The sequence below is a fragment of the Bradyrhizobium sp. USDA 4341 genome (assembly GCF_054063755.1).
Genome location: NZ_JBSSGO010000002.1, coordinates 111,367 through 165,149, shown reverse-complemented (window position 1 = coordinate 165,149; position 53,783 = coordinate 111,367). Strand labels below are relative to the sequence as shown.

Sequence of the window (53,783 nt, the reverse complement as noted above, 5' to 3'; positions counted from 1 at the left end):
CCTGCTCGGGATTCGCACCGAACAGTCGAAGACCAATGGCCGGCTGTTGCTGGCAGTCGACCTCGCCGGCGTGGTGATGATCCTGCTGCTCGCGGTCGCGCTGACGCTGGCGGCGCGGCGCGCCAGCCGCGAACTGCAAGGCGCGCTCAGCGCGACCAAGGCGACCAATCTGTCGCTCGAGGGCAAGGTCGCCGAACGCACCAAGGATCTCGGCGCCGCGCTCGAAGGGCTCCGCCGTTCCACCTCGGTGATGGAAACCACCTTCCGCAGCATGGCGGAGGCGGTGCTGGTGATCGACGGCGGCGGCACCGTGCTGCTCTCGAACCCGGCCGCCGAGAAGATGCTGCGCTACAAGCCGGGCATGACGGTCCGGCAGCTGCGCGCCATGAGCAACGTGTTCCAGGCCGACGGCGTCACGCCGATGCAGGCCGATGACATGCCGTCGGCCAAGGCGCTGCGCGGCGAGGAATTCGACGGGCTGGAATTCGTCGCCCGGCCGGTGCGCGGCGCGCCGGAGATTCACCTAGTGGTGTCGGGCCGGCCGCTGCGCGACGGCGACAGCACCATCACCGGCGCGGCACTGATCTATCACGACATCACCGCCTCGCGCGAAACCGAGCACAAGCTGCAGCAGGCGCAGAAGCTCGACGCCATCGGCAAGCTGACCGGCGGCGTCGCGCACGACTTCAACAACATGCTGACCGTCATCACCGGCACCACCGAAACGCTGGTCGACAGCCTGCGCAGCCAGCCGAAGCTTGCGCAAACCGCCGAGCTGATCGACCGCGCCGCCGAGCGGTGCCGCGAGCTGATCCAGCATCTGCTCGCCTTCGCCCGCCGCCAGCCGCTGGAGCCGCGCACCGTCGACATCAACGGCACCGTGGTCGATATCGCCAAGCTGCTGCGGCCGACACTGGGCGAGCAGATCGAGATCGATTCGGTGCTCGCTCCCGATGTCGCCAGCGTCCATATCGATCCGTCGCAGCTTGCCAATTCGCTGCTCAACATGGCGATCAATGCCCGCGACGCGATGCCGAACGGCGGCAAGCTGTTGTTCGAGACCAGCAACATCGTGCTCGACGACGCTTATGCTGCTGTTAATCCCGACATCACGCCGGGCCGTTACGTGCTGCTCGCCGTCAGCGACACCGGCACCGGCATGTCGCACGCGGTGCAGGACAAGGTGTTCGAGCCGTTCTTCACCACCAAGGAGGTCGGCAAGGGCTCCGGCCTCGGCATGAGCATGGTGTACGGCTTCGTCAAGCAGTCCGGCGGCCATATCAAGATCTACAGCGAGGAAGGCCACGGCACCACGATCAAGCTCTATCTGCCCCCTGCCCGCGGTCAGGTCGAGGTCGAGGCGCCTGCGCCGGAGCCGGTGCGGCGCGGCAGCGAAGTCATCCTCGTCGTCGAAGACGACCAGCTGGTGCGCAACTACGTGGTCACGCAACTTGGCGCCCTCGGCTACAAGACCATTGCCGTGCCCGACGCCCGCGCCGCGCTGGCGCTGGTCGACAAGGGCGAGAAGTTCGACCTCTTGTTCACCGACGTCATCATGCCCGGCGGCATGAACGGCCGGCAGCTCGCCGACGAGGTCACCAAGCGTCGTCCCGGCCTCAAGGTGCTCTACACCTCCGGCTATACCGAAAACGCGATCGTGCATCACGGCCGCCTCGATCAAGGCGTGCTGCTGCTGGCCAAGCCCTATCGCAAGGCGCAGCTCGCCAGCATGCTGCAGCAGGCGCTCGGCGAGTAATGCGGAATGCGGTGGTCTTGCGCAGGCCCGCGCGGCGGGCCTCACGATGCCCGCTGGCGCCGGTTGCCGGGAAGACACGTCCCGCCACCCGGCAGCTCGTCGATACCCCCTCCCTGCCCACGTTTTCCAACGCCACCCGACCGGCTGCGAATGATGTGGTCCCCCGAACCGCCAGCCAGCCTGCGACCTGGAGAACTTGATGTTACATACCGAAGCCTTTTCGCTGGTCCTCTTCAGCTGGCTGAGGCAGATCGGAGAGATCCTGCTTCTGATAGGCCTGAGCGGCGAAGTCGCCCTCCTGGTGCTCGGGATTTCCAAAGGCGCCTGGGAGCGAGGACTGGCGATCACATTTGCCGTTCTCGTCCTGCTCGGCTGCGGTCTGGAATATTGGGCTGATAGCCCGAGGAGTTTCGGCCCCGCATCCCAACAGCGGCTTGCGGACGCTCTCAAGCAATTTCGCGGCACGCCGTTCGACTTCTCGGTCGAGCTCGACCCCGAAGCCGTGACCCTGATGGAAGACGTGGGAGCGGCGCTCGATGCCGCCGGCTGGAAGAGGCAGGCTGTTGCGCAGGGCTCCGGATATATCCCGCCAGGAAAGCCGGCGGCCGGCATTGTCGTGCTCAAGGGAGTCGAAGTGCAGATCGTCGAATCGCGACAGTCGGACTGGGGAGCGGCCGGTAAGCCGGCCGCCGTCCTTCTGCACGCAATGCGGAACGAAGGATTGACCGCCTTCGCAAAACAGGTCCCGGACAATCAAGAAAGCTCAGACGCGATCCATATCAAGATCGGCGCCAAACCCTAACTAGCAAAAGGGCCATCGTTGGCCGGCCATCACCGCGTCGCCAGCGCGACGCCGGCGAGCGTAAACAGCAGCGCTGTGATCTGGGTCGGCCCGAGCGGCTCGTGCAGCGCGACCGCGGAGGCAATCACGCCGATGACCGGCACCGCCATGGTGCCGATCGCCGCCACCGAGGCCGGCAAACGGGCGAGCGCGGCAAACCAGGCGACATAGGCAACGCAGAACTGGATCAGCGTCGAATAGACCAGGAGCCACCAGCCGACCGTCGTGACGCGATCGAGATGGGTGGTCTCGACCAGGAGGCCGATGATCGCGATCGGCACGCAGCCGAGGCCGATCTGCCAGGCCGCGGCCGGGATCGGCGGCATCACCAGCGGATATTTCTTCGCCAGCACGGTGCCGAGCGCAAAGCCGAACGCGCCGCCGAGCGCCATGATGATTCCCGGCAGCTTGTCCTTGCTCGCGGAAATCCCGTTGCCGCCCATGATCGCGGCAAGGCCTGCGAATGCCATCACGAGCGCAATGGTCCGAAGCCACGTCGGCCGCTCGCCGAGCACCGGCCAGGCCAGCAGCGAGGCCCAGACCGGCATGGTGTAGGCAATCAATGCGGCCTCGCTCGCCGGCAGCCACAAGAGCGCGAGCCCCATCAGCACCATCCAGCCGGAGACGTTGAGCGCCGCATACAGCACGAGGCGCGGCCACAGCCTTGCCTCGACATGCAGGCTCTGGGCGCGGAGCAGCGCCAGCACAGCCAGCAGCACGGCGCCGATCACGCCGGTGATGCCGCGCAAGGTCAGCGGCGGCAGCTCGCTGAGCAGGAACTTGGTGGACGGCCAGTTGAACCCCCAGCCCACCGAGGTGATGGCGAGGAACATCAGGCCGGCGGGCGCAAGGCGCGGCCGCCCGTGAGGCTTCGGATCTGTCATGGAACCCGGCAAGGGTGTGACGAGGATGTGAGTCGGCCGCAGCTTGCCCGCGATTTTGCCGCCCGACCATCACGCCTCTGACATGCCTGATCCGTACTTTGCCCGTAGGGCTACGTGAGTCCCCAAAATTCAATCCGCCACGGCGAATAAAATCTTCGCCTGTGAACAGCGGGGCGAAACTCCAATCCACAGGCGGAGCGAATTTTTTTGGCTTGGGAATCCCTGAGGACTCACCGATAGTTGGCTCGATCACAGGCGCGGCACCGACCCCTGTTATCCCCCTCCGTCCACCATATTTAGTGTTTGATTCAGAAACTCGTACTAGTCCTTGACGGGCGCAACGGACATGGCCTAGCTTTCAACCTGTTCGGCGCGAGTGTGTTTGGGTCCCCGCCGGTCGCTCCCACAAGGGTTCCAAAATGACCACTCCGCCAGGCCTTCGGGCCGCGGGTGAAGGGCTTGTCTGCCCTGATTTTGGGTCGCCGTCGGGACGACAGAACGGGCCGAGAAGGACCCGGAAACAGAGGCCGTAACCGGCCCGCAAGAAGCGTACGCGTGACGTGTCGCGTGAGCGTTTGGGGCGTTGAATGCATGACCCGGAGGACCCGACCAGTCGGGCGCCGCCCCGGGATCATGCCGCCGCTGGGCCGGGTCAAACCGGCGCCTGACGGATGAGAGAAAACAGGCCGGATCCACCGGCTGAGCTGCGGATGACGGGAGGCGTGCTGACGCGTTTTCCCTGAGTCCGCGAACAGATAACATTCCGGCAACCTGCGAATAACGTGGGACCGGGCAGAAGAAGAGACGGGGCTCGACCATGCGAATCGAACGACGCAACACCACCAGCGGACAATCTCCCTATGCCGGGATCAATTTCCGCCTGACCACATCTGAGATCCGGAACCCGGACGGCTCGGTCGTGTTCCGCGCCGAGAACGTCGAGGTTCCGGAGTTCTGGTCGCAGGTCGCCTCCGACGTGCTGGCGCAGAAGTATTTCCGTAAAGCTGGCGTTGCCGCGCGCCTGAAGAAGGTCGAGGAAGAGACCGTGCCGTCGTGGCTGTGGCGTTCGGTGCCGGACACCGAGGCGCTTAGCCTGCTGCCCGAGAACGAGCGCATCGTCGGCGAGACCAGCGCCAAGCAGGTGTTCGATCGCCTCGCCGGTTGCTGGACCTATTGGGGCTGGAAGGGCGGCTACTTCTCCACCGAGGAAGATGCGCTGGCCTTCTTCGACGAGCTGCGCTTCCAACTGGCAAAACAGATGGTCGCGCCGAACTCGCCGCAGTGGTTCAACACCGGCCTGCATTGGGCCTATGGCGTCGATGGTCCGGGCCAGGGCCACTACTATGTCGACTGGAAGACCGGCAAGCTCACCAAGTCGAAGTCGGCCTATGAGCATCCGCAGCCGCATGCCTGCTTCATCCAGGGCGTCGGCGACGACCTCGTCAACGAGGGCGGCATCATGGACCTCTGGGTGCGTGAAGCGCGCCTGTTCAAGTATGGCTCCGGCACCGGCTCCAACTTCTCGAGCCTGCGCGGCGAAGGCGAAAAGCTCTCCGGCGGCGGCCGCTCGTCCGGCCTGATGAGCTTCCTCAAGATCGGCGACCGCGCCGCGGGCGCGATCAAGTCGGGCGGCACCACCCGCCGCGCCGCCAAGATGGTCGTGGTCGATGCCGATCACCCGGATATCGAGACCTATATCGACTGGAAGGTGAAGGAGGAGCAGAAGGTCGCAGCCCTCGTCACCGGCTCCAAGATCAACCAGAAGCACCTCAAGGCCGTGATGAAGGCCTGCGTGAACTGCGAAGGCAGTGGCGACGACTGCTTCGATCCCGAGAAGAACCCGGCGCTGCGCCGCGAGATCAAGCTCGCGCGCCGCAGCCTGGTGCCCGACAACTACATCAAGCGCGTCATCCAGTTCGCCAAGCAGGGCTACAAGGACATCCAGTTCGACATCTACGACACCGACTGGGATTCGGAAGCGTACCTCACCGTCTCCGGCCAGAACTCCAACAACTCGGTGTCGCTGAAGGATGACTTCCTGCGCGCAGTCGAGACCGACGGCGACTGGAACCTGATCGGCCGCACCACAAAGAAAGTCACGAAGACGCTGAAGGCGCGCGACCTCTGGGAGAAGATCGGCTACGCCGCCTGGGCCTCCGCCGATCCCGGCCTGCACTTCAACACCACGATGAACGACTGGCACACCTGCAAGGCGTCCGGCGACATCCGCGCCTCCAATCCGTGCTCGGAATACATGTTCCTGGACGACACGGCGTGCAACCTCGCCTCCGCCAACCTGCTGACGTTCTACAGCTCGACCACCAAGCGGTTCGACATCGAGTCCTACGAGCACCTCTGCCGGCTCTGGACCATCGTGCTCGAAATCTCCGTCATGATGGCCCAGTTCCCGTCGAAGGCGATCGCCGAGCTCTCCTACGAGTTCCGCACCCTCGGCCTCGGCTTCGCCAATATCGGCGGCCTGCTGATGACCATGGGCCTGCCCTATGACAGCAAGGAAGGCCGTTCGCTGTGCGGCGCGCTGACCGCTGTGATGACCGGCATCTCCTACAAGACCTCGGCCGAGATGGCGGCCGAGCTCGGCACCTTCCCGGGCTACAAGAAGAACGCGGCCCACATGCTGCGCGTGATCCGCAATCACCGCCGCGCCGCCCACGGTGAAAGCCGCGGCTATGAGGCGCTCGCCGTCAATCCGGTGGCGCTCGACCACGAGTCGTGCCCGCAGGCCGACATCGTCGCGCATGCCAAGCTGGCGTGGGACGACGCGCTGGCGCTCGGCGAGGTCAACGGCTATCGCAACGCCCAGACCACGGTCGTGGCGCCGACCGGCACCATCGGCCTCGTGATGGATTGCGACACCACCGGAATCGAGCCTGACTTCGCGCTGGTGAAGTTCAAGAAGCTCGCCGGCGGCGGCTACTTCAAGATCATCAACCAGGCGGTGCCGGCGGCCTTGCGCGCGCTCGGCTATCGCGAAGCTGATATCGCCGAGATCGAGGCCTACGCCGTCGGCCACGGCTCGCTGTCGAATGCGCCTGGGATCAACGCCACGACGCTCAAGGCCAAGGGCTTCACCGACGAAGCCATTGCCAAGGTGGAAAAGGCGCTGCCGACCGCGTTCGACATCAAGTTCGCCTTCAACAAGTGGACCTTCGGCGAGGACTTCATCCGCGACACGCTCGGCATCGGCGCGGAAGCCATTGCCGCTCCCGGCTTCGACCTGCTCTCGGCGGTCGGCTTCTCCAAGCGCGAGATCGAGGCCGCCAACGTGCACATCTGCGGCGCGATGACGGTCGAAGGTGCTCCGCACCTCAAGGCCGAGCACTACCCGGTGTTCGACTGCGCCAACCCCTGCGGCAAGATCGGCAAGCGCTATCTCTCGGTCGAGAGCCACATAAGGATGATGGCGGCGTCGCAACCGTTCATCTCGGGCGCGATCTCCAAGACCATCAACATGCCGAACGACGCCACGGTGGAGGACTGCAAGTCCGCCTATCTGCTGTCGTGGAAGCTCGCGCTGAAGGCCAACGCGCTGTACCGCGACGGCTCCAAGCTGTCGCAGCCGCTCAACTCGCAGCTCATCTCCGACGATGAGGACGAGGACGATGCGGTGGAAGCGCTCTACGAGAAGCCGATGGCGGCGCGTGCCGCCCAGGTCTCGGAGAAGATCGTCGAGAAGCTGGTCGAGCGCATCATCGTGATGCGCGAGCGCGAGAAGATGCCGGACCGCCGCAAGGGTTACACCCAGAAGGCTGTTGTCGGCGGCCACAAGGTGTACTTGCGCACCGGCGAATATGACGACGGCCGTCTCGGCGAGATCTTCATCGACATGCACAAGGAAGGCGCGGCGCTCCGCTCCTTCATCAACAACTTCGCGATCGCGGTCTCGCTCGGCCTGCAATACGGCGTGCCGCTCGAAGAATATGTCGACGCCTTCACCTTCACCCGCTTCGAGCCCGCGGGTCCGGTGCAGGGCAACGACTCGATCAAGTACGCGACCTCGATCCTCGACTATGTCTTCCGCGAGCTCGCGGTGAGCTATATGAGCCGCTTCGACCTCGCCCATGTCGATCCGAACGAGTCTGGCTTCGACGCGCTCGGCAAGGGCGTCGAGGAAGGCAAGGAGCCGGATGAGGCCCCCGCCCAGCACCAGGCGACCAAGTACGTCTCGAAGGGCCTGACCCGTTCGCGCACCGACAACCTCGTCGTCATGCGCGGCGGCTCGGCCGCGGTGAGCGCGAGCGCCGACAACGCGCCCGCCGGCGGCAGCCGCGTCACGTCGCTGGCCTCGCACGGCGCCAGCGCCCGCGGCGCCTCCGACACCATCGAAGGCGCGGTCGCCCTCAAGCAGGAGGTCAGCCACGACCTCTCGCCGACCGAGAAGCTCGAGGCCCTGAACTGGAGCAAGCCGGGCACTGCCGCGGCCGCCGCCCCGTCCAAGGCGGAGCGTCGCGCCGAGGCGAAGGCCAAGGGCTACGAAGGCGAGATGTGCTCGGAGTGCGGCAACTTCACGCTGGTGCGGAACGGGACGTGCATGAAGTGCGATACGTGCGGCAGCACGACGGGGTGCAGCTAAGATAATTAGAGGGCGGCGCATCTGATGCGCCGCCCTCTAGACTCAATAGGAATTCAGGAGGCCGTCTCGGGCTAAAGTCGATCAACCAACAAAGTATCAGCGTAAATGTTTACCAAGGTTCGATTTCGCAATTTCAAGTCTTTAAGGGATTTCACGGTCCACTTACGTGCGGTGAATGTTCTGGTTGGTCCGAACAACGCCGGCAAGTCCACGGTTCTCGACGCGTTTCGTATCATGATGGCTGCGCACTCATTTGCAACGCGCCGTCTCCAGCAGGTCATTCACCTAGATAGCGGGCCCGTTGTCGGCTATGAAATACCCACCTCCCAAATTCCTGTTTCCCTCACAAACATCCACTCGGACTACCTGACCGACCAGGAAACCTCGCTTACGTTTACGCTCGACAACGGCAACGAGATCCGACTTGAATTTTACAACAACGCTCGCTGCATTATGACGCTTAACGCGAAGCAGCGCACCACAACCACCGCTCAATTCAAAAAGAACTTCCCAGTCAACATCTATTCGATTCCCACCCTCGGCCCCCTCGAAGAAGTGGAAGAACTCCTCACTGACCAGTACGTTACACAATCCATTGGCACTCGACGCGCGCACCGAATGTTCCGCAACATCTGGTACCGCTGGTCCAACGAATTTCCAACGTTCAAGAAGCTGGTCGAGGACACATGGGATGGAATGACGATCTCCAAACCGGAGCTGGACCTGTCGTATCCACCAAAGCTATCTATGTTTTGCACTGAAGGACGCGTAGATCGCGAACTCTGCTGGGCCGGCTTCGGGTTTCAAGTTTGGCTTCAAATCCTAATGCATATTACGAACTCGTCGTCGGCTGACATTCTTGTTGTCGATGAGCCTGAAATCTATTTGCATCCCGACCTGCAACATAAGCTATTCCAGCTTTTGAAAGCTACAAACAAGCAGATCATTTTGGCCACGCACTCGGCCGAAATTATCAATGAGGCAGAGCACGATGAAGTAATCGTTGTGAACAAGGCACGTCGGACAGCCACGCGCGTGACGGACATCGACGGTCTTCAGGATGCCTTATTCAGCATCGGATCCGGCCAAAATGTACACCTTAGTCGATTGTCACGAGGCCGAAGAATCTTGTTCCTCGAGGGAAACGATTTTCGAATCCTGAGGCGCTTTGCGGCCCAACTCGGATATAAGGATCTGGCCAACGATGTGGATATTACCGTTGTGCCGCTTGGGGGATTTAGCCAGCGTCAAAAAATCCAGAATGCGGCCTGGACCTTCGAGAAGGTTTTAAGAGCAGACATCGCCATTTCGGCTGTGCTTGACAGAGATTATCGATGCAAGGAAGAAATTGACGAGCTGGTAAGGGAAGCGCGGGCGTCGACGCCCCGTTTTCATGTCCTGGCCGGCAAAGAGATTGAAAATTATCTGTTGGTTCCCTCAGCCATCACGCGCGCCGCCTTGGAGCGAATGAAAGAACAGAAATCGGGAAACACCTTCTCTCAGGAGGAGCTTGAGAATTTGCTCGCGCCAATCCTAAACGACACCAAATCGTGGGTTCTCAGTCAGCACATTTCGAATCGTATGCGTCATTTTGACCATCGAACATCAAAGGACCCAGCTACTGTCGCCGCCGAGGCGATTCAGTACGTGGATAACGAATGGCGGGATCAATCGCGCCGCCTTCTCATCGTTCCAGGAAAGCAGGTACTTGCAGGGCTAAACACCCAATTTCAAGCCAAGTTTGGGGTCTCTGTAACCACCGCTCAAATAGTTCGTAATCTTAGATTGGACGAAGTATCGAGCGACCTCCGCAATATTCTGGCCGACCTCAACGAATTTGCTAGCGGGAAAAAGACGGCTAAGTCGGCAGCATGAGGTGCGTTCGTGCTCGCGAGCGCAGAAAGATCCGCCGAAGCAAGCGTAGCGCCGACTAGCCAAAGTCGTCATCTGTGATTCGCTGCAATCCGTTCGGCGGATAGCCGTGCACGAGCCACCCTACGCTGTTGGACGGCAGACTGACCAACTCGGCCTACGCCTCGGCCAACTCGACACCAGATGAAACCCCACCCGCCTCGACCCGCCGGTTCTTCTCGTCCACGATCACCACGCGCGGACGAAACCTGCGAGCCTCCTCGGCATCGAAGCCGGCATAGGCGACGATGATGACCTTGTCGCCAGCCATGGCGAGGCGCGCGGCGGCGCCGTTGAGGCCGATGGTGCCGGAGCCGGCGGGCGCCTCGATCACGTAGGTCGAGAAGCGCGCACCGGTGTCGATGTTGTAGATGTCGACACGTTCGTTGATCAGGAAGCCGGCGGCCTCGATCAAGTTGCCGTCGATCGAGATCGAGCCCTCGTAGTGCAAGTCCGCTTCTGTGACACGCGCGCGATGAATCTTGCCCTTCATCAAAGTCACTTGCATCGAGCCCATCCCGTATCGTTGCGTCGGAATTCTCCGAGGCCGCCAATACGGATCGCGCGGCCCGTGGTCAATACGCGTCACGCGACCGGGTGTGTCCTTGCGTCGGTAGGTTTGTTCTGAGATCGCCGACTGCTTTGGTCGGAATGGGCTGCAAGTCGCGGCGCACCTGGAATAATCGCGCTGCAATTCGCCTTTCAGGGAGCATGGCATTATCTTGTCATCGATTGCCTAGCAGCGAGCAAGCGTAGGGCGGATTAGCCGAAGGCGTAATCCGCCATTTCGCTCGCAACATTCTCGGCGGGTTACGCTTCGCTAATCCACCCTACTTGCCAATCACGACTAATCGCGAGAAAAACCTTAGACGTCGCATTACGGGACGAACTATGCCTGCAAATTCAGCTCTAGGCTTACACCGCGTCTGCACGGCAATCCTTGCAGCAGCTTCTATCGTCCTCTCGGCGGCGGACGTCTTCGCGGTTGATCCGCAAGACTTGAAAAAATGCGAAAACAGCGACGACATTCCGCGCATGATTGCAGCCTGCACGAACCTCTCGCAGGACGCGGGATTGCCTGCCGGCTTGCGATCCATGGCATTGCTCAAGCGAGGTTTCGGGAACTTTGCACTCGGACATATCGATGCGGCCGAGGCCGACTTCTCCGAGGCAGTCAGGCTCAACCCAAAGAACAACTACGCTCACCATGAGCTGGGACTGACCCTAGCCAAGAAGGGCGAACCCGCCCGCGCGATTGCGTCGCTAACTGAGGCCATCAGGCTCGATCCCGCCAGCGCGGCAAGTCGGATTAGTCGCGGGCGGGTTTATTTGTCCGAGGACAGGCTGGACGACGCGATCCAGGACTTCACCGATGCCATCAAGCTCGGGGCCGACAAGAATACCGCCTTCACCAAAGAACAGGCCGTCGATCGCCCCGAGGCCAATCGCGTCGCGGCGGACTACTACGCTAACCGCGCGAATGCGTACTATCTACGTGGCAGCTTCGACGATGCTGCTTCGGACTTCGACCAAGCAGCCAGACTTTCCGATCCGGAAGGTTACAACGTGATTTGGGGGTCGGTGGCTCGGACCCAAGCGGGATCTGCCGACGCTGCAATTGTGCTGTCCGCGGCGCTCGACAAAGGTCAACTCAAGGATTGGCCGAAATCCGTCGGAGAGTTGCTTGCCGGGCGGATCACTCCCACCGCGGCCATGGCCGCCGCCAAGAATGCAGATCAAGTCTGCGAAGCACACTACTATAGTGGAATAGTCCAACTCAGGCTCAAGGATTCAGTCTCGGCCGAAAAGGAGTTTGTATCCGCACGCGATGGATGCCCCAAGTTATTTCGGGAGTATCACGCGGCCGTTGCTGACCTGAAGCGACTTCAATCGCAGTAGTCACACGAAAGGATAGGCAGCAATCCGTCCAAACATTGCTGGATTGCTCGACGTTAGAAAACGCACATCGGGGCTTACCAAACAACAGCAAGCGTAGGGCGGATTTGCCGCAGACGTATTCCGCCACTTCGTTCTCGAGAATCTCGGCGGGTTACGCTTGGCTAACCCACGCTGCCCGCTAAACAAATCCGTCAGGCCCCCGCCACCCGCTTGACAGTCTACCGCGAGGCGTGGGCACGCCTTTCAAGAAGCAGCGTGCGGTCGGCGATGTCCTTCAATTCGAACGCCTGGGAGTCGAGGAACGCGACGGACCCGTTGTCGGGGTCGGCGGCGAGGCGATGGGTTTCACCCAGATGATGCTTCAGCCACGCCCGCTGCTCGGTCTGCAATTGCGCGTGCGCCTCGCCCTTCGACTTGGCGAGAAGCGCTTGATAGGCGGTATTGAGCCTGGTGTCCCACTTGTCGATTTCGGTCTTGCCGCACGCGAGCATCTTCGTTGACACCCCTTCAGCCTTGTCCATGCACGCATCATACTCGGTGCCTTGCTGCGCGCGGGCCGACAAAGTCGCGAGCACGAGCGTAGCTGCAACAATGACAAGCCTTCGCGCAAGCATCACCACGTCCAATTCACCGTTCTGCGTCGTTCGACAAAGATCGCCGCACAAAAGCGTCCGAAATGAGATCAAAGGAATGATGCACTGGATATCTGGCGGGGCTGCTCAGCAAGCGTAGGGCGGATGAGCCAACGGGTCGCGCGAACGCGCGCCCGATGACAGGCTTCGCGATATCCGGGGGGCCGACACGCAACTCCAATCCCGCATATCGCTTCGCTCATGCGGGCTACTGGCTTTCCAGACATGGACGACCCTCATGGGGCCGGGGAATGACGAGGCTCAACAAACGGTCAGGCGTCGCTGCGCATCGCTCGTGGCTCTCGTCATCCCCGGTTAGATCAGTCTCGGGTGCTCGGCACGGGCGTGTTGAGCAACTGTTGCTCCCACAGAAACGCGATGCCGCTGCCGCCGGCATGCTGCGTGACCACCTCGGTCAGCTTGGCGGCCTGTTCGGTCCGGGCCCAGTCGCGCTGCCATTCGGCCGCCACCGCCAGCCAGGTCATCATGTTGGCGCCAGCCGCGATCATGCGCTTGATGGCGACCTCGTGCGCCTCGACCGACACGGCGCCCGACGCATCGGTGACCACCGTCACGTCCCAGCCTTCGCCGAGCGCCTGGATCGCCGGCATCGCGACGCACACCTCGGTCCACAGGCCAGCGATGACAAGCTGCTTGCGGCCGGTAGCCTTGACCGCATCCACCACGTTCTGGTCCTGCCAGGTGTTGATGAACGTCCGGTCGATCACCTTCTGGCCGGGAAACACATCCGTAATCTGGGGGAAGAGCAGACCGCCTCGTTCCGCTACCACGCTCGTCAGGATCGTGGGGACACCGAAGGCCTTGGCGGCCTTCGCCAGGCCCGCCGTATTGTTGATCACCATCTGCGGTTCGTGGCTGTTCACGTTCGCAAGCTGGTAAGGCTGATGGTCGATCAGAACGAGCACCGAATCTTCAGGACGAAGAAGCGAAGCAAGCCCGTTACGAAAACTCATGAATACATCCTCTGTTGTGGTGAGACATGCGCCGACTGCGACGCCGTGCCCAGACACTTGTCATTCCCGTTCGTGATACGGTAGCGCCCTATTCTGCCAAGCTGTGTCGCAAAATGGGGAACGCGGAATTGGACGTTGAAGACCTGATTGCATTCGTCGAAGTCGCAGATGCTGGTGGCGTCTCGGCCGCCGCGCGCCGGCTCGGCGTTTCGAAGTCGATCGTCAGCCGGCGGCTGGTCCGGCTTGAAGCGGAACTAGGCGTCCAACTCCTTGCAAGATCCACCCGTGGCGCCGCTCTCACGGAAGCCGGGAACATTTTTCGAGATCATGCGGCCAGAGTCCGCGCCGAGATCGATGCGGCCAGGGAAACAATCCTGCCTGCCGGAGAACTAAGCGGCCGCTTGCGAATTGCTGTGCCGCTTTCTTTCGGCCCCACCCACTTCGCCCCCGTGCTCGCGGAAATGGCGCGACGCCACCCCCAGCTTCACATCTATACCGCCTACAGTGATCGCTTCGTCGATCTGATTGCCGAGGGATTTGATTGCGCCATCCGGGTTGGCTATCTCCAGGACTCCAACCTGATCGCGAGACGCGTCGGGCCGATCTACGGGAGGCTTGTCGCGAGCCCGGACTATATTGAAGCGCACGGCGCCCCGGAGACGCTGGACGAGCTCATCGCCCATGAAGCGCTGATGCAGGGCACAGAAACCTGGCAACTCATGGATGGCGACGAAATCGTCACGGTTCATCCGCGGGGGCGCTTCAAGGCCGACAACGGCACAGCTCTCGCCGTCGCCGCGGCAGCAGGGCTCGGCGTCGCCTGGCTCCCCGATTGCGTGATCCATGAATACCTGGCATCCGGAACGCTGGTTCCGGTCATGACACGCCATCCGCCACCTTCGGCAGGTGCCTACGTCGTTCGCCCGCCGGGCCAACACCCCTCACGGAAGGTCCGGGCCCTCACTGAATTGTTGATCGAGCGTCTCGAAGAAAATCCGCCGCTTGCGTGAGTCGCCCTGACGTATACCGAGCGGGCATAGCAAGCGTAGGGCGGATTAGCCCACCGGGTCCGCGCGAAGCGCGGCCCGATGACAGGCTCCGGCGTAATCCGCCATTTCGCTCGCAATATTCTCGGCGGGTTACGCTTCGCTAACCCGCCCTACGCATACGACGCGCTTCTCAAGCATCACGCCGCTTTCGCTTCCTTGTCCGCCGGCGCCGTTTCCATGGCGCGCATGTAGAGATCGAGCAGGGATTCGCGTTCGTCGCGCTCGTCCTGGTCCTGCTTGCGCAGCTTGATGATCTCCTTGAGGATCTTCACGTCGAAACCTTCGCCCTTCGCCTCTGAGAAAACTTCCTTCTTCTGCTCGCTGAGTTCCTGGATTTCAGTGTCAAGGTTCTCGATCCGCTCGACGAAGGAACGAATTTTTCCGCCGGGAATGGTGATGTCGGACATGGTGCCTCCTGCTGAATGAGGTCGTGAAAATGAAAGCAAAGAGATGACCAATGTCTTAACCGTACGGGCGCCGCGGCGTCGGTATTGTAGGATGGGTAGAGCGAAGCGAAACCCATCAATCTCGCACGCGGAACGATGATGGGTTTCGCTTCGCTCTACCCATCCTACGAATCGCACGCGCAGCAAATCACTCAGGCCTCGTCAGCCACCCGCAACGTGATCCGCGTCAATTCGGACGGGCGGCCGAGCCGCAAGGCAAAGCCCGGCCACAGCGCGGTGCCGTTGTTGACGTAGAGCGTCATCCCGTCGACGTCGTAGCGGCCCGAGACGAAGCCGGCATTGGCGGGCGCGGCCAGGCGATCGATGCCCAGGATCAATCCGCCATGGGTGTGTCCGGAGAGTTGCAGGGCGACGCCGAGCGCGGCTGCGTTTCGTGCGTCGCTCGGTTGGTGGTCGAGCAGGATGACGGGCGCGCCTTCGGGGGCGCCTTCGAGAACCGCGGCAAGGTCGCGGATGGAATGCCCCCGGTGGCGCGACGCGCGGTCGGTAATTCCTGCGATCACCAGGCGGCCAGCACCGCGTTCGAGCACGATGTGCCTGTTCTCGAGCGAGCGCAGGCCCAACGCTTCGTAGTGCGCCATCCATCCGTCATAGCCGAAGATATATTCGTGATTGCCCGAGATCACGTAGACGCCATCGGCGGCCACAAGATCCCGCAACGGCTCGATGTCCTTGCGCCGCGCATCGACGGTGCCGTCGATCAGATCGCCCGTGATCGCGATCAGGTCCACGCCGAGCTTGTTCGATCGTGCGACGACCTCGCGCGCCCATGACGCAGGAAACAGCCGGCTGATGTGAAGATCGGTCAGTTGCAGGATGGTGTAGCCGTCGAACTGCCGCGGAAGTCCGCGGATGCCGACTTCGACATCGTTCAGCGGCGGAATGCGCATGGCTTGATGGACGCCGACCGCGGCGGCGACGGCCGCCACGCCAGCAAGTGCGTAGCGGACGCCGTCAGGCGCGCCCACGATGCCGCCATGGATCAGGGCTGCGACCAGCAGTCCGGCATCGAGCGCCAGTTGCAGCAACGCCAGCAGCATGACCGCGCCGAACGCCCAGTTGAAGAGCACGACCACCGGACGCGGAAACTCCGGCGAGAATTCCGATCCCGACGACCATCTGTTCCAGCGGTGAAACTGCAAGGCGGCCAGCACCAGCAACGCTGCGACGATCTTTGCCGGGAGCGGCCAGTCGAGCGGCCAGATGAAGCGGGCCAGGATCAAGAGACTGGTCAGGCCGAAGATGAGTTGGGGAATTGGTTCGCTCCGGATTTGGATCGGGGGCTGTGTGGTGGGCGCTCAGCGAAGGTAGAGTGGATCGGACGCGGGCGTAAGCCGCCGATCAGCACATTTTCGGCATGTGGCGCGGCGCCAAGACGCCCTGCGCGCGCAGCTTTGCTGGGGAGCAAGGCTGACGTGGCATCGCGGCGGGCGCCCGCACTATTTCGGAATAATGGAAATGTATCGCTGATTTGCCTGACGCGTCAAGCCGCTTTTCCTGGTGCCGGCGGCAACCTGCTCCTTTGCATGGGGTTGTTTTCGATATTTTGGGACTCGTGGCCTTGCTTCGTCGCGATCAATAGCGAGTACCCCCTCCTCGGTCGTATCCGGCGGATTGACCGGCGCGCGGACAATATCCATATGCATCTGCATGAACCGGCTGCCCGCGCCGTTTCGCATCCACCTGGACACAGCCAAATACCATCGGCTCCCCGTCCCCAGCATTCCGGAGCCGCCGTGGCCGCCCTCTCCATCCTTGATCTCGTCCGCGTCACCGAAGAGACCGACGCGCGCGGCGCGCTCTACAATGCGCGCGATGTCGCTCGCCATGCCGAGGCGCTGGGCTATCGCCGCATCTGGGTGGCGGAGCATCACAACATGGCGGGCATCGCGAGCGCCGCGACGTCGGTCGTGATCGGGCACATCGCGGCGGGAACGAAGACCATCCGGGTCGGCGCCGGCGGCATCATGCTGCCGAACCACGCGCCCTATGTCATTGCCGAGCAGTTCGGCACGCTGGCGCGGCTGTTTCCTGACCGCATCGACCTCGGCCTCGGCCGCGCGCCGGGCACCGATCAGCTCACCTTGCGCGCGCTGCGCCGGACGCCGGAATCCGCCGAGAATTTTCCGCAGGACGTGCTCGAGGTGCAGGCCTTCCTGGCGGCCGCCGGTCCCAACCAGCGCATCCAGGCGGTGCCGGCCGCGGGCACCGACGTGCCGCTGTGGATTCTCGGATCGAGCAATTTCGGCGCGATGCTGGCCGGCGAGCTCGGCCTGCCCTACGCCTTCGCCTCGCACTTTGCCCCCGAGCTTCTGATCCAAGCGCTGCAGATCTATCGCGCGCGCTTCAAGCCGTCGGAGCAGCTCGACCGCCCCTATACGATGGTCGGCGTCAACATCATTGCCGCCGACACCGACGCGGAAGCGCGACGGCTTGCCACCACGCAGCAGATGTCGTTCACCAACATCTTCCGCGGCGCGCGCGGCCTGAGCCAGCCGCCGATCGACGACATCGAGACCTACTGGTCGCCATCTGAAAAAGTCCAGGCGATGCGGATGCTTGCCCGCTCCATCATCGGCTCGCCCGAGACGGTGCGTGCCGGGATCGATGCGCTGGTCGCGGAGACCGGCGCCGACGAATTGATGATCGTGTCCGACGTCTACGATCACCAGAAGCGGCTGCGATCGTTCGAGCTGATCGCCGAGGCCGGTGGACTCAAGAAAGGCGGCATCGCCGCCTGACCCCATCACGCACCCGACCGCTGCCGCTTTTGGTGCGGCAGCGGTTGCTGGTTCGCATTCTGCTCAATGCGCAGCGACGGCTTGCGGCGCGGCGTGCTTGGCGCGGTTGTCGAGGCTGAGCGCGCCGGCACCAAACGCTGCGATCTGCAGCAGTCCACCCGCCATCATCACGTTCTTCAGGAAGTGGATCATCTGGTTCTGGTCGGCGAAATTGCTGTGGAACGCGATCGCGGTCGCGACCGAGAACACCGCCAGTGCCAGCGCCACGGCGCGGGCCTGATAGCCGGCAATCAGCAGCAGGCCACCGCCGAGCTCGACGACGACCGCCACGGCAAAAGCGAGCGGCGGAAACGGCAGGCCGACGGCACTGATCAGACCAGTGGTGGCCGCATACGCGCCGAGCTTGCTGAGGCCGCTCATGGCAAACGGGAGGCCGATCAGAAGCCGGCCGGCGAAGGGAAGATAATTAGTAGCGCTCATGGTCGTGAACCTTTCTTGCGTGGATGAATGCGGCGCCCCACCGTCCGTGGCCTCGCCGGTCGCGAACCGTCTTGCTGTCCGCTTCGTCCCTGTTATCGCCCTGCAGCCGCCGATCGATTAGTCAGCCAGTTTCAGACGGATCGTTCCACCAGAGGAACGATCGCGCGACATGCGACGGCACACCGGACCACGCAGCGCCGGGATCACGCAGCGTCGTTCAGTCTGTGGAACGCTCCGTCTGACAAACACCGGCTAATGCGGCTGGTCGGTCGCGCCTATGATCCCCTACATCGAAGGAGACGGACCATGTGCGATATCCTGATGAACAACCTGATCAAGGCCCTGCGCAGCTTCCAGCACGCCTGCCTCACGCCGGCCATCCGGGACGACGACGAGGACGATGGCGACATCGCAACGCCGAAGACGAGCCTGGACGACGGCTGGTGAGGCCGCTCGCGAGGCGCCCTCGCCGGCCATCCGCAGACCCGGTGGCGCGGATATCGCGCCTGACATGGCGGCACGCCGGGCGCCGCCGCGCTGGCTGTCGAACGGCTTTCCGGTCGACAGGCGGCGATTCGACGTTGAAAATCGAAGGGAACTATGATGCGGATGAATGATCTGGTCCCGCCCGATGCGGGCGGAATTGACCTGGCAGCGCCTTTCATGCGGGACTTCAACGACCTCTATTTCTTCGCGGCAGTGGTCAAGCACGAGGGGTTTTCGGCCGCGGCACGCGCGCTCCGCCTGCCGAAGTCCAGGATCAGCCGCCATGTCGCGCTGCTGGAGGAGCAGCTCGGCGTTCGACTGATCGAACGCTCGACCCGCCGCCTGAGCATCACGGCGATCGGCCGCGACGTCTATCGGCATGCGCAGACCGTGGTCGACGCCGCCGAGGCGGTCGATGAAGTCGCGTTGCGGATGAAGTCCGAGCCGCAGGGCCTGATCCGCATCGGCTGCCCGGTCGGCGTGCAGCGCGCGCTGGCGCCGAAATTGCCCGAGTTGTTCGCCAAATATCCGCGCCTCAGGGCGCAATTCCTCATCACCAACCGGCCGATCAATTTGATCGAGGAGCAGGTCGACGTCGCCATTCGCATCCGCGACAGCCTCGATACCGACAGCGAGATGCAGATGCGCAGGATCGGGACCAGCCGGAGGCTGCTGGTCGCGAGCCCGGCCTTCCTCAGGGAGCATGGCGCGCCCAAGGCGGCGGGCGATCTTGCCGGGCTGCCGATCCTCGATGCCACGGAAACGCCGGGCCCGCGGACATGGGAGCTGTCAGGCCCGCGCGGGCAAAAGGCCTCGGTCGCCGTCGAGCCGAAGATTTCCGCGGGTGACTTCACCATCCTCATTCATGCGGCCCAGGCCGGGCTCGGCATCGCGCTGCTGCCCGAGCTGCAATGTCAGGCCGCGCTCAGCGAAGGCAAGCTGGTCCGCGTTCTGCCGGAGTGGAGCGCCAAGGAAGGCATCATCCATCTCGTGTTTCCGTCGCGGCGCGGCATGTTGCCCGGCGTCCGCGCCACCATCGATTTCCTGGCCACCGCGCTCAAGGCGCAGATTTAGCCGGCTCAAGTCTGGCTGGTCCGTCCTGCGCGCTCGCCGTTCAGCCGCACACGCGACGGTTTTTTCTTGCTTCGCCCGCGTGCGCCCCTACGGTGCGCCCGTCACGACGGAGACGATCTCAACGATGGACGCGGCCATGAACTGCCCGAAATGCAATTCCGAGCATGCCTATCAGGACGCGGCTCTCTGGGTCTGCCCGGAATGCGCCCATGAATGGAGCGGCGAGGCGATCGCAGTAGCCTCGCAGGAGGCAAGCGTGCGTGATGCGCACGGCAATCCGCTGGCGGACGGCGACAGCGTCATCGTGATCAAGGATCTCAAGGTCAAGGGCTCGTCATCGGTCGTCAAGGGTGGCACCAAGGTCCGGAACATCCGCCTCACCGAGGGGAGCGATGGACACAACATCGCCTGCAAGATCGATGGCATCGGCGCGATGAACCTGAAATCCGAGTTCGTGAAGAAGGCCTAGCGAGCGCAATACCGAGAGCGGATCAGCCGATCACCCGCCCTACGCTCGCAATCTCGTTCGCCGACACCAAAATCACATCGCCGTCGAGGATAGGCTTCGCCACATCGAAGAACTTCGCCACGGCTGGCGAATTGTTGTGCCGGTCCATGGCCGCCTGATCAAGGTATCGCTCGTAGGTCGCGAACACGCAGGGATCCGATGCATTCTGCGACACGTAGTAGCCGACAGTGGATGGCTCGTTGGCCCGGACATGCTCGACAACATCGAGCAATGCCTGCCGCATTGTCGCTTCGTGCCCCCTCTTTGCCCGGATGACCGCCGTGATCGATACCATGCGCCTCTCCAAAAATACGTAGGGTGGATTAGCCGACTACGTCCGCCGTAGCTCAACGAGCAAAGGCGGAAGGCGTAATCCGCCCTTCTTTCCAGACAAGCGGCGGGTTGCGCTACCGCTAACCCGCCCTACGCATTTGCTCACACCCTGCTCAATGCCTGCGCGATGTCGGCGACCAGATCGGACGGATGCTCGATCCCGATCGAGAGCCGGATCGTCGTATCGAGCACCCCGATCTTCTTCCTGATGTCGGCCGGCACACCGGAATGCGTCATCGTCGCCGGCAGGCTCGCGAGCGACTCGGTGCCGCCGAGGCTCACCGCGAGCTTGAAGATCTGCAGTGAGTTGAGGAATTTCTCCGCCGCCGCCTGCCCGCCGACGATGTCGAACGAGAAGGTCGAGCCGGCGCCAGAGCTTTGGCTTGCGAACACACGCCCCGCCGGAGACGCCGCGTCGTGATGGCCGAGATAATGCACCTCGGCCACCTTGGGATGGTCGCGCAAATAGTCGGCGACGATGTGCGCATTGCGATCGGCCTTTTCCATGCGCAGGCTGAGCGTTTCCAGCGAGCGGCTGATCATCCAGCAGGAATGCGGATCGAGCTGGGTGCCGATCGCGCCGCGCAGCGCCTTGACGTCCTTCATCAGCTTCTTCGAGCCGAGCGCCGCGCCCGCGATCAGGTCGGAATGGCCGCCGACATATTTGGTCAGCGAGTACAGCGAGAGGTCAGCGCCGTGCTCGATCGGGCGCTGAAACACCGGCCCGAGCAGCGTGTTGTCGCAGGCGATGATCGGGGTAAAACCCTGCGCCTTGCCGATCGCGTCGGCCACGCGCCGGGTGAGCGCGATATCGACCTGGCCGTTGGTCGGATTGGCCGGCGTCTCGATGAAGATCATCGCGACGCGGCCTTTCTTCATGGCCTCGTCGGCAGCGGCGCGGACGATGCTCTCGTCGAGGCCGTCGGCAAAGCCAACTGCGCCGATCGAGAAGCCCGCCAGCGTCCTGGTGAACAGCGTCTCCGTGCCGCCATAGAGCGGCTGCGAATGCAGGATGACGTCGCCGGGCCGCGCGAAGGCCAGCACCGTGGTCGAGATCGCCGACATGCCGGAGGAGAACAGCGCACAGCTCTCGGTGCGCTCGTAGATCGCAAGCCGGTCCTCGACGATCTCGCTGTTCGGATGATTGAAGCGCGAATAGACCAGCCCCGCTCCCATGCCTTCCGGAGGCTCGCGCCGGCCCGCGACGAAATCGAAAAAGTCCTTGCCGTCCTCGGCGGTCCGGAACACGAAGGTCGAGGTCAAAAATACCGGCGGCTTGACGGCGCCCTCCGACAGCTGCGGATCGTAGCCGTAGTTCAGCATCTGGGTTTCCGGATGCAGCAGGTGATTGCCGATGTGGGTTCTGGACGGAAACGGTTTGACCACGGCCAGTCTCCTTGTTCGAGGGACCGTCGCATGTGCGGCAGGCCCTTAAGAATCTGCCGCAAGCATACTCCACCTTTGTGCCATTCCGCCAAAACACTGCGTCGAACACTCTGGATAACGAACGGCCGGCGTGCGCCCTGCACCGCCGGCCGTCTGAAAACCGTAGCTCGCATCGCGCGTGCCTGATGTCACTTGGCGGGCGATATCAGGACCGATCGCCGGCGCTCACTGCTCACGCAGCGGTGAATACGCTGCTACCAGCTGCGATCCACATTGCGCACCTCGCCGGTCCGCGCATCGACATCGACCTGCATCCAGCGGCCGAGCCGGTCACGGCCCTCGACTTCCCACTCGTCGCCGAGGAACTGGGTGTTGGACACCGTCACGATGCCGAGATTGGTCGCGACGTCGAGGGCTGCCTCCATCGAGATCTGGCTGCCGGAATCATAGGCCATCGCCGGCGTCGCTGCGCTGATCGCCAACGCCGCAATGGCGGGAATAATATAGCTTCGCATCAGTCACTCCTCATGGAACGGCATGTCATGCCGCATAAAACGAGCGGCGCACCCAATCAGTTCCGGCAACAGGGGTGACGGAGCAGCGCGAAACTTCGGCAGTTGCGGCAATTTGGTGGCAGTTCCAGTTTCACCGACGCGCGCTGCGCGACTTGCGCGTTGCCTTCTTCCACATCCGGAATCCGCCCTCGAACGCGTTGGCGTTGTCGCCGAACCTCACTTTGGCCGGCGGGTTGTCGATCTTGTCGGCATTGCCGCCGCCGAGCACAACGTAATCGGGCTCCAGCGCTGCCGACAGCCGCGCGATGACATCGTCGACGCTCCTGCGCCATTTCTTCCGGCCGCGCCGCTCGAGGCCGGCGGCGCCGACATAATCCTCGAACGTCTCGTCCCTGTGGTAAGGCAAATGACCGAGCTCCATCGGCTCGTAAACCCCCTCCACGATCATCGCCGAGCCAAGCCCGGTGCCGAGGCCGAGAAACAGCATCCGCCCGCCCTGATAGCTGCCGATCGCCTGCATCAGCGCATCGTTGACGACCTTGACCGGCCGGCCGAACGCGCTGTGAAAATCAAAGCCGGCCCAGCCGCGGCCGAGATTGTGCGGCTCCGTCAGTGGACGGTTGTGCACCACTGGTCCGGGATAGCCGATCGAGATCACGTCATAGGACCAGTCCCTGGTCAGCGCCTTGACCTGCCGCACCATCTCGGTGGCGGACAGCGTTGGACCTGACTCGAATTCGCGCTTGATGCGCTCCTTGTCGGTCATGACCTTCACATGCGTGCCACCGATGTCGATCGCCAGCACCGTCCGGCGCGACGCGGGCTTTTTCGTCTTCCTGGCTGTCGTCTTGCTTGTCTTCTTGGCCATCGGTGCGATCTCTCTTGTGGGCACCGAGTGGAGCAGAGAAACGCATCGCGCGCCACAGCTCCGTTCTGCATCTGACTCCAGTTTGTTCGCGAGGAACGAATCGGAATCGAGAAAATCGGCACGGCTCAAGCATTAACAAGACGTGTGCGCTCGACGTGTCCGAGCAGTTGATGTTGTACCGAGATGGGATAATTGCTCCCGGCACGGAATATCTCCGCGCATTTCGGGCGCCTTGCGTTCGATCGTTTCACCGATCAAGCAACGGCTCGCATCAGAGCCACGTTCCCCATCCGACTCCAGTTTGTTCGCGAGGAACGAATCGGAATCGAAAAATCAGCGCAAAGCAATTCTTAACAACGCGTTTGCATAACTTGCCGCGGATGCATTTCGTACGGCGGATCAGCGCAAGCATAATCCGACATCTCTCGATAACGTCGTGCCGACACGTTACGGCCCGCGCATCATCGGCGACGCTTCGCGCGGAGCCGTTTGCTGCCCCGCGCTGCGCGCGACGCGAGCCGCCACTCTTCGAGATGAAGCCAAAGTGCTTCCGCGACCGGCCCGTGCGCATGCTGCCGATGGCGGATCGCCGCCAGATGTTCCTCACGGCCCGGAAAATTCGGTCCCGCGATGCTGATCAGTCGGCCATCCCTGAGCTCATCCTCGATCAGCCACGCCGGCAGATGGCCCCAGGCGAGACGGTGCAGGATCAGCTCCTTCTTCATCATCTGATCCGGCACGGTACAGCGATGGGCGCCGTCGATCAGGAAGAAGCTTTCCGACGACGATCGCCGCGCCGTGTCACGGATCACGCACTGCGTGAATGGGCGCATCTGCTCCGGCGTGATCCGCTTCGTCCAGGCGAATGGCAGAAACCCGGGCGCGACAACCGGCACCATGGCCGTGGTTGAGAGTTCGATTCGTTCGAAGCGCGGATCGGACGGGTCCGCGCGATGAAACACGAGGTCGGCGTTATCATCGATCAAGCGCTCGAGCGGTCCCCCAACCGCCTCATACTCCAGGTTCAAGCGCGTGTTGGGATACTTGGCAAAGAACCCCGAGAGCATTTGCAAGACGGGCGGCCGCGGGCAGAGGTCACCGATGACGACACGCAGGACAACCTCTTCCCCGCTGACAAGCTGGTCCGCGTAGGTCTGCAGCAGATCGAGTTCGCGCAGCGTCAGCCGCGCGCGCTCGTGGAACGTCCGCCCTGCATCCGTCAGCCCGACGCGGTATCCGCTGCGGTCGAACAGCGTGAGGCCGAGCTGCTGTTCGAGGCGGGCGACCGCCGCGAACACTGACGGGTGCGAGCGGTTCAGGGCGGCGCCCGCAGCCTGAAAGCTTCCCCTGGCCGCGACCGCGTCGAAGCAGCGCAAGTCGTGGAGCTTGATCCGGTCCATTGTCCATAAATCCTACATAGATTGATCGATCTTAGTAATTTTATCTGCCGAGCGCGAGTCCTAGCCTGGCCGCGGGCTTCCTCCAGCAGAAGGGACTGACGAAATGAGCGGCGATCGACACTTCACGACCGGGGACGGCTGCCGGATTGCGTACCGTATCGACGGTTCCGATGATCGGCCGGTGCTCGCGCTGTCGAACTCGATCGCCACCAACCTGCACATGTGGGACCGCTCAGTGCCGGCCCTCGGCCGGTCGTTTCGCCTGCTCCGCTACGACACCCGCGGTCACGGCGGTTCAGACGCGCCCGTGGGCGCCTATTCGATGGATCGGCTCGGCCGCGACGTGGTCGAACTGCTCGACGCCCTCGGGATCGATCGCGCACATTTCCTCGGCCTGTCGCTCGGCGGGTTCATCGGGCAGTGGCTTAGTATCTTCGCGCCTGAACGCATCGATCGCCTGATCCTCTCGAACACCGCGTCCTATCTTGCGTCAGAGCTGCCGTTCGACGACCAGATCCGCGCCGTGCTGGCCGCGAGCAACGTGGACGGAATCGCTGAGGGCTTCATGCGCAACTGGTTTCCCGCGACGATGCTGGCTGCGCCCAACGAGATTGTCGACGAATTCCGCGGCATGGTGCTCACCACCCCGCCGCGCGGCCTCGCCGGCTGTTACGCCGCACTGCGCGATGTCGATCTTCGCAGGGTCGTCTCGCTGATCGCGGCGCCGACCTTGGTCATCGGCGGTGACAGCGACACCGTCACGCGGGCCAATCACAGCGAGGCAATCGCGGCGACGATCCCCGATGCAAGGCTCGTTCTGCTGCCCGGCGTTCACATCCTCAATGTCGAACAAGCGGATCGATTCAACAGTGAGGTCGCGAATTTTCTGCGGTCCGCACCGTAAGCGTTCTCGATACGACTCCATTTTGTTCGCAAAGAACGAATCGGAATCGGGCAAATCGGGGCGACGCAAATCTTAACAACGCGTTTGCAGTGTCGACGCCAATCGACTTTGTAGGGCGGATTAGCGCAAGCGTAATCCGCCATCGGTCCGCAACACCGGAGCGGCGGGTTACGCTTCGCTAACCCGCCCTACGCATCGTCCAGCCTCATATTCAAGCTCCGGCCGCAGCGCGCGCATCTTCTCCGCAAGCCTGTGGCTTGAGGTCTCCTCCGCATGCGCGAGCCGGTTGACGAGCGCGACGTAGTCCGCATCGCTCTTGTGCTGATTGAGCTTCGACTGGCCCTCGATCTCGTCGACGACGATATCGATCACCCTGATCCCCGCCAGCATCTGATCGCGCTTGCCGGGCTCCATCTGCGTGAGGTCCCAGGGCTGCTTCGGCAGCCGCGCCTCGGAGACCGCGAGCAGCGCGTCGCCGTGGCCGCGGTTCTCCCCGTGATCGCGCAGATGCGCAACGCCGGACAAATGTACCGCCTCGTAGAGCCAGGTGGAGACGTTATCGCGCGAGACGTACCAGTCGTTCGAGATGTAGGCGTCGTCGCCGGAGACGATCAATAGGAAACGCCTGATACCGTCGGCAAGTTCGACCAACGGGTTCTTCGCGGTGAGATGGACCTGCACGATCACGCGATCGTCGCGCCGCGCGATCACGAACGGCACATGAGATGCCCGCGGGCCGCGCGCATCGGCGGCGACGATGGCGCCGAAGCCGCGCGCCGCCGCAAAGGCCAGCGCGTGGTCGTCCTCGATACGGAATTGGGGACGGAGGATGTGCATGGCGGCGGCGCTCGCGGCTGGAGGGAGACGACCCAGCGAAGCTAGCGCAACTTTTGCCGGAGATCACCGCCATGCACAGTCCGGCTCAGCAGATCATGGCATTGTCGCCGTGATCGCAGACGCCGCCCGGCTGATCCCGGGGCAGCGTTTCGAACTCGCCGAAGCGCGGCACGGCCATGCGCGGCGGTCCGCCGCCCCAGCGGCCGGCGGCCGCGGCATGTCCCTTTACGAAGGCGGATGGGCCGGCCGGGACTTCGCGCGCCATGACCGATGTCGTCAGCATGCCGAGGGCGAGCAAGCCCGCGGCGACGTGTTTGATCGTGGTCATCGAGCGTCTCCTGCTGGATTCAGCAGGATGGGATCATGTCGCCGGCCTGCTGAAGCGTTTTCACTGAAACCATGACGGGCGGCGCGCCCCGATTATTCCGCGACGACGCAGCGAATTTGCCTGTGCTGCGGCTCGGTTCGACACATTCGATTGATCGGAGCGTGACCGCCGGGACTGGAGGCCCGAGCGGCCGCAACCAGTCTGCCTGCGCGCAAGTCAAATCCGGTTGCGACAGCTGCGACAAAACAACCCGACGGGCAAATCAGCAAACGCGTCAAGCCCACTATGAGAAAATATTCCGCTTGGCGTTTGCGCCGGCTTTCCCTGCGCCCTCTGTTCGAGAGATGGCGAAACGCAAGACTCGGGCAAATCGTGTCGCGAGAGTGCGGAATTGTGAGTCACAAGCAGCGCAACCCACTCGATGTCGTCCTGGCGAAAGCCAGGACCCATTACCCCAAATGAGAATTGTTGCGCGATGCTGGGCCGCGATCCCGTCTGTCATCACTGGCGCCTCTGGAATACTGGATCACCCGCATGCGCGGGTGATGACACCGAACTATTTGACGTTCGAATGCGAACCTTACCCCGTCATCGCCGCGCAAAGCCACGATGCGCCGTTGAATTGGCCGCAACGGACAGGCTACGCTGTCGCCAATCACGCCCTCTCGCTGGAAGGATCACCATGAACGGCAATCGATATTACGGCGTTCGCGTCGAGGGCGCGAAATACGGCGTGGGGTTCGGCTCGGCGCTGGCGATTGCGATCTCGTACACCAAGAACCATTCGATCCTGTGGGCGATCATCCACGGTATCCTGGGCTGGCTCTACGTGATCTACGCCGCGCTGTTCGGGTGATGCGGACGACATGACCGTCATCTCGATCCAGTCACAGGTCGCCTGGGGCCATGTCGGCAACAGCGCGGCGACCTTTCCGATCCAGCTGCACGGCATCGACGTCGTCGCCGTGCCGACCACGCTGCTGAGCAACCGGCCGGGCTATCCGACGATCCGCGGACGGGTGCTCGATGTGCAGCTGGTCGCCGACCTCCTGCGCGGCATCGAGGAGCGCAGCGCGATCGAAAGCGCCCGGATGATCCTGTCGGGCTATCTCGGCTCGGCCGACATCGCGATTGAGGTCGCCGACTTCGTCGCCCGCGCGAAAGCGGAAAACCCGGCCCTGCTCTATTGCTGCGATCCCGTGCTCGGCGATCGCGACCGCGGCATGTTCGTGCGATCGGACATCCCGCCGCTGGTGCGCGACCAGCTCGGTCCGCTGGCCGACATCATCACGCCCAACCATTTCGAGTTTGAATTCCTCTGCGGCGCGCGCGTGACGACGACCGATGACGTCATCGCGCAGGCTCGCATGCTGATGGCGCGGGGGCCTGCGACCATCGTCGTCACCAGCGCCGAGCTTGCCGGCACGCCCGACAGTGAGATCGAGACGCTGGCGATCGAGCACACGGGAGCGTGGCGCGTGCGTACCCCGCGCTTGCCGATCAGCCCGTCCGGCACCGGGGACCTGTTCGCCGCGCTGTTCGTCGCCGCCCGCGTGCGTGGCCTGGCGACACCTGAGGCGCTCAGCCATGCCGCCTCAGGCATCCACGGCGTGCTGGTGCGCACGGCGGAGCAAGCAACCGAGGAAATGCGCATTGTCGAAAGCGCCGAGCTGATGCTTGATCCGAAGCCGCGCTTCGCGGCGGTCGCCATCCCTGCATCCTGACATCCGGAACACGTTTCATGATCGACATCACCACCCTCCTCACCTACGCCGCCGTCGTGCTCGGCCTGTTCCTGATCCCGGGACCAGCCGTGCTGCTCGTGCTCGCGCGTTCAGTCACCGGCGGGCCGCGCGTCGGCGTCGCGACCGGGTTCGGCATCGCGCTCGGCGACCTCGTCCACACCGCCATGGCGACGTTCGGCCTCTCGGCCGTGCTGATGACCTCGGCGCTCGCGTTCTCGATCGTCAAATATGCCGGCGTGATCTACCTGATCGTGCTCGGTGTCCGCGCCTTGTTCGAGAAGAATGACGACCTGCATTTGCCGGCGGCCCAGCCGGTCGATCCGCGGCGCGCGTTCCGGCAGGCGATCTGGGCAGAGATGCTCAACCCGAAGACCGCGCTGTTCTTCCTCGCCTTCCTGCCGCAGTTCGTCCATCCCGGCCACGGCTCCGCCGTCGCGCAGTTCGCGACCCTCGGCCTGATCTTCGTCGTGATGAGCGCGGCCTACACCTCGCTGCTCGCGCTCGCCGCCGGTCAGATCAGCCCGTGGATCCGGCGGCATCGCCGCATCGGGCAGTGGCAGGGCCGCGTGGTCGGCACGATCTACATCGCGCTCGGCATCCGCCTCGCCTTTCAGGAGCGCTGATGTCTCCGCTCAAGCCGCAGGCCACATATGACGACTTCGCCCGCCTCGACATCAGGATCGGCAAGGTGGTCGAGGTGCAGCCGTTTCCGCGCGCCCGCAACCCGTCCCTGAAGGTCGGCGTCGATGTCGGCGCCGGGCGGATCATGTGGTCGAGCGCGCAGATCACGAATTACGAGCCTGCGGCGCTGATCGGCTCGCTCGTGGTGTGCGTTTGCAATCTCGGGCCGAAGAACATTGCCGGTTTCACCTCGGAACTGCTGATCCTGGGCGCCAAGGATGCCGGCGGCCAGGTGATCGCGCTCGGTCCGCGCAGCGAGGTTGCGGTTGGCGAGCCGATCTTCTGACGGCCCGACCCGATCACGGCCGCGTGATTCAAATCGTCTGGATTCCCCGTAGTTTACCGATGGGGGATCACCCGGATTCTAAGTGCCCGCGCGCGCTGCTATTCCAGCGCACAAGAATCGCTTCGGCATGGGAATCGGAAGATGTCTGCAGTTTACTTTCACTGCTCCGACGACAAGCACGTCATCCTGGATCGCATCGGCGCCGCGATGGATTTTTCGGAGGTGCGGGTGCATGCGGAGCAGCTGGCGCGCAGCTTTGTCATGACACCGAGTGTGGAGGACTGGCGCAACTGGGCGGTTCACGTCACCGACGATATCGGGACCGAGATCTTCGAGCTGCCGTTCACCGCCGTCCTCGGCCAATTGCACTGAGGGCATGCCATGAATTCGATGGAACTCGCCCTGCAGCCCGTGCGGCGCCACCTCACCCGCCTCGCTCAGCGCTGCGTCGCGCTGATCGAGGGCGTCATCCACCCCTATCGCCCCGAGCTGTATTACATGCGCGGGCCGGGCCCGAAATGCCGCGCCAGGCGGCAGGCCGGGTTGCGCGACTAGTCCGAGGGCTTGAGCGACGAGAAAAGGCCGATGGGCGTTACGCCACCGGCCTTCTCCTGCGGCTGCCGGTTCCCGGAGTCCGGTTCCGCCGCAATTCCACCTGGTCCCAAGCTTGCGACGACAGTTTTAATCAAATCTTAACGGCATGGCGCTGAGCTGGATGACAGGACTCCTTCGCCGTGCTGCGCGTCTAGTCGTTCATCGTGCGTGGCGCGTCGCACATCGCTTTTGCGCCGATCGCCCGACGATTGTGCGCGATGCATCTTAGGGAATGCACGACTCAGTGTTACCCTGTGATGCAAACCGAAACGGAGAACTTCGGATGCCGTACTACACCTTCGATCTCGTGGTGGGGGACGAGTTCCGGAATCAAGGAACGATCATCCTCGAAGACATCAGCCTTGCCTCCGATCGCGCCGATCAGCTCGCCAACGAGCTGTCGCAGGTCAAGCCGGAGTTGAAGGCACGCGGCTGCGCCGTGCGCGTCACTGACATCGACCGGCGAGAACTCTACCGGACGCCGCTCGACCCCGTGCCGCACTGGCGCAGGGCCGGCTAGCGCCGGCAGGCTTCGGACTCTGTTGACCGCGCCCGTCCGCGCGCGGTCTTGATCTTGCTGCGTGCGGGGCGGCCGGTGTTGCCGCCTCGGCAAGACCAGTCGGCGCGTGGTCCGATCACTTCTTCATGTTCAACCGGCCGATGAAGTCACGTTTGCCAAGCGGTGCACCCTTGTGGCGGAGGATGTCGTAGGCGGTGGTCGAGTGGAAGAAGAAGTTCGGCAGCGAGAACGACATCAGGAATCCCTCGGCCGTGAACGGCATCGACCGCTCGCCGAGCTTGAACATCACTTCGCGGCCGAGCAACGCATTGACCGCGTCCGGCGTCAGCGCCGACAATTCGCCAAGCGCGTCCTTCACCAGCGCCTGCAGTGCGGCGTAGTCCAGATCGGGCTTGCCGGACGGCGGGACGAACACGCCGCTCTTCGCGGCTTCCATCGCGCCGCGGGAATGATGCGCGAGCGAGACCACCTGAAAGCGGAACGGCAACATGTCCGGAAACAACCGGGTCTCGACGATCTCGGCCGGATCGATGCCGTTCTGCTTGAAATGCGCAAGGCTCTTGTCGAGAAAGCCCGAGGTGGCGCCGAGGATCTGCAGATAGTTGGCAACGGTCGCGTCGTAGAGCGAAAAGGTCATGGCGAATTCCCCCAGATAGAAAATTTGTCTGATGCTTGCCGGAACAGAGTTCCCGGAATTTCCGGCGAAGGCAAGCGGCCGTGGGGATTCGCAAGTCGAATGGTCCAGCGCCCAGCGCCGGATCATTCGATCGGGCATCGCGGCGTCTGACCGTCAGCTCTGATGCGGTCCGCGCATCATCTTCATGGCGTCCTCGATATGGCGCCACTCGCGGGCCTCTTCGGTCTCGCCCTTGCTCTCGCAGGCGATCGCGTTCTGCGCCGCCTCGGCAATCGCCTGCAGGCCGTGCTTCTCCAGCATCTGCCGCGCGATGGTGTGGATCTGCATCTCGGCTATCATGGCGCTCTCCTCGGCTGTCTGACGCCGCAGGGACAGGCGTGACCGCGCGTCCCGCGGACTGACTTCAAAACGGCCGAACGCCGCGTCTGGTTCCAGCATCCTGGCCGGCGCGATGGAATCAACGGTTTCCACGCGCTGCGGCGGCGGATACAGAGAGGCGGACCCCGCTCCTTCCCGAGTTGCCGTGACCATGGCGCAGAACATCTACGACGATCCCGGCTTCTTCGCCGGCTACAGCCAGTTGCCGCGGCAGGTCCGCGGGCTGCTCGGCGCGCCCGAATGGCCCGCGATCCGCGCCATGCTGCCTGACATCGCCGGCAAGCGCGTGGTCGATCTCGGCTGCGGCTTCGGCTGGATGTCGCGCTGGATGCGCGAGCAAGGCGCCTCGGGCGTGCTCGGCGTCGACCTCTCGCAGAACATGATCGCGCGCGCCACGGCGATGACGCAGGATCCGGCTATCACCTACGAGATCGCCGACCTCGAAACGCTGGAGCTGCCGAAGGCCTCCTTCGACCTCGCCTACAGCGCCCTCACCTTCCACTACATCAGGGACTTCGATCGCCTGGCGCGGATGCTGTATCGCACGCTCGTCCCGGACGGGCATCTGGTCTTCACCATCGAGCATCCGATCTACATGGCGGCCGCCCATCCCGACTGGGGACAGGATCAGGACGGCCGCAAGACCTGGCCGGTCAACCGCTACTTCATCGAAGGCGAACGCCGGACCGACTGGTATGTGAAAGGCGTGCTGAAATATCACCGCACCGTCGGCACCACGCTCAATGCGTTGATCGGCGCCGGCTTCACGCTTCGCCATGTCGAGGAATTTTCCCCGACGCGGGAGCAGATCAAGGCTGTGCCCGAACTGGCCGACGAACTGGAACGGCCGATGATGATGCTGGTGTCAGCGCAGCGCTAGCGCATGATCCGGAAAAGTGTGAAGCGGTTTTCCGGAAAGATCATGCGCAAACAGAGAACATCACGCTGCGAGCAGCTTGTCGAATTCCTCGGGCGGGTATGATTTTCCGTCCTTGTCGGTGATCACCACCTGCCATCCCTCGCTCGCCCAGACCTTGGCCTTGGCGATGATGATGAAGGTGCTCTCCCGCTCGATCCTGACCGTTTCGTTCTCGCGTTCTGCGATCATCTTGTAGGCCAATGCTTGTCCCTCGCCGACATAGTCCATTCGGCGGTGTGTTGGCAGCGACGTTGGGCCGCAATTCGCCGGGAGCATGACAATTTGGTGGAAGCGCTAGCGCCGGATGCGGCAGAGCGCAACGTGCGGTCGCGGCTAGCTCAACTTGCCCATCAAGGTCGGCATGTCCAGCATGTGCCGGATCTTGCCGCAGATGGCTCAGGCCAAAGAAAAACCCCGCCTCGGTGGGACGCCAAGGCGGGGAAGGTTCGTTGGGTTGAAATCCACGCGCCTGGAAAAGGAGAGCGCGAGAAGTAGCGGCATCAATTCTAATTGTTGCCAGCACTCGGACAACAGGATTAAAGCGCGCGCAACGCCGGGACTTTTTCCCGATCCGTCCGGCAAAAAATCCCGAACCTGACTTGCGACGCCGCTCACTGCACCACGTCGAGCCGGACATTCGCGACGCCCTTGCCGATCATGCCGAGCGACTGTGCGGCGGAATACGAGACGTCGACGATGCGCCCGGGAACGTAGGGCCCGCGGTCATTGACACGCACGGTGACCGAGCGACCGGTCTTGACGTCGGTGACGCGCAGCTTGGTGCCGAACGGCAATGTCGGATGCGCGGCGGTCAGTTCGTGCGCGTTGAACTTCTCGCCGCTCGCGGTCTCCTGCCCTTCGCTGTAGAAGCTTGCGACGCCCTGCGACGCAATCCTGGTCTCGCCGCCTTTGCGTGAGGCGTACGGCGTGTGCTTGCGCGCGGTTGCGACATGTGCGCGCGTCGCCGATGACGCAGCCCGCGCCGGCTCGGCCGATGCTGGCCGGCTCGCGAGCGCCTGCGAGCGCTGGCTGACGACGGAGGACTGCGCACAGGCCGCAAGCGACGCGGCGCCGATCACGATGGCGCAGAGCCGCAGCGGCTTTCGCGCACGAGCCAATGCAATTGCGGGCGCAACACCGCGCGCGCTGCGTTTGACGTCGACGTACGAAATGACTGCATCGTCGCGTGACATGTTGCATCCCCAACTCGCGCCCCAGCCCAAGCCGAAAATCCAACACCCGCATGGCCGAATCCAATCGGGGCGGAACGGTGGCGGAACGCGGTCGGACGGCCGCAGGCGACCCGATTTCCCCTCGGGTGTGGTGGATGCGCCACACAACCAGGGAGGTTCAGCCGGAAATGCGTCCCGGAGCTCTCCGCGCGCGTCCAAGGATGCCTAGCGTCCTCGGCTCCCAGCGTCGGTTCCCGAAACTCCCCAACCTCTCCACCCTCTCGCCTTGCTTTGGTCAAACCGGACTGGAGTCGTGGGGCCAGGGCCAGGGGTCGATACAGAGCTCAAATTGCCGGCCGCCCATTTGCGGTTGACCTTGGACTGAAACGGGGACCGCCATGCAATCGACACTGAAAGACGCAGATCCGCACGATATTTTCGCGATCGAACCTAGCTTCACTGCAACCCGCCCGGACAATGCCGCCGCCGCGCCGGCACCCGCCGCCAAGGGCGCGGCGGGGCAACGCGAGCCCTGGTTCGGCCCGAGCCTCGCCCCCTCTTCCACGCCACAGGTCGCGCCCGCCGCCACGGTCACCTCGGTGCCACCGGTGACGCCGATACCAGTGACGGCGCCGCCGGCCGCGCCGGAGTACAGCGCCGCAAGCCATGACGGCAGGCTGGACGACATCAGACTGGAGCGAGCGCCGCGTGCGACCAATAAGTGGGCGATCCGCGCCTTCTGGTTCGTGTTCGCGATCGCCGGCGCCATGGGCACCGCGGCGTGGCAACACTACGGGCATCGCGTCAAGCAGGTGGTGGCGGAGTACGTGCCCCAGGTCGAGGCCCTGACGTCGCTGCTGCCAGGCAAGGCCACTCCCGCTGCCGACCAGGCGAGCCCGCCCGCACAGGCGGCTGCCGCCGATCAGCCGGCTGAGGCTGCTCCGGCGGCTGCGCCACAGGAGGTCGCTGCAGCGCAGCCAGTGGCGGCCGCAGCACCCGCTGCCGCGGCGGCGCCGGTTGCCCCGGCGACACCAGCTGACCAAACGCAGTTGTTGCAATCGATGGCGCGCGATCTCGCGTCGATGGGACAGCAGATCGAGCAGCTCAAGACCAGCATCGATCAGCTGAAGGCGAGCCAGGATCAGTTGACGCAGCGGGTCGCAAGGACGACCGAGACCAGGGCCGTCGAACCACGGCCGGTCGCGCCGCGCCCGCGTGCCGCGATCACGCCGCCGCCGATGGCTCCACGTACGGCTGTTGCTTCACCGCCGGTGCGCCGGTCGTACCCGCCGAACCAGGCCTACCCGCCGACCCAGGCCTACATCCCACCGGCATCAGCGGCACCGCTACCGGCGCCCGTTGCAGCCGCACCGCAGGCTGTCGCGCCGCGGCCAGTGCAATCGCAGCCGTCCTCTGTTGTCGATGCTGATGATAACGGCCCCGTGGTTCGGCCGCCGATGCCGTTGCGCTGACGACCTGCCAACGCGTGCAAACGAAAGGGCACCGATCGCGCTGAGGCGATCGGTGCCCTTTTTGTATCTCAGATGCGAATTAGGCGCTCTGTCCCGGCGGCAGCACGACCACGGTCGCGCCCGGCTTGACGTGCTGGTAGAGATCGATGACGTCGGCGTTGTTCATGCGGATACAGCCCGACGAGATCGCCTGCCCGATATATTCGGGCTGGTTGGTGCCGTGGATGCGATACAGCGTGTCCTTGTTGCCCTGGTAGAGGTAGATGCCCCGGGCACCGAGCGGATTGGCCGGTCCGCCGGCGACACGCGCCGGATACGGCCCGAGCCGCTCCTGGATATCCTTGGTCGGAACCCAGTCCGGCCATTCGGCGAGCCGGCCCACGGTGGCGACGCCGGAGAACGCCATCGCCTCTTCGCCGACGGCGACGCCGTAACGGATCGCCTTGCCGCCGGGCAGCACGTAATAAAGGTAGCGCGCGTCGGTATCGACCAGGATCGAACCCGGCTGCTCCTTCCGCGTGTAATCGACAATGTGGCGCTGGAACTGATCCGGAATCTTGGCGTCCGCATAGGGCGGATGCGCCAGCAATTGCCGATCGCGCGGCGTCATCGCGGCATCCGTCACCGGCGACAGCGTCGCCTGCATGCAGCCGCCAAGTGCGAGCGAACCCATCAGCACCGCAGCAAGCCCCAACTTCGACACGATCATTCTCCCCTGCGTCAAGTTGTGGCACTTGCTGCCGAAATCGTGCTGAAATCGTGGCAGCGCAGATTGGAACACGGCTGTTTGATCGGTTCCTTCGGCAAGTGTGTCCTTCCGGTTGCAGTCGGTTCCCGCGGACGCTAGCCTTGCGGCAAAATGTCTAAAACATCGGGAGGAATTCGATGCGTTACGCTCTGCTGATCGCCGGCCTGATTGTCGCGGCAACACCGGCCCACGCCGATCCGCGCGCGGCCTATGTCACGATGGTGTTGCAGGCCTTTGCAGCCAAGGTCGAGTGCCCCGGCACCGATCTCGTCTATCAGGACCTCGTGCAGCGCGCGCAGGACATGCACCTGCCCGACGGCACCACCGAACAGGTGCGCAAGGCGATCGCCTTCATGCACACCGGCGGCAAGATGGGCGAGAAGCAGGCCGACGACCTGATGACCGAAGTCGCGATCGCAACCCAGAGCACCGACCTCGACCAGCGCCGCGCCGGCAGCATGACGACCTGGTGCCAAGACCAGAAGACACGGCTGGCGGGCTACATCCGGACGAAGGAGTAAATTTCGATTCTCAATCCAGCTCCGGCGGCGCGAACCAATTGGTCAGCGACAGGCCGCCGTCGACCACGATCGATGCGCCGGTGACGTAGCCGGAGAGCTTGTGCGACAGCACGGCGAGCGCCATCGGCGCGAGATCGTCCGCCTGGCCAAGCCGCCCGAGCGGAATGTGCTTGGCCAGCGCGGGATCGGCGACGAAGCCGCCGGCCGCGATCGCACCGGGCACCAGCGCATTGACGCGGATGCCGTAGCGGCCCCAGCTCTTGGCCAGTTCCTTCACCAGCATCGCCATGCCGGCCTTCGCGGTCGAGTAATGCGGCAGGTTGCGCGGCGTGCCCGCGTGCAGCGAGGTGAGCAGCAGGAACGAGCCAGGCCGCTTCGCCGCGATCAGCTTGCGCGCCAGTTCGCGCGACAGATGAAAACCGGCGTCGAGATTAACCGCGTGCATCTGCCGCCAGGTCTCTTCGTCGACCGCCATCGCATGATCGGCCTCGCGGCGCGGCGGCGAGGCGCTGTGGACGAAATGCGTCACCTGCCCGACCGTGGCTTGCGCATGTGCCAGCAGCGCGTTGCACGCCGCACGTTGCGCGAGATCGCCGACCCAGGGCACGGCAAGTTCGGGATGTGCGGCGGCCTTGATGGCGACCAATACCTTGTCCTCATGCAGGTCGGCGAACACCGTGCGCACGCCTTCGCCGACCAGGGCCTGCGCGACCGCGCGGCCGATGCCGTTGCCGGCGCCGGTCACCAAGGCCGCCTCGCGCGCGGGATCGAAGGGCGATGTGAAGAGGCTCATGATGCCTGTCTCCAAGGACGTGCAGACCTGCGCTCAGTATGGCGGCGCCTTGCGCGCCCGCTGTGCCTTGGCGGCTTCGATCCACCAAATGAAGTCGTCGGCAAAGCGTGGAAAGGTGCGTTCGAGCGACTTGCCGCCCTCGCCGATCGGCTTGCCTTCGGCGGACAGGGTCTGCGCGATCGGCCCTGCGCTGATCGTGCTCGACACCACCACCATTCCCATCTCCGACAAAGTGCCATGCCAGGCGGTCGCGGCGCGCGCACCCGCGAAACGCCCGGCCGAGTAGCTCGCGATCGCCGCCGGACGCCAGAACCATTCCTCGAGGAAATGATCGGTCAGGTTCTTCAGCCCGGGCTGGATGCCCCAGTTGTATTCGCCGGTGACGAACAGGAAACCGTCGGCGTCGCGGATCTTTCCGGCGAGCGTTTCGAGCACGGCCGGCGCCTGGCCCTTGGGATGTTCCTTGTACATCCGGTCGAGCATCGGCAGGCCGACCTCCTTGGCGTCGATCAACTCGACATCGTTGCCGCGCGCACGAAGGCCGTCGACGACGAAGTGCGCCAGGCGGATGCCCATGCGATCCGAACGATAAGAGCCATAGAGAACGAGAATGCGGTGGGTCATGATGGCGCGATCCTACCACGGCGCTGCGACAGCCGTCCTGCGGCTGGCGTGCAGACGTTAACGGCATTTCCGGCGCGTTTTCCCGGCATTAAGCAATTCGTCGCAGGTCCCCCGCCGTGGCCAAAAATTGCCAGATTTGTTTTCTGGATATGCGTTCGCTTCGAGAAGGAGAACCCGACATGCGGATCGCAAAGCTGGTCTTCGCAGGCTCGCTCGCGGCCATCGCTGCCATTGCCACGCCGGCGCTGGCGAAGAGTGCCGAGCGGCAGAAAGCCGACGAGAAAGCCGCCACCACCACCAATTCGACCGGCTGCCAGGCCTACCAACAGGCCGCCGACGGCACCTGGAACCAGCTTCCCTGCGGCGAAGCGGGCACCGGCGGCGCGACCCAGCACCGCGCCGCGACCAAGGGCGCTGACGACGACGAGCACTGACCGACCGGCACGCCATGCCGCCACACGTGGCCGAGCGACCCGGCGCGCTCGACTTTCGGACAATACGAATGTGCGGGACCGCCACGGCTCCCGCATCATAAACCCTAGCTTAATGCGCACCCGGTACGGTTGAGGCCTTCCCTCTTTCGTCAAGAAATGGCGCGCATCCCATGAAAATCGGTACTCTCCTGACGGCCGCGATCGTCTCTTTGTCCGCGGTCGGCGGTGGCCTGGCGGCCTATGTCGCGGCGACCAAGTACCAGACCATGGACAAGGTTTCGACCGCGCAGAGCCGGCTCGAAATCGTCCGCGCCGTCGGCGATATCCCGCGCTACATGAACCCCGAGCGTGGCTACGCCACCAACCTGCTGCTCGCAGGTGGCACGATCGATCCGAAGCAGATCGCCGAACTCGACCGCCAGCGTCAGCTGACCGACGGCGCGCTGGCCAAGGTCAACCAGGTGCGCGCCACCCTGCCGGGATCGCTCGACGACGGCGAGGCCGTCGCGCGCGAGATCGACGCACTGAAGATGAAGTTTGCCGGGCTGCGCGACGCCATCGCGACTGCAATCTCAGGACCAGCCGATGCCCGCCGCGCGGCCGCCGGCAAGATCGTCGCCGACAATTCCGTGTTCAACGCCGGTGTCACCACGCTGCTCGACGAGCAGGTACGCCGCCTCGCCGGCCTCGACGGCAATGCCTATCGCCAGGCCAGCTACGCCAACGTTGCCTGGATGCTGCGCGACACCGGCGGCCTCAATGCCAGCCTGCACAAGGCCCTGGTCGGCGCCAAGCGCGTCGCGACCGATCAGGAGAAGCTGGAACTCTACCGCTCGACCGGCCGCACCGAGCAGATCCTCTCGACGCTGCAGGAATTGCGCAACAATCCGGCGACGCCCGTCAACGTCATGACGGCGCTCGGCAAGATGCAGGCCGACTATGTCGAGCGCTTCGGCAAGGCGCTGAAGCTTGCCAAGGAAGGCGCAGTGACCGGCAAGTATGAGCTGGATCTCGACACCTACTATCCGGAATCGCAGATCGGCCTCGCCGCCATCATCACCGTGCGCGACGCGTTCTACGAGAATGCCGAGCAAGTGCTTGCGAGCGCTTATTCGTCGGCGCGCTTCAGCTTCGTGATCGCATTGATCGGGCTGCTCGCGGTCGTTGCGGTAAGTGCCGGCCTCATCGTCGTGGTCCGCCGCCGCATCCTCAACCCGATCGCCGCCCTCACCGGCCGGATGTCGCGCCTCGCCGCGGGCGACGTCGCCGAGGCGATCCCGGGCGCCGCGCGCAACGACGAGATCGGCGCGATGGCCGCTGCCGTCCAGGTGTTCAAGGACAACAGGATCGAAGCGGATCGCCTCGCGAGCGAGAAGGAAGCCGAGAACGACGTCAAGATGCGCCGCGCCCGCGTGCTCGACGATCTGACCCGCGCCTTCGAAGCCAAGGTCACCGAACTCGTCGGCGGCCTGTCCGCGGCGTCCTCGGTGATGGAAGACACCGCGCAATCGATGTCCGCCACCGCGGCCGCCACCAACCGCCAGGCCGCGGTCGTCGCGGCGGCGTCGGATCAGACCTCGACCAATGTGCAGACGGTGGCGAGCGCGACCGAGGAACTGACCTCCTCGATCTCCGAGATCGCCCGCCAGGTCGCGACCTCGACCGAGATCGCCGCGCGCGCCGTCGACCATGCAAGGCGCACCGGCGACACCGCGCGCTCGCTGGCCGAAGGCGCCCAGAAGATCGGCGACGTCGTGACGCTGATCCAGAGCATCGCGGCGCAGACCAACCTGCTCGCGCTCAACGCCACCATCGAGGCGGCCCGCGCCGGCGAGGCCGGCCGCGGCTTTGCCGTCGTCGCCTCCGAAGTGAAGTCGCTGGCCGGCCAGACCGCGAAGGCGACCACGGAGATTTCCGAGCAGATCACCGCGATCCAGACCGCAAGTGACGAGACCGTGACCGCGATCCGGAGCGTCGTCGACGTCATCACCGAAATCGACCAGATCGGCACTGCGATTGCCGCCGCGATCGAGGAACAGGGCTCGGCGACCAAGGAGATCTCGCGCAGCGTCCAGGAAGCCGCGCGCGGCACCCAGGAGGTCAACTCCAACATCTCCGGCGTGCAGCGCGCCGCCGACGACACCGGCGCGGCGGCAACCCAGGTGTTGGGCGCCGCCGAGCAGCTCTCGACGCAGTCCAAGGACCTCGCCGGCCAGGTCAACCGCTTCCTCTCCGACGTACGGGCGGCGTAGTCGCGAATCCGTAGGATGGGTAGAGCGCAGCGAAACCCATCGCTTCGCTGCGAGTGTTGATGGGTTTCGCTTCGCTCTACCCATCCTACGTTCGTCATGACGTGATCGAACGGTAACGTGGTTCACTCCACGTGCTAGCCGCCGCGCAGGCCGAGCACCCGGCGGGCGATCGCCTGGCGATGGACTTCGCTCGGGCCTTCGTACACCCGCATCAGGCGGGCCTTCTGCCAGAGCGCGTTCAGCGGCAATTCCAGTGTCACGCCGAGCGCGCCGAGCGTCTGCATGGCGTGGTCGCAGGCGTCATACGCCATCTCGGTTGCGAACACCTTGATCATCGACGCTTCGTGGCGGATGTCCTCGCCACGATCAGTCTTGTCGGCGGCCTCGCGCACCATCAGCCGGCAGGCATGCATGCGCGTGGAGATGTCGGCGATCCACCACTGGATCGCCTGGCGCTCGGCGAGCTTGACGCCGAACGTCTCGCGCTGGTTGGCGTGCTCGCACATCATGTCGAGCGCGCGCTTGGTGATGCCGACGCAGGTCGATCCCATCTCGAGCCGCCGCGTGCGCAGGCGCAGCTGCATCGGCGCATAGCCCTTGCCGACCTCGCCCAGCACGGAGTCCTTCGCGATGCGGCAGTCCTCGAACACGATCTCATAGGTCGAGCCGCCGCCGACCATCGGGATCTCGCGCTCGATGATGAAGCCCGCCGTGCCCTTCTCGACGATGAAGGAGGTGATGCCGCCCTGACGCTGGTCGTTGCCGACGCGCGCCATCACGATGATGAAGTCGGCGGGGCGCGCATTGCTGATCCAGATCTTGCGGCCGTTCAGCACCCACTGCTCGCCATCGAGCACCGCGCGCGTCTTCATGCCCGCGGGATCACCGCCGGCGCCGGGCTCGGAGATCGCGATCGCCGACGCCATCCGGCCCTCGATATAGGGCTGCAGATATTTCTTCTTCTGCGCGTCGGTGCCGACCGCCTGCAGCATGCGCAGGTTCGGCGAATCCGGCGGCAGCACGAACGGAACGCAGCTGCGGCCGAGCTCTTCATGCACCGCGGCCATCGTGCGCGTCGGCAAATCGTGGCCGCCGAGCTCCTCGGGCGCGTCGAGGCCCCAGAGGCCGAGCTCCTTGGAGACATCGCGCAGCCGCTTGCGCTGCTCTGCGGTGAGCTCGGGGTGATCGCTGCCGGGCAATTTCGATTTCAGATATTGAGGCTCGAGCGGGATCAGTTCGCGATCGACGAATCTCGCGACGGTCTCGCGGATCATGGCTGTCTGTTCGTCATCGCTCATCTGAGATTCCTCGCCTGTGCTGTTTCGCTTCACAAAACCAGTAGCGCATTTTTTGTCGGCACAAATAGCGGAAACGCGCGCACGCGCTCACGCTCGCGCGAGGGTTTCATGGAGCGGAATTCAATATCCCGCGGTGCGGTCAGCGCGTGCGCCATTGCGCCGGCCGACCGGGCGCGTCGAGCAATCGATCACGCAGCACGAGGTGATTGGCTGCCAGCAGGCGATCGACGATCGGTGCTCAGATCGCCGATGCTGCCGCGGCTCAGCAATGGTCACAGCCTCCCTACTCGGCAAAGCCGACATAGCGGACAAAATCGCTGTTGGCCTCGCGGTCCGACCGCACCGCGTTGGCGGCAAAACTGTCGTCGGGATAGCCCATCGCGACGCAGGTCATGATCACCTGGTCTTCCGGGATATTGGCGACGTCGCGCACGATGTCGGAGCGCATGATGCCCTGGCCGTTGATCACGCTGCCGAGGCCGCGATCCCAGGCTGCCAGGACGATGCCGTAGCAGAGCGCGCCGAGGTCGAAATGGCACACCGCGCCGGGATCGAGGATCCGGTCGTAAGCCAGCACCAGCGAGACCGGGGCGTCGAACTGGCGGAAGCCGCGCAGCACCCAATCCTGCCGCATCGGCTTGTCGTCGCGGGCAATCCCCATGGCCCCGAACAGCTTCTTGGCGATGTCGACCTGGCGGCCGCGGTGCACGCCCTGGTACTCGCCATGGCTGACGATGTCGCGCTTGGCCTTGGCGCCGGCGATCATCTCCTCCATGTTGCGGCGGCGCACTTCTTCCAGCGGCGCCCCGGTCAGGACATGGATGTGCCAGGGCTGGGTGTTCATCGAGGACGGCGCGCGCTTGGCCACTTCGATGATCTCCTCGACGGTCGCCCGGGACACCGGCTGCTTCTTGAACCCGCGCACGCTTTTGCGTGTCTGTACCAGCGTCTCGAATTCCATTCCGCGTTTCCCCCATTTTGTTCCGCGCTGCACACGGAATTTTCTCACGGCTATCCGGGTATTTTATAGACAAATTCGGCTGTGGGAACTTGATCGGGCCAAGAATCCGATATCCAATCCGGCCACTGGTTTGGTTTAGGGAGAACCCAGATGAAGCGGATTTTCTTGGCGGCCGTGATCGCGACCTTTGCCGCCGGTTCGGCATTTGCACAGGACGCCTCCTGCGAGACGAAGGCCGTCGGCAAGGACGGCAAGCCGCTGGCCGGCGCGGCCAAGACCTCGTTCATGAAGAAGTGCACGATGGATACCTGCGAGACCAAGGCCGTGGGCTCCGACGGCAAGAAACTCGCCGGCGCGGCCAAGAACTCGTTCATGAAGAAGTGCCAGAGCGGCGCCTGAGCCCCTCGCCGGCGCTTATTTAGCCCCCCTCAATCGGGACAGACTTCATCGGGACTCAATCGGGTCGCGCAGGGCGCGGCCCGAACCGCTGTTGATCGGCGTCCTCAGAACGAGACGCCGACCCGGACGCCCTTGCTCCAGACCCGCCGGCAACGCTTCCGGGTGTTGCCGTGAAACATCTCGAAACGCTCGGGCAACTGGACCGGCTTGGAGAATTCCAGGCAGGCCCCGCCGGCGGAATAATCCACCAGCCGGCATTCGATCAGGGGCGCCTTCGGTTCGAGCTGGAGCTTGACCACGCTGGATACACATCCTGTCGGTCGAACACGCGCAAATCGTCGGGGATGCATCAGCCCGCCTCTGGTGGAATCGTACCAACAGATTCCTCGGCGGCCGTTAAGATTCCGTTCAGGCGAATTGTTACGAATCGTGTCTACCGCCAGACGGATCGGCGGGCGCGACGCCAGTGCGGCGCGAGGCCGCCAGCGTCTCCGATGGCGCTTCCCCGAACTGCGACCGGTAGCTCCGCGAAAAATCGCTGAGGTGCCAGAACCCGTAGGCCAGCGCACAGGCCTTGACGCTGGGCGCGCCGGCGAGCAGTTGCTGGCGCACCAGCCAGAGCCGGCGCAGCCGCAGATAGCGATGCAGGCTGATGCCCCGATAGCGCTGGATCGCGTCATGCAGCGTGCGCACCGACACGCCGATCTGCCGGGCGAGTTCGCCGCTGTAGATCGGGTGAGCCACGTCGCCGGCCAGAATGGCGCGCGCGTCGTTGAAGACCTTGAACTGGCGCGTCGTGTTGGCCCGCGTCGCCCACTTGGCCGGCACGATCTCGGCGAACGCGTTGTCGATCGCGGCGAGCAGCGTCTCCTTGATCGACGCGCCCGTCGCGAACTCCGCAATCGTGACCTGATCCGACGTGACGAGCAGAACCTGCCTCACCACCTCGCGCAGCCGATCCTGCGCGCGTTGAGAGATCTCGTGAATGCTGAAATGGAGCCCGGCACTCGGCCAGCCGCGGTCGACAATCTCGGGCGTGAACATCATCGAGACATATTGGCGGGGCGTCTGCTCCACGGAGGTGTAGAACGCGCCGCCGCCGCCGAGCACGATCACTGCACGATCGCGCTCGACGCCGTTGAACCGCATCGGAACGCCGTCATCCATCGTGAAGCCGACCGCGGTGGTCTGCCGCGCAAGCTGCGCGTCGACGATCCGCGGAAAGGACTGCGTGTAATTGAGCTCGCATCCCGGCAAACTCAGGATGACCTGCTCGGCCGAAATCTTCCGTGCAAGTGGCGTGAAATCAACATCCAGATCTCGGATCGAACTCCGGAATGCATCAACATCGTCAAAACGAAAGACTCTCGGCACCAGCAATGGCGCCGTCAAATGACTGCTCCTGTGAAATGATCTCTAAAATTCGCACGCGGCGCCGCGCACAGCGCGCCGGCCGCATTGATAAATTCCGTGCACAAAATACGAATCGTCCAATGAGCTCAATCAGCAAAAATGCGGTCCGCTCGTCGAACCCGACAATCTGGCAAAACCGCGCTGCTGCCGAATTTCGATAGTGTTTGCCGGGATATCCACCGTCGGGATCAGCCTCCGCATCAATTTCTATACCCCTATTAAAGATTCGGGGAGCAGATTGACGCTGGGAACGATGCTGTTCCCCGTCGCGGAACATTTTAGGGACCGCAATGACAGCCATTGCCTCGCCCGATCTTATTGCCAAGCTCGACGATGTCTTGAGAGCCGGTTCCCCCGACCTCCGCACGCGCATGCTGCAGGAGGTGGCCGGGCTGTTTCTCGACGACGCTCACCGCCTCAGCGAGCACCAGGTCGGGCTGTTCGACGACATCCTGATCCGTCTGACCGAGAGCGTCGAGCTGCGCACCCTGACCACGCTCAGTCGCTCGCTCGCCGACTTGCACCTGGTGCCGCGGGAGCTCGCACGTCGCCTGGCCAACCATGACGATGCCGATGTCGCCGCGCCGATCCTGCGAAACTGCGCGTGCATTCCGGACGCCGATCTGATCGACATTGCCTGGATGCGGGCCGAGGGACATCTCTGCGCCATCGCAGGACGCAAGGCCGTCAACCAGGAGCTCACGGACATTCTGCTGATGCGCGGCGACAGCAATGTGCTTCGCGCTCTCGCAGGCAATCCCGGCGCGGACATGACCAGCGCAGGCCTTGCCATGATGGTCGATGCCGCCGAGCGTGACGGGGACATCGCAGCCGCGTTGGTCTCGCGCAAGGACCTGCCTCACCACGTTCTTGCCGACCTCGTCGTGCGATCCACGCCGCGCCAGCAGGCCCGGCTGTTCAGGATCGCACGCCCCGAGTTCCAGCACGCGATCCGCGCCGCCATCGATGCCGGTCTCGCTGCGAAACCCCTTCAGGCAGTGTGAGTGGCGCAATGGCGTATGGTGACCGCAGGGCGGAGCGCGTCAAGCTTGAGACGCGCCATCCCGTCAATCTCATGGGGGTCGACGGCACGTGGCGGCGGAGCTGCATCCTGCTCGACGTCTCGCAAAGCGGTGCCCGGCTCGAGGTCGACGGAACGCTTGATGTGCTGAAGGCCCAGGAGTTCTTCCTGGTCTTGTCCTCGCGCGGACTGGCGTTCCGCCGCTGCGAGCTGGTTCGTGTCGACGGCACCGAGATCGGCGTACGATTCATCGAAGAACGAAAGCGAAAGGGACGCGCCGTCATTCCGAGATCAGGATTGGCGGCAACCGGCCCGAGGGGAAGTTGACGACATGACCATGCAGAGAGCAACAAGCATCGCGGTATCGGCGGTCTCCGCCGCACCATTGCGCGGCACCATCGCAATCGAGTGCGCTGGCACCATCGCGACGTTCGAGATCGACGAAGAGCTCGCCCATCGCCTGTGCAGCGATCTCGAACGGTTTCTGACCCAGGTTCCGCGCCAGACCAGCGCGGCGCGGTCCGGCTGACCTTGCGTCGAACGCCCGCGCCGCCTACTCGCGCTTGAAACGATAGTCGAAGCGGTCGCCGTCCGCCTTGATCAGGCCGACGGTAGGCGCCGGAAAATGGATCGGCAGGATCAGCGTGCCGGTCCCGGCAACGGAGGCAAAGAACTTTCGCCGCGAGACCGCCGATTGCTTCGGGTCCCAATCCGGCTTTGCCGACCAGTCCGGTTCGCGGCACTGGATCGCGTGGTGCATCAGATCGCCGGCGACCACCGCGCGCTGCCCCTTCGAGAAGATGTTGACGCAGCAATGGCAGGGCGAATGGCCCGGCGTCGGCGTCAGCGTGACGGTGTCGTCGAGCGCGTAATCGTCGTCGACCAGGAGCGCCTGCCCGGCTTCGACGATCGGCAGGCAATTGTCGCGAAACACCGTGCCGGGCGGATTGGCGCCCTTGGCGTTCTCGGCCTCCCAGGCGGCATACTCGCCCTTGTGGAAGACGTATTTCGCGTTCGGGAAGGTCGGCACCCAGCGGCCGTCGCGCAGCGTGGTGTTCCAGCCGGTGTGATCGATATGCAGATGGGTGCAAAACACGTAGTCGATCTGCTCATAGGAGATGCCGAGCGCGAACAGCTCGTTGCGCCAGCGCTCCTTGCCCGGGAAGTCGAACGGCGGCGGGTGTCCCTTGTCCTCGCCGGTGCAGGTGTCGACCAGGATAGTGTAGCGCGGCGTCCGCACCACGAAGGTCTGATAGGTGATCAACATCATGCCGCGCGCGGCATCGAAGACTTCCGGCTCCATCGTCTTCAAATGATGCTTGAACACGGCGTCGTCATAGGTCGGGAAGAAATCCTGCGGCCGCCGCCACGGCCCCTCGCGCTCGATCACCGCGTCGATCGTGATATCGCCGATCCTGATCTGCTTCATGCCGCTTCGCTCCCGCTATTTTTTGAGAAGCGTAGCGGGCGATGCTGAGCCGGACAAGCCGGACACAGCGCGGCAGGCCATGCGCGGTTGCATTGCTTGCGCGCGTGGCTTGCCGCAAACCGTAGTCTTTAAACAGCGTCCTTGGCGACCTTAAGAGGTGACGCCTTGACCGACTTGCTGGCCGGCTTCGCTGCAAATTCCATCGGCTCTTTCGTGAAAGGATTTACACCGCTGCGAGCTTCCGTGGCAGGCTTATGCACGACGGACATTTTCACAAAGCCAGGAATGACGAACTCACCGGATTCGTTCAGCTCCTTGTAGCCAACAGTTGCCATATGCTCGATGACGGTCCTCACGTCGTTCTTCGATATCTGCGTGCCCTCGGCAATCGCGTCGATCAATTGATTCTTCGTCATCTTGGCCATGCTGAAATCCTCTGAATTTGGGGGGGGGGCGCGCGCTACGATGCAACTCTGTCCAGAATGTGGTAGAGCCACGCAGCGCGCTTCTTGTTCATGCCAACGGTCATGAAGTCACCGGGCTTAAAACCTATCGAGGCCCGAAACGCAAGCATGCGAATCGCGATACCTTCGATAGTGCAACAATCTGCAGTGTATATTTCTCGACCAGGTTAGCGCCTTGATTCCACGCGCGGACTTGCTCAACAAGGCGATTGCCGTTGTCGACGAGTTCAAGAACCAGGCCGCAGCAGCAAACTGCGAACCACCATCGCCTTGCCCGCTCGCCGTGATAGATACGACACCGCGCGAATTGCCCGATCGAGGACAATCATATGACTGAATCGAACCCAACCCGCCCCATGCTTGCCGAAACCGTCATCGAGCCGACGGTCAAGCTGCGCGAGGTCAAGGTCGGCCGTTGCTGCGAAGTCCTCGGCGACACCGCGATGGAATATACCGAGCTCGGCGACTACTCCTACCTCGGCAGCGGCTGCATGGTCGCCGACGCCCAGATCGGCCGGTTCTGCGCGATCGCGGCGCAGGTTAGGATCGGCGCGCCCAATCACCCGATCGAGCGTCCCTCGCAGCATCGTTTCACCTACTGCCCCGAATACTACTCGGCCTCCGCCGAGCGCGATCATGGCTTCTTCAGCGATCGGCGCGCCAACCGCGTCGTGATCGGCAACGACGTCTGGATCGGCCATGGCGTGATCGTGCTGCCGGGCGTCACCGTCGGAGACGGCGCGGTGCTGGCGGCCGGCGCGGTGGTCTCGCGCGACGTCGCGCCCTACACCATCGTTGGCGGCGTGCCGGCCCGGCCGATCAAGGAGCGGTTCAACCGCAAGATCGCGGCCGAGCTGTCGCAGATCGCCTGGTGGAACTGGCCGCCCGAAACCATTTGGAAGCGGCTACCGGAATTCCAGTCCGGCGACGTCGAGGCGTTCTGCGCGCGGTGGAGAGCGTGAGCTAACTCCGCAACCCCGGCGCTTCCTGTCCGGTGCGCGCGACGTATTCGGTGTAACCGCCGCCGTATTGATGGATGCCGTCCGGCGTCAGCTCCAGCACGCGGTTGGAGAGCGCGGCGAGGAAGTGGCGGTCGTGGGACACGAACAGCATCGTGCCCTCGAACTCGGAGAGCGCGGATATCAGCATTTCCTTGGTGGCGAGATCGAGATGGTTGGTCGGCTCGTCCAGCACCAGGAAGTTCGGCGGATCGAACAGCATCTTGGCCATCACCAGCCGCGCCTTCTCGCCGCCCGAGAGCACCCGGCATTTCTTCTCGACATCGTCACCCGAGAAGCCGAAGCAGCCGGCGAGCGCACGCAACGAGCCCTGCCCGGCTTGCGGAAATGCGTCCTCCAGCGACTGGAACACGGTGCGCTCGCCGTCGAGCAGGTCCATCGCGTGCTGGGCGAAATAGCCCATCTTGACGCTGCCGCCGACCGCGACCGCGCCGTCATCGGGCTCGGTTGAACCGGCGACCAGCTTCAGCAGCGTCGACTTGCCGGCGCCGTTGATGCCCATCACGCACCAGCGCTCCCGGCGGCGGATCATGAAGTCGAGCCCGTCATAGATGCGTTTGCTGCCATAAGCCTTGTGAACGTTCTTCAGGCTGACGACGTCCTCGCCGGAGCGCGGCGCCGGCTGGAATTCGAACGCCACGGTCTGCCGCCGCCGCGGCGGCTCGACCCGCTCGATCTTGTCGAGCTTCTTGACGCGGCTCTGCACTTGAGCGGCGTGCGAGGCGCGCGCCTTGAAACGCTCGATGAACTTGATCTCCTTGGCGAGCATTGCCTCTGCCGCTCGAACTGGGCCTGCTGCTGCTTGTCGGAGAGCGCGCGCTGCTGTTCGTAGAATTCGTAATTGCCGGAATAGGTGGTGAGCTGGCCGCCGTCGATCTCGACCACCTTGTTGATGATGCGGTTGATGAACTCGCGGTCATGCGAGGTCATCAGCAGCGCGCCCTCATAGCCCTTCAGGAACTGCTCCAGCCAGATCAGGCTTTCAAGATCGAGATGGTTGCCTCGGCTCGTCGAGCAGCATGACGTCAGGACGCATCAGAAGAATACGCGCCAGCGCGACGCGCATCTTCCAGCCGCCGGAGAGTTTGCCGACGTCGCCGTCCATCATCTCCTGGCTGAAGCCGAGACCGGACAGCGCCTCGCGCGCGCGGCCGTCGAGCGCGTAGCCGTCGAGCTCCTCGAACTGATGCTGCACCTCGCCATAGCGCGCGATGATGTCGTCCATCTCATCGGCCTTGTCGGGGTCGGCCATCGCGGCCTCGAGTTCCCGAAGCTCGGCTGCCACGACGCTGACGGGTCCCGCCCCGTCCATCACCTCGGCGACTGCGCTGCGGCCGGACATTTCGCCGACATCCTGGCTGAAGTAGCCGATCGAGATGCCGCGATCGAGCAAGACCTGGCCCTCATCGGGGATTTCCCGGCCCGAGATCATCCGGAACAGCGTGGTCTTGCCGGCGCCGTTCGGGCCGACAAGGCCGATCTTCTCACCCTTCTGGAGCGCCGCGGAGGCTTCGATGAAGAGGATCTGGTGGCCGACTTGCTTGGAGACGTTATCGAGGCGGATCATGCTCTCATACTGGGAACTGAGGGTTTGCGGCCTCTTATTCGATCTGGGACGTGGGTGGAAGCCCATTCCGTGGGTTTCGCGCCGTGCTTTACGCATGCCACGAACGCTGCCGATCGAATATGACATGAAATACTTCAGCGACCGGTTTTGGGGCGTCACATGCAAGTCTGGTTTCTCTATCTGCTCGGGCTCGGCGCCGGCATCGCCGTGGCTGTTCAACAGGTCCTGAACGGCAACCTCCGGTCCGCCCTGAACTCGCCGGCCTGGGCCGGGCTCGTCAGCTATCTCGGCGGTTTCGTGACGATGGCGGTCGTGCTGGTCGCGACGCGGGAGCCGGTGCCGTCCTGGAAACTGGTATCGGCTGTGCCATGGTGGGCCTGGAGCGGCGGCATCCTCGGCGGCGTCTTCATCTTGCTGATGATCCTGCTGCTGCCGTCGCTCGGCGCCGCGACCTTGCTGGCGCTGGTGGTCGCGGGTCAGATGACCGCGGGCATCGCGATGGACCATTTCGGCGTGTTCGGACTGGCGCAGCATCCGGTATCGATCTCACGACTGGCCGGCATCGCGCTGATCATCGGCGGCGTGCTTCTGATCAAGGATTGAGGCCATCGACAAGCCGGTCGATGCGATTGATTCCCTGAATGAGAAAGCTCCGCTGAATCCGGCGTCGAATGACGTTATGACGCAAGCACCCGGGTAGTCTCCGGGTGTGGACACCCGCCGATTCGTCGCTTAGCTGTAAGCACCCGCCCTCGTCGTGTCGCGTCATGCGGGACCGACCATCCCTGTTCATTTGCGTCAAAAGAATTGCGCATCCCGCCAGCGTCGAGAGGCCGCATCCCCGGCTTCGGCGTGGGTCGGAGGTTGCGAGGAGCACAACATGACCCATCGTTTCCGTTTGGTCGTCGCTGCGCTGGCATTGCTGCTCGGCAGCGGTGGTGCGGCGCTGGCCCAGTCGCTGCCCGACTACATGGCGCCGATCTCGGGCAAGACCACCTCCACGCCGGCCGATATTGCGACCAAGGACGTGCTTGCGCTCAACACCGGCATGTTCGAGCTCTATGGCGATGCGGCGCGGATCTTCCAGAAGAACATCCTCGACAAGCATCCGGTCATCCTCGGCCTGTTCTCCGGCGCCGGCGGCCGCCTGATCCTGTACCGGCCGGGCAAGCCACCGGCCGAAGCGCCGCAGGTGCCGGTGGTCTATCAGCTGCTCAAGTCGGTCGGCCACAGCACGATGGCGCTGGCCGAGGTGGTCGGCCCCTATGTCAACAATCCCGACGACAAGGCCTGGCGCGGGTCGATGCAGGCCTATCGCAGCCGGATGCAGTCGGCGCTCGACGGGCTCGATGCCACGCCAATGCAGGCGGACTGGCGCGACAACAACCGCGCCATCCTCAAGAACAACATCGCCTTCATGGATGAATGCCTCACCGCCGGTGCGATCCCCTTCGCGACGCTCGAGGCGTTCGGCAAGAAGCAGGCGCCGCTGCTCGCCAGGAACGTCGCCTGGGCCGCGCAGACCCAGGTCGCGCACTGGATGACCGTCATGGCCGACTGGAAGACCCAGCTCGGCCCCGACTGGGACAAGACCTATGGCGCGAGCAACACGATCTATGTGGCGCGGCAGAACAACGTGATCTTCAGCGTGCTGGCGCAGTTCTTCGGGCCTGACGCCATCAACAGCCGCCTGATGCTGATCGAGACGATCTCCTTCACCACCACGCCGTCGGACATGCTGGAGTCGCTGACCCGGATCATCGCCGACCGCTCGGTGGGCGCGCTGTTCTTCGGCAGCTACCATTTGATGGACTATGAACTGATGGGGGGCGATGCGCGCGAGGCGATCATCGCCGAGACCAAGAAGCGCGGCATGACGACCTTCCTGCCGCCGCTGGTGCCGTTCGGTTCCAAGCAATGGCCGACCCTGATCACCCCGGGGCCGGGACCGGCCACCATCGCCGACCTCAAGTGAGGCAAGATCTACAAGTGAGAAGGCTACGACCTATTGCGGCATTGCGATCGCGCCCGCTTTGCCGCAACACTGCAGCGTGTGTTTTGTCGATTCATAAACCGCGGCGCGATACGCCGCCGAAGCATTGATGAGAGATCAGACCATGCGGCCCTCGCGACGCGACTTCGTGAAGTGGTTGTCGGCGGGCGGCATCTCGGTCAGCCTGTCGCATCTGGCGCTTGCGAAAGAACCGGCCTTCGCGACCCGCGAGACGCTTCCCGGGCGCGGCCACTTCAATCCGGCGGCCAAGGGCGCCGGCCGCGTCGACGGGGTGGCAAAGGTCACCGGCGCAAAGCTCTACGCCTCCGACTTTCGCGCCGCCGATATGCCGGGCTGGCCTGCGACCACCTCGCACGCCATCCTGGTCCGCGCCAGCGACGCCACACATGTCTATGCCGGCATGGACCTCGCCCGCCTCGATGGTCCGGCGAAGCCCTCGGTCGTCGTGACATCCGCCGATCTCGACCGGATCGGCACGCGGGTGCCGGAGTTCTACACCGGCGATCTGTTCTGCCCGGTCGGCACGACGCCGCTCTATCTCGGGCAGCCGGTCGCGCTGCTGATCTTCGAGCAGTTCGACGCCTTCGACCGGGCACGCCTCGCGCTGCGCGATGTCGGCTTCGTCAAGTTCGGCGACGAAACCGGCCCTGTGATCCTGCCGAACTACGGCGCATATCGCTTCACCCGCGTCGCCGGCGCCACGCCAGAGGCGCCCGACATCTATTCGCCGATCCAGGCCGGCTGGGTCTCGCCGAGCCGCATCCAGAACGCGGCGCTGCCGGTCTGGCTGCCGCTCGCCAAGGAGACCAAGGCCGACTACGCCAAGGCCGCGACCCATGGCGAGCAGATCCGCGCCCAGCTCGGCAAGGACGATCCATCACAGCTCGTGCTCGACCGCGAGTTCGAGACCCAGTCGGTCGATCCGATGTTCCTCGAGCCGGAGAGCGGGCTCGCCTGGTACAGCGACAACAGCGGCAATCTCGAACTGGTGCTCGGCGTGCAGTCGCCCTATGAGGCGACCGAGTCGATCGCCTTCATGCTCGGCAAGGCCCGCCCGCCCTTCCGCCCCTCGCACATCAACGCGCAGTTTGCCCATGTCGGCGGCGGCTTCGGCGGCCGCGATCACACCCCATTCGTGCTTTACGTGGCGCTGGCGGCAATGTTCTTCCCGGGACGGCCGGTGCGGTTGGCGCACGACCGCTACCAGCAATTCCAGGGCGGCATCAAACGCCACCCGATCAAGATGCGCTCGCGGATCGGCATCGATCGCAAGAGCGGCAAGATCACGGCATTCGCCGCAGACCATGTGCTCGACGGCGGCGGGCTCGCCAACTTCTCCGCCAACGTCGCGACCGTGGCCGCCACCGCGGCGATCGGCATCTACGACATCCCGAAGGTCGACGTCACCACCGTGGCGCTGCATTCGCGCGGCGTCACCGCGGGCTCGATGCGCGGCTACGGCACGCTGCAGACCATGACCGCGCTCGAAGTCCTGATCGACGAGGCGGCAAGCGAGCTCAAGGTCGATCCGATTGCGTTCCGCCGCAACAATGCA

General features: G+C 63.9%; 60 protein-coding genes and 1 pseudogene (2 of these 61 only partly in view). 31 read left to right on the top strand and 30 right to left on the bottom strand.

What is annotated here, in order from left to right; translation table 11 throughout:
- Window positions 1-1,756: the 3' portion of a CHASE3 domain-containing protein gene (locus ACVIGB_RS06550; protein WP_092113675.1), read on the top strand. The gene continues 482 nt to the left of window position 1, outside the view; only the last 1,756 of its 2,238 coding nucleotides appear in the window; its start codon lies off the left edge, out of view; its stop codon occupies window positions 1,754-1,756.
- 199 nt (window positions 1,757-1,955) lie between these two features.
- A complete protein-coding gene (locus ACVIGB_RS06545; protein ID WP_456723329.1) occupies window positions 1,956-2,558 on the top strand; it encodes a hypothetical protein in 603 nt (200 codons plus the stop codon).
- Window positions 2,559-2,587: 29 nt separating this feature from the next.
- Here the strand turns inward: ACVIGB_RS06545 and ACVIGB_RS06540 are convergent, their stop codons facing one another.
- Window positions 2,588-3,481: a DMT family transporter gene (locus ACVIGB_RS06540; RefSeq protein ID WP_456723330.1), complete on the bottom strand. Its 894-nt coding sequence runs from the start codon at window positions 3,479-3,481 to the stop codon at window positions 2,588-2,590.
- A gap of 817 nt (window positions 3,482-4,298) precedes the next feature.
- Here ACVIGB_RS06540 and ACVIGB_RS06535 point away from each other — a divergent pair.
- A complete protein-coding gene (locus ACVIGB_RS06535) occupies window positions 4,299-8,075 on the top strand; it encodes a vitamin B12-dependent ribonucleotide reductase (protein WP_456723331.1) in 3,777 nt (1,258 codons plus the stop codon).
- A 105-nt stretch (window positions 8,076-8,180) separates the two neighbouring features.
- Window positions 8,181-9,950: an ATP-dependent nuclease gene (locus ACVIGB_RS06530; RefSeq protein ID WP_456723332.1), complete on the top strand. Its 1,770-nt coding sequence runs from the start codon at window positions 8,181-8,183 to the stop codon at window positions 9,948-9,950.
- A 154-nt stretch (window positions 9,951-10,104) separates the two neighbouring features.
- Here the strand turns inward: ACVIGB_RS06530 and panD are convergent, their stop codons facing one another.
- Window positions 10,105-10,494 (bottom strand): aspartate 1-decarboxylase, encoded by a 390-nt coding sequence (gene panD, locus ACVIGB_RS06525; RefSeq protein ID WP_456723333.1) that lies wholly within the window; start codon window positions 10,492-10,494, stop codon window positions 10,105-10,107.
- A gap of 383 nt (window positions 10,495-10,877) precedes the next feature.
- On the opposite strand from panD, the gene ACVIGB_RS06520 reads away from it, so the two are divergent.
- A complete protein-coding gene (locus ACVIGB_RS06520; RefSeq protein WP_456723334.1) occupies window positions 10,878-11,885 on the top strand; it encodes a tetratricopeptide repeat protein in 1,008 nt (335 codons plus the stop codon).
- Window positions 11,886-12,103: 218 nt separating this feature from the next.
- Here the strand turns inward: ACVIGB_RS06520 and ACVIGB_RS06515 are convergent, their stop codons facing one another.
- Window positions 12,104-12,505, bottom strand: coding sequence for a lysozyme inhibitor LprI family protein (locus ACVIGB_RS06515; RefSeq protein WP_456725227.1), 402 nt, complete (start codon window positions 12,503-12,505; stop codon window positions 12,104-12,106).
- A gap of 332 nt (window positions 12,506-12,837) precedes the next feature.
- Window positions 12,838-13,491, bottom strand: coding sequence for a hydrolase (locus ACVIGB_RS06510; protein ID WP_456723335.1), 654 nt, complete (start codon window positions 13,489-13,491; stop codon window positions 12,838-12,840).
- Window positions 13,492-13,619: 128 nt separating this feature from the next.
- On the opposite strand from ACVIGB_RS06510, the gene ACVIGB_RS06505 reads away from it, so the two are divergent.
- Window positions 13,620-14,501, top strand: a complete 882-nt coding sequence (locus tag ACVIGB_RS06505; protein ID WP_456723336.1) for a LysR substrate-binding domain-containing protein — start codon at window positions 13,620-13,622, stop codon at window positions 14,499-14,501.
- 176 nt (window positions 14,502-14,677) lie between these two features.
- On the opposite strand, the gene ACVIGB_RS06500 is transcribed toward ACVIGB_RS06505, so the two are convergent.
- The 3 genes from ACVIGB_RS06500 to ACVIGB_RS06490 form a co-directional block, all read right to left on the bottom strand.
- Window positions 14,678-14,947 (bottom strand): DUF2312 domain-containing protein, encoded by a 270-nt coding sequence (locus ACVIGB_RS06500; RefSeq protein WP_166306690.1) that lies wholly within the window; start codon window positions 14,945-14,947, stop codon window positions 14,678-14,680.
- Between the two features lie 191 nt (window positions 14,948-15,138).
- A complete protein-coding gene (locus ACVIGB_RS06495) occupies window positions 15,139-16,263 on the bottom strand; it encodes a metallophosphoesterase (protein WP_456725228.1) in 1,125 nt (374 codons plus the stop codon).
- Window positions 16,264-16,446: 183 nt separating this feature from the next.
- Window positions 16,447-16,659, bottom strand: a complete 213-nt coding sequence (locus tag ACVIGB_RS06490) for a hypothetical protein (RefSeq protein ID WP_456723337.1) — start codon at window positions 16,657-16,659, stop codon at window positions 16,447-16,449.
- An 84-nt stretch (window positions 16,660-16,743) separates the two neighbouring features.
- Here ACVIGB_RS06490 and ACVIGB_RS06485 point away from each other — a divergent pair, with 84 nt between their 5' ends.
- Complete coding sequence (locus tag ACVIGB_RS06485; RefSeq protein WP_456723338.1) at window positions 16,744-17,748, top strand: LLM class flavin-dependent oxidoreductase; 1,005 nt, start codon at window positions 16,744-16,746, stop codon at window positions 17,746-17,748.
- Between the two features lie 63 nt (window positions 17,749-17,811).
- Here ACVIGB_RS06485 and ACVIGB_RS06480 read toward each other — a convergent pair whose 3' ends face one another.
- Entirely contained in the window at window positions 17,812-18,228 is a 417-nt protein-coding gene (locus ACVIGB_RS06480; RefSeq protein WP_092113656.1) for a DoxX family protein, read from the bottom strand.
- A gap of 306 nt (window positions 18,229-18,534) precedes the next feature.
- On the opposite strand from ACVIGB_RS06480, the gene ACVIGB_RS06475 reads away from it, so the two are divergent.
- The 3 genes from ACVIGB_RS06475 to ACVIGB_RS06465 all read left to right on the top strand — a co-directional run bounded on the left by ACVIGB_RS06475 (window position 18,535) and on the right by ACVIGB_RS06465 (window position 20,257).
- Complete coding sequence (locus tag ACVIGB_RS06475) at window positions 18,535-18,675, top strand: hypothetical protein (protein ID WP_171947553.1); 141 nt, start codon at window positions 18,535-18,537, stop codon at window positions 18,673-18,675.
- A 162-nt stretch (window positions 18,676-18,837) separates the two neighbouring features.
- Entirely contained in the window at window positions 18,838-19,788 is a 951-nt protein-coding gene (locus ACVIGB_RS06470) for a LysR family transcriptional regulator (RefSeq protein ID WP_456723339.1), read from the top strand.
- A 124-nt stretch (window positions 19,789-19,912) separates the two neighbouring features.
- Window positions 19,913-20,257, top strand: a complete 345-nt coding sequence (locus ACVIGB_RS06465; protein ID WP_456655933.1) for a zinc ribbon domain-containing protein YjdM — start codon at window positions 19,913-19,915, stop codon at window positions 20,255-20,257.
- Window positions 20,258-20,279: 22 nt separating this feature from the next.
- On the opposite strand, the gene ACVIGB_RS06460 is transcribed toward ACVIGB_RS06465, so the two are convergent.
- The 5 genes from ACVIGB_RS06460 to ACVIGB_RS06440 all read right to left on the bottom strand — a co-directional run bounded on the left by ACVIGB_RS06460 (window position 20,280) and on the right by ACVIGB_RS06440 (window position 24,798).
- On the bottom strand, window positions 20,280-20,591 hold the full coding sequence (locus tag ACVIGB_RS06460) for a putative quinol monooxygenase (RefSeq protein WP_456723340.1): 312 nt from the start codon (window positions 20,589-20,591) through the stop codon (window positions 20,280-20,282).
- Between the two features lie 140 nt (window positions 20,592-20,731).
- Window positions 20,732-22,015 (bottom strand): cystathionine gamma-synthase family protein, encoded by a 1,284-nt coding sequence (locus ACVIGB_RS06455; protein WP_456723341.1) that lies wholly within the window; start codon window positions 22,013-22,015, stop codon window positions 20,732-20,734.
- Window positions 22,016-22,269: 254 nt separating this feature from the next.
- A complete protein-coding gene (locus ACVIGB_RS06450) occupies window positions 22,270-22,530 on the bottom strand; it encodes a PepSY domain-containing protein (protein WP_092113648.1) in 261 nt (86 codons plus the stop codon).
- 130 nt (window positions 22,531-22,660) lie between these two features.
- Window positions 22,661-23,398, bottom strand: coding sequence for an ROK family protein (locus tag ACVIGB_RS06445; RefSeq protein WP_456723342.1), 738 nt, complete (start codon window positions 23,396-23,398; stop codon window positions 22,661-22,663).
- Between the two features lie 461 nt (window positions 23,399-23,859).
- Window positions 23,860-24,798, bottom strand: coding sequence for a LysR family transcriptional regulator (locus tag ACVIGB_RS06440; protein ID WP_456723343.1), 939 nt, complete (start codon window positions 24,796-24,798; stop codon window positions 23,860-23,862).
- A gap of 103 nt (window positions 24,799-24,901) precedes the next feature.
- Between ACVIGB_RS06440 and ACVIGB_RS06435 the strand changes: the two genes are divergently transcribed.
- Complete coding sequence (locus ACVIGB_RS06435) at window positions 24,902-25,702, top strand: alpha/beta fold hydrolase (protein ID WP_456723344.1); 801 nt, start codon at window positions 24,902-24,904, stop codon at window positions 25,700-25,702.
- A 168-nt stretch (window positions 25,703-25,870) separates the two neighbouring features.
- On the opposite strand, the gene ACVIGB_RS06430 is transcribed toward ACVIGB_RS06435, so the two are convergent.
- Complete coding sequence (locus tag ACVIGB_RS06430; RefSeq protein ID WP_456723345.1) at window positions 25,871-26,539, bottom strand: FMN-binding negative transcriptional regulator; 669 nt, start codon at window positions 26,537-26,539, stop codon at window positions 25,871-25,873.
- A gap of 85 nt (window positions 26,540-26,624) precedes the next feature.
- Entirely contained in the window at window positions 26,625-26,867 is a 243-nt protein-coding gene (locus ACVIGB_RS06425; protein ID WP_456723346.1) for a hypothetical protein, read from the bottom strand.
- 682 nt (window positions 26,868-27,549) lie between these two features.
- Between ACVIGB_RS06425 and ACVIGB_RS06420 the strand changes: the two genes are divergently transcribed.
- The 7 genes from ACVIGB_RS06420 to ACVIGB_RS06390 all read left to right on the top strand — a co-directional run bounded on the left by ACVIGB_RS06420 (window position 27,550) and on the right by ACVIGB_RS06390 (window position 30,693).
- Complete coding sequence (locus ACVIGB_RS06420; RefSeq protein ID WP_016840760.1) at window positions 27,550-27,723, top strand: hypothetical protein; 174 nt, start codon at window positions 27,550-27,552, stop codon at window positions 27,721-27,723.
- A 10-nt stretch (window positions 27,724-27,733) separates the two neighbouring features.
- Window positions 27,734-28,591, top strand: coding sequence for a pyridoxal kinase PdxY (gene pdxY / locus ACVIGB_RS06415; RefSeq protein WP_456723347.1), 858 nt, complete (start codon window positions 27,734-27,736; stop codon window positions 28,589-28,591).
- 17 nt (window positions 28,592-28,608) lie between these two features.
- Entirely contained in the window at window positions 28,609-29,235 is a 627-nt protein-coding gene (locus ACVIGB_RS06410) for a LysE family translocator (protein ID WP_456723348.1), read from the top strand.
- On the top strand, window positions 29,235-29,579 hold the full coding sequence (locus ACVIGB_RS06405) for a tRNA-binding protein (RefSeq protein ID WP_456723349.1): 345 nt from the start codon (window positions 29,235-29,237) through the stop codon (window positions 29,577-29,579). Before ACVIGB_RS06410 ends, ACVIGB_RS06405 begins: the two co-directional genes overlap by 1 nt.
- Window positions 29,580-29,720: 141 nt before the next feature.
- On the top strand, window positions 29,721-29,951 hold the full coding sequence (locus ACVIGB_RS06400; protein WP_456723350.1) for a DUF6894 family protein: 231 nt from the start codon (window positions 29,721-29,723) through the stop codon (window positions 29,949-29,951).
- 9 nt (window positions 29,952-29,960) lie between these two features.
- Window positions 29,961-30,134: a hypothetical protein gene (locus tag ACVIGB_RS06395; protein ID WP_171947550.1), complete on the top strand. Its 174-nt coding sequence runs from the start codon at window positions 29,961-29,963 to the stop codon at window positions 30,132-30,134.
- 322 nt (window positions 30,135-30,456) lie between these two features.
- Entirely contained in the window at window positions 30,457-30,693 is a 237-nt protein-coding gene (locus ACVIGB_RS06390; RefSeq protein ID WP_092113629.1) for a hypothetical protein, read from the top strand.
- A gap of 115 nt (window positions 30,694-30,808) precedes the next feature.
- Here the strand turns inward: ACVIGB_RS06390 and ACVIGB_RS06385 are convergent, their stop codons facing one another.
- Window positions 30,809-31,330, bottom strand: coding sequence for a DUF1993 domain-containing protein (locus tag ACVIGB_RS06385; protein WP_092113627.1), 522 nt, complete (start codon window positions 31,328-31,330; stop codon window positions 30,809-30,811).
- Between the two features lie 153 nt (window positions 31,331-31,483).
- Window positions 31,484-31,669, bottom strand: a complete 186-nt coding sequence (locus ACVIGB_RS06380) for a hypothetical protein (RefSeq protein WP_092125583.1) — start codon at window positions 31,667-31,669, stop codon at window positions 31,484-31,486.
- Window positions 31,670-31,859: 190 nt separating this feature from the next.
- On the opposite strand from ACVIGB_RS06380, the gene ACVIGB_RS06375 reads away from it, so the two are divergent.
- Entirely contained in the window at window positions 31,860-32,588 is a 729-nt protein-coding gene (locus tag ACVIGB_RS06375; protein WP_456723351.1) for a class I SAM-dependent methyltransferase, read from the top strand.
- 60 nt (window positions 32,589-32,648) lie between these two features.
- On the opposite strand, the gene ACVIGB_RS06370 is transcribed toward ACVIGB_RS06375, so the two are convergent.
- Window positions 32,649-32,855, bottom strand: coding sequence for a hypothetical protein (locus tag ACVIGB_RS06370; RefSeq protein WP_456723352.1), 207 nt, complete (start codon window positions 32,853-32,855; stop codon window positions 32,649-32,651).
- A gap of 383 nt (window positions 32,856-33,238) precedes the next feature.
- Complete coding sequence (locus ACVIGB_RS06365) at window positions 33,239-33,820, bottom strand: septal ring lytic transglycosylase RlpA family protein (RefSeq protein ID WP_456723353.1); 582 nt, start codon at window positions 33,818-33,820, stop codon at window positions 33,239-33,241.
- 377 nt (window positions 33,821-34,197) lie between these two features.
- Here ACVIGB_RS06365 and ACVIGB_RS06360 point away from each other — a divergent pair, with 377 nt between their 5' ends.
- Window positions 34,198-35,271, top strand: a complete 1,074-nt coding sequence (locus tag ACVIGB_RS06360; protein WP_456723354.1) for a hypothetical protein — start codon at window positions 34,198-34,200, stop codon at window positions 35,269-35,271.
- A gap of 79 nt (window positions 35,272-35,350) precedes the next feature.
- On the opposite strand, the gene ACVIGB_RS06355 is transcribed toward ACVIGB_RS06360, so the two are convergent.
- The gene (locus ACVIGB_RS06355; RefSeq protein ID WP_245452982.1) at window positions 35,351-35,980 is read right to left on the bottom strand and encodes a L,D-transpeptidase; all 630 of its coding nucleotides are present in this window, start codon (window positions 35,978-35,980) and stop codon (window positions 35,351-35,353) included.
- Window positions 35,981-36,156: 176 nt separating this feature from the next.
- On the opposite strand from ACVIGB_RS06355, the gene ACVIGB_RS06350 reads away from it, so the two are divergent.
- Window positions 36,157-36,540 carry a hypothetical protein gene (locus ACVIGB_RS06350; protein ID WP_456723355.1) on the top strand — a complete coding sequence of 128 codons (384 nt, stop codon included), beginning with the start codon at window positions 36,157-36,159 and terminating at the stop codon, window positions 36,538-36,540.
- Window positions 36,541-36,550: 10 nt separating this feature from the next.
- Here ACVIGB_RS06350 and ACVIGB_RS06345 read toward each other — a convergent pair whose 3' ends face one another.
- Together ACVIGB_RS06345 and ACVIGB_RS06340 are read right to left on the bottom strand one after the other, a co-directional pair.
- Window positions 36,551-37,333, bottom strand: coding sequence for an SDR family NAD(P)-dependent oxidoreductase (locus tag ACVIGB_RS06345; RefSeq protein WP_456723356.1), 783 nt, complete (start codon window positions 37,331-37,333; stop codon window positions 36,551-36,553).
- A gap of 33 nt (window positions 37,334-37,366) precedes the next feature.
- A complete protein-coding gene (locus ACVIGB_RS06340; RefSeq protein WP_456723357.1) occupies window positions 37,367-37,957 on the bottom strand; it encodes an NADPH-dependent FMN reductase in 591 nt (196 codons plus the stop codon).
- 179 nt (window positions 37,958-38,136) lie between these two features.
- On the opposite strand from ACVIGB_RS06340, the gene ACVIGB_RS06335 reads away from it, so the two are divergent.
- Together ACVIGB_RS06335 and ACVIGB_RS06330 are read left to right on the top strand one after the other, a co-directional pair.
- On the top strand, window positions 38,137-38,391 hold the full coding sequence (locus ACVIGB_RS06335; protein ID WP_456723358.1) for a hypothetical protein: 255 nt from the start codon (window positions 38,137-38,139) through the stop codon (window positions 38,389-38,391).
- Between the two features lie 170 nt (window positions 38,392-38,561).
- Entirely contained in the window at window positions 38,562-40,643 is a 2,082-nt protein-coding gene (locus tag ACVIGB_RS06330) for a methyl-accepting chemotaxis protein (protein ID WP_456723359.1), read from the top strand.
- A gap of 134 nt (window positions 40,644-40,777) precedes the next feature.
- Here ACVIGB_RS06330 and ACVIGB_RS06325 read toward each other — a convergent pair whose 3' ends face one another.
- Both ACVIGB_RS06325 and ACVIGB_RS06320 read right to left on the bottom strand, forming a co-directional pair.
- Window positions 40,778-41,941, bottom strand: a complete 1,164-nt coding sequence (locus tag ACVIGB_RS06325) for an acyl-CoA dehydrogenase family protein (protein ID WP_456723360.1) — start codon at window positions 41,939-41,941, stop codon at window positions 40,778-40,780.
- Between the two features lie 283 nt (window positions 41,942-42,224).
- Window positions 42,225-42,902, bottom strand: coding sequence for a nitroreductase (locus ACVIGB_RS06320; RefSeq protein ID WP_456723361.1), 678 nt, complete (start codon window positions 42,900-42,902; stop codon window positions 42,225-42,227).
- A 150-nt stretch (window positions 42,903-43,052) separates the two neighbouring features.
- Here ACVIGB_RS06320 and ACVIGB_RS06315 point away from each other — a divergent pair, with 150 nt between their 5' ends.
- Window positions 43,053-43,301: a hypothetical protein gene (locus ACVIGB_RS06315; RefSeq protein WP_092113602.1), complete on the top strand. Its 249-nt coding sequence runs from the start codon at window positions 43,053-43,055 to the stop codon at window positions 43,299-43,301.
- Window positions 43,302-43,405: 104 nt separating this feature from the next.
- On the opposite strand, the gene ACVIGB_RS06310 is transcribed toward ACVIGB_RS06315, so the two are convergent.
- From ACVIGB_RS06310 to ACVIGB_RS06300, 3 genes are all read right to left on the bottom strand, one after another.
- The gene (locus ACVIGB_RS06310) at window positions 43,406-43,651 is read right to left on the bottom strand and encodes a PilZ domain-containing protein (RefSeq protein WP_171947549.1); all 246 of its coding nucleotides are present in this window, start codon (window positions 43,649-43,651) and stop codon (window positions 43,406-43,408) included.
- 70 nt (window positions 43,652-43,721) lie between these two features.
- The gene (locus ACVIGB_RS06305; RefSeq protein WP_456723362.1) at window positions 43,722-44,468 is read right to left on the bottom strand and encodes a helix-turn-helix domain-containing protein; all 747 of its coding nucleotides are present in this window, start codon (window positions 44,466-44,468) and stop codon (window positions 43,722-43,724) included.
- 184 nt (window positions 44,469-44,652) lie between these two features.
- The gene (locus ACVIGB_RS06300) at window positions 44,653-45,015 is read right to left on the bottom strand and encodes a hypothetical protein (RefSeq protein WP_456723363.1); all 363 of its coding nucleotides are present in this window, start codon (window positions 45,013-45,015) and stop codon (window positions 44,653-44,655) included.
- Here ACVIGB_RS06300 and ACVIGB_RS06295 point away from each other — a divergent pair.
- The 3 genes from ACVIGB_RS06295 to ACVIGB_RS06285 are packed head-to-tail and all read left to right on the top strand — an operon-like array spanning window position 45,005 to window position 46,264.
- On the top strand, window positions 45,005-45,718 hold the full coding sequence (locus tag ACVIGB_RS06295) for a DUF2336 domain-containing protein (RefSeq protein WP_456723364.1): 714 nt from the start codon (window positions 45,005-45,007) through the stop codon (window positions 45,716-45,718). The two genes, ACVIGB_RS06300 and ACVIGB_RS06295, sit on opposite strands and share 11 nt — an antisense overlap.
- Window positions 45,719-45,726: 8 nt before the next feature.
- Window positions 45,727-46,062, top strand: a complete 336-nt coding sequence (locus ACVIGB_RS06290) for a PilZ domain-containing protein (RefSeq protein ID WP_456723365.1) — start codon at window positions 45,727-45,729, stop codon at window positions 46,060-46,062.
- A gap of 4 nt (window positions 46,063-46,066) precedes the next feature.
- Window positions 46,067-46,264 (top strand): hypothetical protein, encoded by a 198-nt coding sequence (locus ACVIGB_RS06285; protein WP_456723366.1) that lies wholly within the window; start codon window positions 46,067-46,069, stop codon window positions 46,262-46,264.
- A gap of 24 nt (window positions 46,265-46,288) precedes the next feature.
- Here ACVIGB_RS06285 and ACVIGB_RS06280 read toward each other — a convergent pair whose 3' ends face one another.
- Window positions 46,289-47,164 (bottom strand): MBL fold metallo-hydrolase, encoded by an 876-nt coding sequence (locus tag ACVIGB_RS06280; RefSeq protein WP_456723367.1) that lies wholly within the window; start codon window positions 47,162-47,164, stop codon window positions 46,289-46,291.
- A 128-nt stretch (window positions 47,165-47,292) separates the two neighbouring features.
- Window positions 47,293-47,589: an HU family DNA-binding protein gene (locus ACVIGB_RS06275; RefSeq protein WP_092113589.1), complete on the bottom strand. Its 297-nt coding sequence runs from the start codon at window positions 47,587-47,589 to the stop codon at window positions 47,293-47,295.
- A 368-nt stretch (window positions 47,590-47,957) separates the two neighbouring features.
- Here ACVIGB_RS06275 and ACVIGB_RS06270 point away from each other — a divergent pair, with 368 nt between their 5' ends.
- Window positions 47,958-48,590, top strand: a complete 633-nt coding sequence (locus tag ACVIGB_RS06270; protein ID WP_456723368.1) for a DapH/DapD/GlmU-related protein — start codon at window positions 47,958-47,960, stop codon at window positions 48,588-48,590.
- 1 nt (window position 48,591) lies between these two features.
- On the opposite strand, the pseudogene ACVIGB_RS06265 reads toward ACVIGB_RS06270, so the two are convergent.
- Window positions 48,592-50,214 (bottom strand): annotated as a pseudogene (locus tag ACVIGB_RS06265) (ABC-F family ATP-binding cassette domain-containing protein).
- 159 nt (window positions 50,215-50,373) lie between these two features.
- On the opposite strand from ACVIGB_RS06265, the gene ACVIGB_RS06260 reads away from it, so the two are divergent.
- The 3 genes from ACVIGB_RS06260 to ACVIGB_RS06250 form a co-directional block, all read left to right on the top strand.
- Complete coding sequence (locus ACVIGB_RS06260; RefSeq protein WP_456723369.1) at window positions 50,374-50,817, top strand: DMT family transporter; 444 nt, start codon at window positions 50,374-50,376, stop codon at window positions 50,815-50,817.
- A 277-nt stretch (window positions 50,818-51,094) separates the two neighbouring features.
- The gene (locus tag ACVIGB_RS06255) at window positions 51,095-52,189 is read left to right on the top strand and encodes a hypothetical protein (RefSeq protein WP_456723370.1); all 1,095 of its coding nucleotides are present in this window, start codon (window positions 51,095-51,097) and stop codon (window positions 52,187-52,189) included.
- Between the two features lie 142 nt (window positions 52,190-52,331).
- Window positions 52,332-53,783 carry the 5' portion of a xanthine dehydrogenase family protein molybdopterin-binding subunit gene (locus tag ACVIGB_RS06250; protein WP_456725229.1) on the top strand. Its footprint extends 1,323 nt past the window's final position, so 1,452 of the gene's 2,775 nt are visible here — the first part of the coding sequence; the start codon lies at window positions 52,332-52,334; its stop codon lies off the right edge, out of view.

Excerpts from the sequence above, each read along its gene's own strand:
- ACVIGB_RS06545 (WP_456723329.1), top strand. The coding sequence starts at position 1,956 with ATGTTACATACCGAAGCCTTTTCGCTGGTCCTCTTCAGCTGGCTGAGG.
- ACVIGB_RS06540 (WP_456723330.1), bottom strand. The coding sequence starts at position 3,481 with ATGACAGATCCGAAGCCTCACGGGCGGCCGCGCCTTGCGCCCGCCGGC.
- ACVIGB_RS06535 (WP_456723331.1), top strand. The coding sequence starts at position 4,299 with ATGCGAATCGAACGACGCAACACCACCAGCGGACAATCTCCCTATGCC.
- ACVIGB_RS06530 (WP_456723332.1), top strand. The coding sequence starts at position 8,181 with ATGTTTACCAAGGTTCGATTTCGCAATTTCAAGTCTTTAAGGGATTTC.
- panD (WP_456723333.1), bottom strand. The coding sequence starts at position 10,494 with ATGCAAGTGACTTTGATGAAGGGCAAGATTCATCGCGCGCGTGTCACA.
- ACVIGB_RS06520 (WP_456723334.1), top strand. The coding sequence starts at position 10,878 with ATGCCTGCAAATTCAGCTCTAGGCTTACACCGCGTCTGCACGGCAATC.
- ACVIGB_RS06510 (WP_456723335.1), bottom strand. The coding sequence starts at position 13,491 with ATGAGTTTTCGTAACGGGCTTGCTTCGCTTCTTCGTCCTGAAGATTCG.
- ACVIGB_RS06500 (WP_166306690.1), bottom strand. The coding sequence starts at position 14,947 with ATGTCCGACATCACCATTCCCGGCGGAAAAATTCGTTCCTTCGTCGAG.
- ACVIGB_RS06490 (WP_456723337.1), bottom strand. The coding sequence starts at position 16,659 with ATGCAGATGCATATGGATATTGTCCGCGCGCCGGTCAATCCGCCGGAT.
- ACVIGB_RS06480 (WP_092113656.1), bottom strand. The coding sequence starts at position 18,228 with ATGAGCGCTACTAATTATCTTCCCTTCGCCGGCCGGCTTCTGATCGGC.
- ACVIGB_RS06475 (WP_171947553.1), top strand. The coding sequence starts at position 18,535 with ATGTGCGATATCCTGATGAACAACCTGATCAAGGCCCTGCGCAGCTTC.
- ACVIGB_RS06470 (WP_456723339.1), top strand. The coding sequence starts at position 18,838 with ATGAATGATCTGGTCCCGCCCGATGCGGGCGGAATTGACCTGGCAGCG.
- ACVIGB_RS06465 (WP_456655933.1), top strand. The coding sequence starts at position 19,913 with ATGGACGCGGCCATGAACTGCCCGAAATGCAATTCCGAGCATGCCTAT.
- ACVIGB_RS06460 (WP_456723340.1), bottom strand. The coding sequence starts at position 20,591 with ATGGTATCGATCACGGCGGTCATCCGGGCAAAGAGGGGGCACGAAGCG.
- ACVIGB_RS06450 (WP_092113648.1), bottom strand. The coding sequence starts at position 22,530 with ATGCGAAGCTATATTATTCCCGCCATTGCGGCGTTGGCGATCAGCGCA.
- ACVIGB_RS06445 (WP_456723342.1), bottom strand. The coding sequence starts at position 23,398 with ATGGCCAAGAAGACAAGCAAGACGACAGCCAGGAAGACGAAAAAGCCC.
- ACVIGB_RS06440 (WP_456723343.1), bottom strand. The coding sequence starts at position 24,798 with ATGGACCGGATCAAGCTCCACGACTTGCGCTGCTTCGACGCGGTCGCG.
- ACVIGB_RS06435 (WP_456723344.1), top strand. The coding sequence starts at position 24,902 with ATGAGCGGCGATCGACACTTCACGACCGGGGACGGCTGCCGGATTGCG.
- ACVIGB_RS06430 (WP_456723345.1), bottom strand. The coding sequence starts at position 26,539 with ATGCACATCCTCCGTCCCCAATTCCGTATCGAGGACGACCACGCGCTG.
- ACVIGB_RS06425 (WP_456723346.1), bottom strand. The coding sequence starts at position 26,867 with ATGACCACGATCAAACACGTCGCCGCGGGCTTGCTCGCCCTCGGCATG.
- ACVIGB_RS06420 (WP_016840760.1), top strand. The coding sequence starts at position 27,550 with ATGAACGGCAATCGATATTACGGCGTTCGCGTCGAGGGCGCGAAATAC.
- pdxY (WP_456723347.1), top strand. The coding sequence starts at position 27,734 with ATGACCGTCATCTCGATCCAGTCACAGGTCGCCTGGGGCCATGTCGGC.
- ACVIGB_RS06410 (WP_456723348.1), top strand. The coding sequence starts at position 28,609 with ATGATCGACATCACCACCCTCCTCACCTACGCCGCCGTCGTGCTCGGC.
- ACVIGB_RS06405 (WP_456723349.1), top strand. The coding sequence starts at position 29,235 with ATGTCTCCGCTCAAGCCGCAGGCCACATATGACGACTTCGCCCGCCTC.
- ACVIGB_RS06400 (WP_456723350.1), top strand. The coding sequence starts at position 29,721 with ATGTCTGCAGTTTACTTTCACTGCTCCGACGACAAGCACGTCATCCTG.
- ACVIGB_RS06395 (WP_171947550.1), top strand. The coding sequence starts at position 29,961 with ATGAATTCGATGGAACTCGCCCTGCAGCCCGTGCGGCGCCACCTCACC.
- ACVIGB_RS06390 (WP_092113629.1), top strand. The coding sequence starts at position 30,457 with ATGCCGTACTACACCTTCGATCTCGTGGTGGGGGACGAGTTCCGGAAT.
- ACVIGB_RS06385 (WP_092113627.1), bottom strand. The coding sequence starts at position 31,330 with ATGACCTTTTCGCTCTACGACGCGACCGTTGCCAACTATCTGCAGATC.
- ACVIGB_RS06380 (WP_092125583.1), bottom strand. The coding sequence starts at position 31,669 with ATGATAGCCGAGATGCAGATCCACACCATCGCGCGGCAGATGCTGGAG.
- ACVIGB_RS06375 (WP_456723351.1), top strand. The coding sequence starts at position 31,860 with ATGGCGCAGAACATCTACGACGATCCCGGCTTCTTCGCCGGCTACAGC.
- ACVIGB_RS06370 (WP_456723352.1), bottom strand. The coding sequence starts at position 32,855 with ATGGACTATGTCGGCGAGGGACAAGCATTGGCCTACAAGATGATCGCA.
- ACVIGB_RS06365 (WP_456723353.1), bottom strand. The coding sequence starts at position 33,820 with ATGTCACGCGACGATGCAGTCATTTCGTACGTCGACGTCAAACGCAGC.
- ACVIGB_RS06360 (WP_456723354.1), top strand. The coding sequence starts at position 34,198 with ATGCAATCGACACTGAAAGACGCAGATCCGCACGATATTTTCGCGATC.
- ACVIGB_RS06355 (WP_245452982.1), bottom strand. The coding sequence starts at position 35,980 with ATGATCGTGTCGAAGTTGGGGCTTGCTGCGGTGCTGATGGGTTCGCTC.
- ACVIGB_RS06350 (WP_456723355.1), top strand. The coding sequence starts at position 36,157 with ATGCGTTACGCTCTGCTGATCGCCGGCCTGATTGTCGCGGCAACACCG.
- ACVIGB_RS06345 (WP_456723356.1), bottom strand. The coding sequence starts at position 37,333 with ATGAGCCTCTTCACATCGCCCTTCGATCCCGCGCGCGAGGCGGCCTTG.
- ACVIGB_RS06340 (WP_456723357.1), bottom strand. The coding sequence starts at position 37,957 with ATGACCCACCGCATTCTCGTTCTCTATGGCTCTTATCGTTCGGATCGC.
- ACVIGB_RS06335 (WP_456723358.1), top strand. The coding sequence starts at position 38,137 with ATGCGGATCGCAAAGCTGGTCTTCGCAGGCTCGCTCGCGGCCATCGCT.
- ACVIGB_RS06330 (WP_456723359.1), top strand. The coding sequence starts at position 38,562 with ATGAAAATCGGTACTCTCCTGACGGCCGCGATCGTCTCTTTGTCCGCG.
- ACVIGB_RS06325 (WP_456723360.1), bottom strand. The coding sequence starts at position 41,941 with ATGAGCGATGACGAACAGACAGCCATGATCCGCGAGACCGTCGCGAGA.
- ACVIGB_RS06320 (WP_456723361.1), bottom strand. The coding sequence starts at position 42,902 with ATGGAATTCGAGACGCTGGTACAGACACGCAAAAGCGTGCGCGGGTTC.
- ACVIGB_RS06315 (WP_092113602.1), top strand. The coding sequence starts at position 43,053 with ATGAAGCGGATTTTCTTGGCGGCCGTGATCGCGACCTTTGCCGCCGGT.
- ACVIGB_RS06310 (WP_171947549.1), bottom strand. The coding sequence starts at position 43,651 with ATGCATCCCCGACGATTTGCGCGTGTTCGACCGACAGGATGTGTATCC.
- ACVIGB_RS06305 (WP_456723362.1), bottom strand. The coding sequence starts at position 44,468 with ATGGATGACGGCGTTCCGATGCGGTTCAACGGCGTCGAGCGCGATCGT.
- ACVIGB_RS06295 (WP_456723364.1), top strand. The coding sequence starts at position 45,005 with ATGACAGCCATTGCCTCGCCCGATCTTATTGCCAAGCTCGACGATGTC.
- ACVIGB_RS06300 (WP_456723363.1), bottom strand. The coding sequence starts at position 45,015 with ATGGCTGTCATTGCGGTCCCTAAAATGTTCCGCGACGGGGAACAGCAT.
- ACVIGB_RS06290 (WP_456723365.1), top strand. The coding sequence starts at position 45,727 with ATGGCGTATGGTGACCGCAGGGCGGAGCGCGTCAAGCTTGAGACGCGC.
- ACVIGB_RS06285 (WP_456723366.1), top strand. The coding sequence starts at position 46,067 with ATGACCATGCAGAGAGCAACAAGCATCGCGGTATCGGCGGTCTCCGCC.
- ACVIGB_RS06280 (WP_456723367.1), bottom strand. The coding sequence starts at position 47,164 with ATGAAGCAGATCAGGATCGGCGATATCACGATCGACGCGGTGATCGAG.
- ACVIGB_RS06275 (WP_092113589.1), bottom strand. The coding sequence starts at position 47,589 with ATGGCCAAGATGACGAAGAATCAATTGATCGACGCGATTGCCGAGGGC.
- ACVIGB_RS06270 (WP_456723368.1), top strand. The coding sequence starts at position 47,958 with ATGACTGAATCGAACCCAACCCGCCCCATGCTTGCCGAAACCGTCATC.
- ACVIGB_RS06260 (WP_456723369.1), top strand. The coding sequence starts at position 50,374 with ATGCAAGTCTGGTTTCTCTATCTGCTCGGGCTCGGCGCCGGCATCGCC.
- ACVIGB_RS06255 (WP_456723370.1), top strand. The coding sequence starts at position 51,095 with ATGACCCATCGTTTCCGTTTGGTCGTCGCTGCGCTGGCATTGCTGCTC.